Raw genomic sequence first — 57,671 nt, 5'->3', positions numbered from 1 at the left:
CGTCGCGCGCGGCGCGGCGGGCGCCGCAGTGTCCGTTCGGGCGATCTGCGCGCCCAGCTCCGCGATGCTCGACGCGCCGAACAGGTCGTCGAGCCTGACCTGCGCGCCCAGATGCTTCTCGATCAAGCCCTGCAGCCGCACGACGCCGATCGAATTCAGCCCCGCGCCCGCAAGCGGCAGATCGGCGCCGATCGCCTCGGGCGTCTGCCCGGTCAGCGCCGCGACCGCGCGCCGCAGCGCAAGCACGATCCGAGCCGCATGCTCGTCGGCGGGCACCGCGCCGGAGCGCGCCGTTTGCGGCCAGAGCGCATCGAGATCCTGATCGGACGCCGCACCGGCGCCGCTCGCCGAACGCACGTCGCGGCCGACGAGCGGCAGCGTGCCGTCGAGGTAACGCGCGCGCGTCTCCCGGCGGCGGATCTTGCCGCTCGACGTCTTCGGAATGCTCGCCGGCTGAATGAACACGATCTCGTCGACGGCGACGTCGCAGGCGCGCGAAATCGCCGTGCGGATCGCCCGGGCGGCGGCGTCGACGTCGATCGTCTTCGCGAAGCGCCGGTCCACCTCCTGCACGACGACGACGCGCGCATCGCCCTCGCCGTCGATCGAGAACGCGGCCGTGCAACCTTCGCGCAAGGCCGGATCGCTCGCGCCCGCGGCGGCTTCCAGGTCCTGCGGGTAGTAATTGCGCCCGTTGACGATGACGACGTCCTTGCTGCGCCCGGTCACGAACAGTTCGCCGTCGACGACGCAACCGAGATCGCCCGTGCGCAGGAAGCCCGACGAGGCCGGGTCCGGGGCGGCGAGGCGCGCGCGAAACACGTCGGCGTTCACCGCGTCCTTGTTCCAGTATCCGGACGGAATGCTCGGGCCGCGCACCCAGATCTCGCCGATCTCGCCTTGCGCCGCCTCGCGCAAGTCGTTGACGATGCGCAGTTCGTGCCCCGCCGCGCAGCGGCCGGACGACACCAGTTCGACGCTCGCGGCGCCGCCCTGCGGCTCGAGGCGGCCGAGCGTCAGCGCGAAACGGTCGGCCGCCCGTGCGTGAAACGCTCCGCCGGGCGCGCCGCCCGTGACGAAAAGCGTTGCTTCGGCAAGGCCATAGCACGGATAGAATGCGCGCGGATCGAACCCCGCGCGCGCGTAGATCTGCGCGAAACGCCGCATCGATTCCGCCTGTACCGGCTCGGCGCCGTTGAACGCGATGCGCCAGCTCGACAGATCGAGCGCGGCCACCCGCTCCGGGCTGCGAGCCGCATGCTCGGCGCAGAGGCGATAGCCGAAGTCCGGCCCGCCCGCGACCGTCGCGCGAAACCGCGTGATGTTCTCGAGCCACGACAGCGGGTCCTTGATGAACGCGGTCGGCGACATGATGTGCGACGGGTATCCGTAAAAGAGCGGATGCAAGGTCGTGCCGATCAGCCCCATGTCGTGGTACAGCGGCAGCCAGTTCAGGCAGACGTCGTCGTCGCGCGATCCGAAGCCCGCCGCGATCGCGATCTGATTCGCGATCAGATTGCCGTGACTCACCGCGACGCCCTTCGGCTCGCCCGTCGACCCGGACGTGTACTGGAGAAACGCCACGTCCGCCGGCGTGCGCCGATAGTCGTCGCTCGCCGGAATCGGCGGGACGTCCGCCGCCGCGTCGATCGACAGCAGGCGGATCGCCGCCGACAGCGCGCGGCCCATCTCGCCCGAGAACCACTCGCTCGCCTTCGCCACCGCCTCGCCGTCGCCGAACGCGAACCGTGCGCCGCAATCGCGCACCACGTGCGCGATGCGGTCGAGCTTTTCTCCGCGCCGCGGCGGATAGAGCGGCACCGCGATCACGCCCGCATACAGGCAGCCGAGGAACGCGGCGATGTATTCGAGCCCCGGCGGGAAGAACAGCAGCACGCGATCGTTCTCGTTCGCATGCTGTCGCAAGTAGGCGGCGACCCGCCGCGCGCGCTCGTCGAGCTGCCGATAGGTCAGCTGCGGCCCCGCCCCCGTTTCCGGGCTTTCGATGAAGTGATACGCGAGCGCGTCGGGACGCTCGCCGGCATGTCGCTGAAGTACGTGAACGATCGTGCCGGCCTGCTGCATTTTGTCGAGATCGGTGGTCGTCATGTCAGTCGGTCAGGCTAAAAAGAATGAGGGATTGGAACGGATGCGAGCCGCGGCGCGCGGCGGCGCATTCTTCGTGCGCCGCCGGCATTCGCGCCGCGGCGCACATCGAGCGGCGAACGGCGAACGGCGTCTAGTCGACGATCGAAAGATCGAAGCGCTTGCAAAGGAAATACGACGTCGCGATCAGCATCAGCGGAATCTCCAGCTTCGACAGGTCGGCCTCGTTGCCGTCCGACAGGAGCTTCGACAGGCGCGCGAGCTGCGCGGGATCGAAGAGCCCCAATTGCGCGAGGCGCGGCGAGTGGACGATGTCCTGGATCAGCGCGAACAGCTTGCCGTTGCGCTGCAGCGTCGAAGGCGGCGCGAGGAACGGCTGCTTCACGCGCCGATGGACCCGCTCGGTCAGATAGGGCTTCATCGCGTCGCGGAAGAGGCTTTTCTCCTCGCCGTCGCGGAAGAACCACGACACGGGAAGGGTCCGCGCGAATTCGAACAGGCGATGGTCGAGAAGCGGCATGCGCACTTCGACCGAATGCGCCATGTCGAGGCGATCCGCGAACAGGATCTGATTGCACAGAATGGACTTGCACCACAGATACATCGACTGCTGCACCGGATGCCGGTCGCGAAGCTGATCGTGGATCGGCAGGCGATCGATCAGGCTCGACACGAGCAGATCGGGCGTGACGCCGCGCTTCAGGTCGGCATGCAGCAGCGTGTCTCTGAGCGGCGTGCGGCTGTTGAGCACGATCGACAGCCACGCCGGCGTGAAGCCGATCAACCGGCTCGCGAAGCCGTTGCGCGCCGGCCGGAACCACGGCGGAATCGCCGCGCTCAGCTTGCCGGCCGCCTGCACGTCGGCGAACGTCGCGAGGCGCGCCGTCTCGTCGCCCGCATAACCGGACAGCAGATAGTCGATCTGATGAAAGTTGTAGCCGTAGAACAGCTCGTCGGCGCCGTCGCCCGACAGCACCGCCTTGAACCCCGCGTCCCGCACCGCGCGACTTTGCAGATAGCGCGCGACCGCGTTCGAGTTGATGCCGATGCTCTCCGCGTGCCAGACGACCTGCTCGAGATGGTCCGCGAAATCGGCCGAATCGACGGCGACCGTCCGGAACGCCGCGCCGACCGACTCCGCCGTGTCGCGCGCCACGGCGCTCTCGTCGTAATCCGCGTGGTCGAACTGCACGTTGAAGGCGGTGAGCCGGTGGCCGAGCCGCTTCGCCGCCACGCCGAGCACCGCCGACGAATCGAGCCCGCCGCTCAGGTAGTGGCCCATCGGCACGTCCGCGTGCAGGCGCGTCTCGACCGCGTCGGCGATATGCTCGGCGAGCGCCTCGGCGGCGCATGCGCGCGAGCGCGCGTCGTCGCGCCATTGCGGATGGCACGGGTAGTCGAGATCCCAATAGCGCCTGACGACGGTCTTGCCGTCCGAGCAGATCAGCATGCACCCCGGCGGAACCTGCCGGATGCCCTCGAACAGCGTCGCGTCGTGCGGCTTGATGAGAAGCAGATGCTGCACGTATTGCTCGCGGCTCAGCCTGCCCGCGACGCCCGCCGCGAGCAGCGCCTTGACCTCGGAGGCGAGCAGGACCCGCTCGCCGCTCTCGTGATAGTAGAGCGGCTTGATGCCGAACCGGTCGCGCACGCACAGGAGCTGGTTCGCCTCGCGGTCCCAGATGGCCAGCGCGAACTCGCCTCGCAGCCGCTCGACGAAATCGATGCCGTATCGCTCGTACAGCGCGAGCGCCACCTCGGAATCGCTGTCGGTCTTGAACTGCCAGCCTTCGCGCCGCAATGCGCGGCGCCATTCGTGATGACCGTAGATCTCGCCGTTCGCGACGATCACGTTGCCTCGCGCGCTGACGATCGGCTGGTCGCCCGTTACGAGATCGACAAGGCCGAGGCGCGCGTGCGCGAGGCCAACGCGCGCGTCGGGCGACAGCCACAGCCCCGTTTTTTCCGGGCCGCGATGGTCGAGCGTATCCACTGCGCGCTGCAGCGTCGACGCGTCGATCGGCGCGCTCCGATCGAAGATTGAAACGATTCCACACATGACGGGCTTCAGCTCCGTGGTGAAGGTGGGACGGTCCTGCCAGGCACCGCAGAACGCGGAGAGGATGCTCCCCGCGACGAACGCGCGGCAGCGAAGCGACGATGCGCACGAGATCCGATGCGGATCACGCACGCCGTGTTCGCCGACCTCCGCGCATCGCCGTGATCCGTGATTCTCGATCGGGCGACATTGATTCTTTTCCGTTTACAACCGTCTACCGAAACATCAAATTTGCTTTGACGACAGATTTAAACGAACGCACTGAGTATTTTTCTAATCGCACCATGAATCTCAGGTCGCAAGCATAGCGTAATACTTCGATTCGGAAAACACGATTTACGAAGGATGCGCGGATCGTGAACGACATGAATTCATAGCGGCCGGCATGTTTGTGACGATATTTAGATTCAATGCGGCTCGCAGTTTTGTTTTCTTGTTTCTTTTTGTGTTTTTTGCGACCAAATTCCACCGATCGATTGAGAATTTCGCCGACCCAATCTCGTTCGAAACGAAAGATTGAGCGACGAACTGCTTGTTATCAATCAATTCCGATGGCTTTCATTTAACGGCTTGACTAACGATTGCTTTACATGTACGTTTCGCTACCAGAGTGAATTGCGACGCTCGTCTACTCTGAAGCAATCTTCGCTCGCCGAGTATTTTTCTCCCGGCTGAGCTTATGCTCTCGACTACGCAGCGGCGCAGTGAATTCGGTATCGCATCGTCCCGGCGTTCGAAACTGTTTTTGATCCGCGGAGCCCGTCTGCGCTGCCTCGATTGCGCCGGCGCTCCATGGATATCCGGGCCGACGCTCGGCGCCGACCGTCCCGCCTGTCGGGCGGGGCGGCCGGCATCACCGCGCCCGCGCGCACCGCGTCGCCGCCATCGAAGACGATTCGCTGTTTGCATCGCCCGCTCGCCGCATCCGCGAGCACGAGTATCTAGGCTTCACCGGATTTCCCTGAATATGTCTGCATACTTTGAAGGACGGTCGCCGGATGAATCGGAATTTGTCTACCCCGGGCAAGCGCATGGCATGCGGTTCACTGGATGAAATATCCACGCTGAGCGAATGCCGCCGCAAACGAAGTCACGGCGGCATGCCGGCCGCATTTGCCACCGCACGCGGAATCCATATTCCCGATTCACTCATATCGATGTTCTTCAATTTCGATACCCGTCGTTCTGAAATTTTATTACCCGGGTAGCTCGAACAAATTAAAACGAGTGTTTGACTTTTCAACCACATTTATCGATGTGGCGGATCATGCACGTCCTTTTTCTGGATTGACGAGCCAAAATGTACGTAACAGAACCGGTCAAGCGCTCTGTTCATTCGTCGCTCGCCCGAGAGGAAATCAACGGCGATCGGTCGATCGGCATTGCCAATGCACTTATCAATAAATACGGAAATCGGTTTTCCTCCAATTCCGGCCACTCCGGCAAGGCGAGAACCCGAAAGGCGGGCTCGCCGGCCGAGCGTTTTTTCTCGACCGGCAACGCGCCCGCCACGTTCGGCGAGCTGGTCCAGGGGCGCGAGCCGATATCGGGAAACGATTTCCTGGTGACGTTTCCGATCACGCTGACGACGACGGCGAGATTCTGCCGGTTCCGGCATTCCGATCGCCTTTACGTCTTTCCGGCGAGCAAGAAGAAATCGCTGAAGGCGGCGCAGCTCTTCCTCGAGAAATTCGGCATCCGCACGGGCGGCATCCTGCAGATCTGCAGCGCGGTGTCGGAGGGCAAGGGGCTCGCGAGCTCGTCCGCCGACATCGTCGCGACGCTGCGCGCGCTCGCCGCCCACTTCGACATCGAGCTCGCGGTGGCCGACATGTGCGCGATCATCCGCGAGATCGAGCCGACCGACGGCGTGATGTTCGACGAATCGGTCGCGTTCTTCCATCGCAAGGTCGAACTGGGCAAGGTGATGGGCAGGCTGCCGAAAATCTGCATCCTCGCGATCGACGAAGGCGGAATCATCGACACGGTCGCCTACAACCGGCATCGCTTCGATTTCTCCGACGAGGAAACGAGCCAGTACGCCGCGCTGCTCGCCGTCGTCGACGCCGCGATTTCCAGCCGCGACGTCCGCGAGATCGGCCGCGCGGCGACGCTCAGCACGCAGCTTCATCAGAAGCGCAATCCGAAGCGCAGCCTGCGGCAACTGGAGGCGCTGATGGCCGACGTCGGCGCCGACGGCATCGTCAACTGCCACAGCGGCACCTTCATCGGCCTGTGTTTCGACGCGGCGCGCCCGGATGCGCTCGACACGATCGCCCGGGCGGAACGCACGCTCCGGGAAACCCTGAGACAACCCATTTCGCGATTTTTCACCAGGTGAGCTCATGACATACGACGCAGCATCGATCAGGAAAACGCAGGAGAAGGTGTCCGATGCGATGGCGGAACCGCGCATCGTCCAGATCTCGCCCAATCTCTACGCCGTCGCGCTCGAAGTCATGAAAGTGATTCCGGCCAAGCACATCATCGAGCAGGCGCTGCGCGACGGGCGCATCAACCGCGATTCGCTCGTCATCGAATCGTCGAGCGGCAATTTCGCGCTCGGCCTCGCCGTCGTGTGCCGTGAGCACGGGCTGAAGCTGCGGATCGTCGGCGATCCGGCGATCGACCCGAAATTGCGCGGCATGCTGCGCAACCTCGGCGCGGAAGTCGACATCATCGAGAAACCGGACGCGTTCGGCGCATTCCAGCGCCTGCGGCTCGCACGCATCGCGCAACTGCTCGAAGCGCATCCGAACGCGTTCTGGGTTCGCCAGTACGACAATCCGCAGAATCCCGACGCGTACCGCGCGCTCGCCGACACGCTGCTCGCGGAGGCGGGACCGGCGTTCGACCTCGTTGCATGCGTCGGCTCCGGCGGCTCGTCGGTCGGCCTCGCGACGCACCTGCGCCGCCACAGCGACGCAATCCGCGTGACGGGCGTCGACACGTTCAACAGCGTGCTGTTCGGCTTGCCGGACGGCAAGCGCACGCTACGGGGCCTCGGCAACAGCATCATGCCGAAGATTCTCGATCACTCGCAGTTCGACGAGATCCATTGGCTGACGAGCCCGCAGGCGAACCGCGCGGCAATCGAGCTGCATGCGCGCCACGGCCTCTTCTGCGGCCCGACGAGCGGCGCCGCCTACCGGGTCGCGCACTACAAGGCCGCCCGCCAGCCCGATCGCAAGATCCTGTTCATCGCGCCCGATACCGGCTATCGCTACCAGGACACGATCTTCGATGAGCGGTGGCTGAAAGAGCACGACGAGATCGCCGACGTGCCGCGCGACGCGCCCGTCGCCGTCGACCGGCTCGATCAGGTGATCGCCGCGGACGAATGGAGCTGCATCGACTGGCAGCGCAAGCCGCTCGCCGAGCGGCAAAACCTGCAAGCGCCCGGCGCGTGACGCGCGGGCCGCGCGCTCGCCCCTCCCCTTCCACCGACGTTCTGTACACAACATGACGGGCATCTTTGTCTTCATCGAGAGCAACACGACCGGCACGGGCGAGCTCTTCATCCGCAAGGCGCTGCATCGCGGCCTCACGCCCTACTTCCTCACGGCGAACCGCGACAAGTATCCGTTTCTCGACACGACCCGAGTCGTGACGGTCTCGATCGATACGAGCGACGCCGACGCCGTTCACCGTTTCGTATCCTCGCTCGGCGGCGTCGTCGCCGTTTTTTCGTCGTCCGAGTTTTACATCGAGGTCGCGGGCGAAGTCGCGCGGCGGCTCGGGCTGCCGACCGCGAACACCGATGCGACGCGCATCTGCCGCGACAAGAAGCGGCTCGCGGACGTGCTCGCCGAACGCGGCATCGACGCGCCGCGCACGCTCGCGCTGACGCTCGACGAGGCCGCCGCGCCCCGGCTCGACGGCCTCGCCTATCCGGCCGTCGTCAAGCCGAGAATGGGATCGGGCAGCGTCGGCGTGCGCCGTTGCGAAAACGCGGACGAAGTATTCGAGCACTGCGACAGCCTGCGCCGCGCCGGCACCCACGCGGCCCTCGCGCAAGCCTACGTCGAAGGCGACGAGTATTCGGTCGAAACGCTGACGATCGGCGGCAAGACGCAAATCGTCGGCGTCGTCAGGAAGCGTCTCGGGCCCGAGCCGCTCTTCGTCGAGATCGGCCACGACTACCCGGCGCCGCTGTCGAGCCGGCGGCGGGAGCGCATCGAGAGCACCGTGCTGCGTGCGCTCGACGCGGTCGGCTACGCGTTCGGCCCCGCCCATACCGAGCTGCGCGTGCGCGACGACGCGGTGACGATCATCGAGATCAATCCGCGGCTCGCGGGCGGGCTCATTCCCGTCCTCCTCGGCGAGGTATTCGACGCCGATCTGCTCGACCACATCCTCGACATGTGGCTGGGCGCCACCGCCTTTGCCGATCTCACCGCGAAACGCTACGGCGCGATCCGCTTCGCGCTGCCGGCGCGCGAAGGCGTGCTGCGCGGCCCGCTCGCGCTGCCGCCCGACGTCGCCGCGGCCCCCGAGCTCAGGCACTTCCACCCGATCGCGCGGCCGGGCGACGCGCTGCGGCTCGAAGGCAGCTTCCGCGACCGCATCGCGGCCGTCGTCTGCGCGGGCGACGATCGCGAATCGGTCGAGGCGCTCGCCGATCGCGCGGTCGCCGAACTGCGCGTCGACATCGACGCCGACGCGTCGGCGAACGCGGCCGCGCCGCATGCCGCCGATGCCGTGAAACCCGGCCTGCCCGCGCACGTGCAGGCGATCGTCTACGGCGGCGCGGACGAGGACGCGCCGCTCGCCGAGCTCGACTACCTGTTCGATCTGAACGAGGCGCATCTCGTGATGCTCGGCGCGACGCACGTCGTCGGACTCGACAGGATCAAGCCGCTTCTGCTCGCGCATCAGAGCCTGAGAGCGCAACGCTATGCGCCGCTTCTCGCGCGACCGCGGCCGCGCGGCCTCTACATGCTCGTCGAGCGCTACCTGATCGACACGCTCGGCGAGGAAGTCGGCGGCGTGCTGCAAACGGGCCGGTCGCGCAACGACATCAACGCGGCCACGACGAAGCTGCATCTGCGCGACGCGACATCGCGCGTGTTCGACGCGCTGTGGCACCTGCGGCGCAGCCTCGTCTTCAAGGCGTCGGCGAACGTCGACCGGGCGTTTCCGATCTACAGCCAGTACCAGCCGGCGCTGCCGGGCACGTTCGCGCATCAGCTTCTCGCCTACGACGAAGCGCTCGCGAACGAATGCCGCGCGCTTCTCGCGCTCTATCGGCACGTCGACGTGTGCCCGCTCGGCGCAGGCGCGGGCGGCGGCACGACCTTGCCGATCGATCCGGAGCTCGTGTGCAAGCTGCTCGGCTTCGAGCAGCCGGCGTCGAACAGTCTCGACGCCGTGGCCAACCGCAGCGGCGTGCTGCATTTCCTGTCGGCCGCGAACGCGATCGGCGTGATGCTCTCGCGCATCGCGCAGGACCTGCAGATCTGGACCACCGCCGAGTTCGCACTGGTGTCGCTCCCCGACGGGCTGACGGGCGGCTCGTCGATGCTGCCGCAAAAGAAGAATCCATTCCTCGTCGAATTCGTCAAGAGCCGCGCGGGCGTTCCGCTCGGCGCGCTCGCGAGCTGCACCGCGACGCTCGGCAAAACGCCGTATACGAATTCGTTCGAAGCGGGCTCGCCGATGAACGGCCTCATCGCGCAAGCATGCACGGCGATCGTGGAAGCGGCGACGATCGCCGCGCTGCTGATCGACGGGCTCGACGCCGCGAGCGAACGAATCGACGACCATCTGAAGGAGACCGCGGTCGCCGCGATGGCCGTGTCGGAATCGCTCGTCGCGCGCCAGTCGCTCGATTTCCGCACCGCGCACACGCAAGTCGCGCAGGCGGTGCGCGACAGCGTCGCGCACGGGCGGTCGAGCTACGACGCGCTCGCCGCGCTCGAGCCCGACTTCATGTCGAGCCGTCCGCTCCATTGGGCGCAAAGCCACCGGTTCGGCGGCGGCCCCGGCGCCGCGGACCTGAACCACGGCGTCGCGCGGGCATGCCACGCGCTCGCCGACGACGAAGCCGCTTTGCGCCGCAGACAGGACATCTGGCGCGAAGCGGAACAGATGCGACGGCTCGCCGTGCAGCAACTCGCCAGCCATTAGTCCGCCCCATTCGCGAAAGAGAACACCTATGAGCACGACCATTCGAACGGGCGCGCCGAACTTCAAGCGCGCGTTGATCTCGAGACTCGGCAAGCCCCCCGCCGCACGGCCCGCGTGGCTCGACCTCACCCACACGCTGCCGCGCGCGGCGGGCGCGGAGCAAGCGCACTGCCGCCGCCCGCTCGACGGCGACTGGCTCGCGCGACTCGCCGAGCAGGCGCAACGCCTGTCGGTCGATCCGCGGGCGCTTTTCGTCTCGGCGGCGCGCGTGCTGGTGGCGCGCATCACCGAACATGCCGCAAGCGCAACGGCGCTCGCGCTTGCACTCACGCACGACGTGCGCGCGGCGACGTACTCGGCGCTGTCGACGACGCCGCCCGGCCGGCAGACGGTCGGCGAATTGCTCGCGGACAGCGACGGCTGGCTCGCGCATCCCGGCGGCCCGGTCGACGCCTGGCCGCATGTCGTGATCGCGGCGACGCAGACGCCCCCCGACCCGCACGCGCTTCCGGATGCGCAACTCGCCATCGCGTTCGCGATCTCGGGCGAGGGCGCATGCGTCGCCGCGCGCGCGGCGGCCGGACTCTTTTCCCGGCAGGCGCTCGACGCGTTCGTCGAACAGTGGCTTCACGTCGTGTCGCAGCTCGGCGCGAGCGCGGCCGACGCTGCGCTCGACGAGCTCGACCCGCTCCCGCCCGCGCAACGCGCACGCCTGCTCGAACAATGGGAGCGCGGCGCCGCGATCAACGCGACAGGTCCGCTCGCGCATCAGGCCTTCTTCGCGCGCGCGGCGGCCGAGCCCGACGCGCCGGCCGTCCAGTCCGGCGATGCGCCGATGCGGTACGCCGAGCTCGCGTCTCGCGCGGCCGACGTCGCGCGACGACTGCGAGCGCTCGGCATCGGACCGCTCGATCGCGTCGCGATTTACGCCGGCCCGGGGGCCGATCTGGTCGCCGGCATCCTCGGCGTGCTGGAAACGGGCGCCGCCTATACGATCCTCGACCCGGCGAGGCCGCCCGCGGAGCTGAGCGCGCGGCTGCGCGATTTCGCGCCCGGCGCGACGCTCGTGCAGGCGGCGCTCTCCGCGTATCTCGACGGCTCGGACCCGCCGGTGCTGAAGCTCGACGCGGACGCGGCGCAAGACCTGGCGCAAAGCGTGCCGCACCACGCGGCGAGCTCGCGAGACGTCGAATCCGCCGAATCCGACGCAGGCGCAGGCGCTTTCGATTCCGGCCTTCCGGCCTTCGTCACCCGCCCGTCAGGCGGCGTTGCGCACGCCGTCGTCGCGACTCATCGCGACCTGCGCGACGTCGCGCGCTGGTACGCCCGGGCGTTCTCGCTCGACGCAGCGGACCGCTTCCTCGTGACGACGAGCTTCGATACGGCGGCCGCGCAAAAGCACATCCTGACGCCGCTGCTGATCGGCGCGCAGGTGCATTTCAGCGACGCGCGCTTCGATCCCGACGCCGTGCTCCGCGAGATCGCCGCGCGCGGCATCACCGTGTTGAACGTCGCGCCGAGCTTCTTCCACGCACTCGTCGACGCCGAGCGGCATCGGGAATTGTCGGGCGTGCGGCACGTATTCCTGGAAGGCGAGCCGGCGAGTGCGCGCCGTATCGCGCCATGGCTCGACAAATATCCGCACTTGCGCGTCGTCGCGCTCCATGACGCGAACGCGTTCGCCGGTCCCGTCGCCGCGTGGACGCTTAGCGCGGCGACGGAGCCGTCGAGCGACGAAACGTGCGTGCTCGGCTGTCCGGCGGACGGCGTCACGCTGCAGATACTGGATGCGCGCAAGCGGCCCGTGCCGCCCGGGATCGCCGGGCGCGTGTACGTCGGCGATGCGCGCACGCCCGCATCGGCGCGGCGGGATGCGAACACGCCGCACGTCGACTCCGTTCGCCCCGACGTCGGCGAACATCCCGACGTCGACGAGCGCCGCGGGCCGCGCGATACCGGCGACCTCGCGCGCTGGCGCGCCGACGGCGTCGTCGAATATCTCGGACGCGCCGACGCGCCGACGCGCGGCTACGGTTCCTGGGCCGGCGCGCGGCACGTCGAAGCCTGGCTGTCGGCGCAAGACGGCGTAAGCGACGCAATCGCGATCCTTCGGCGCACCGCGGGCGACACCGGTCACGAGCGCGTCGCTTACGTCACGCCGCGCGCGGGCGCGATCCTGTCGACGCCCGACTTGTTGCGTGACGCAGGTGCGGCCTTGCCCGCCGAGCTCACGCCCGACGCGATCGTCGTGCTGCCCGCGCTGCCGCTCACGCTCGACGGCACGCTCGACCCCGCGCGCCTGTCGGCGCCGGCATCGGCCGGCGCGGCCGGCGCCCGCGACGATGATTCGCCGACGCGCGAACGCGATCTCGCCTATTGGACGGCGGCGCTGCACGATCTGCCCACCGTCCACAACCTGCCCCTCGATCGCCCCCGGCCCGCCCTCGCCGATCATCGCAGCGGGCAGATCGTCCGGCACCTCGACGCCTCCCGGCACCGCGATCTCCTCCAGTTCGCCTCCTCCCGGCAGGCCACCCTCTTCATGGTCCTCCAGGCCGCCTTCGCCGCCTTCCTCTCCAGGCTCTCCGGCACCGCCGACGTCGTCGTCGGCTCCCCCGTCGCCAACCGCCCGCGCCCCGAGCTCGCCCCGATCGTCGGCTTCTTCGTCAACACCCTCGTCCTGCGCAGCCGCGTCGACCCGGATCTCTCCTTTCACGCCCTGCTCCTGCAGTCCCGGCAGCGCCTGCTCGACGCCTACGAGCACCAGCAGCTCCCCTTCGAGCAGCTCGTCGACGCCATCAACCCCGCGCGCAGCCTCGCCCATGCCCCGTTGTTTCAGGTCATGCTCTCCCTGAACAACAACGACTCGCCCCCGCTGCACCTCGCCGGCCTCCACGCCCGCTCGCTCGGCAACCCCGTCATCCCCGCCAAGTTCGACCTCAGCCTCCAGATCGACTCCCTGCCCGACGGCCGCCTCCGCCTCGTCTGGGAGTATGCATGCGCGCTCTTCGAGCACGACACCGTCTCACGCTTCGCCGAGCGCTTCGACAGCCTCGTCGCCGACGCCCTGCGCCGACCCGACACCCCCGTCGCGCAGCTCGACCTCCTCCCCGACGACGAACGCCGGCTCCTCCAGCGCTGGAACCGCACCGCCGCCCCCTATCCCGAACTCGCCTGCATCCACCGCCTCTTCGAGGAACAGGCCGACCGCTTTCCCCAGCGCATCGCGCTCCACTGCAACGGCGTCGCGCTCACCTACCGCGAGCTCAACGCGCGCGCCAACCGCCTCGCCCATCTGCTGCGGCCGCTCGGCCTCGCCCCAGACTCCCTCGTCGGCGTCTGCCTCGAGCGCTCGACCGAACTCGTCGTCTCGCTGCTCGCCGTCCTCAAGGCCGGCTCCGCCTATCTCCCCCTCGATCCCGCCTACCCCCGCGAGCGCATCGACTACATGCTGCGCGACTCCCGCGCACAGTGCGTCATCGCCTCCCGCTCCTTCGCCCTCGCCGGCGACTCCACCGTCCGCCACGTCGTCCACCTCGACGATCCCGGCCTGGTCGACCGCCTCGGCCGCGCCCCGGATCACAACCCCGACCCCGCCGACGTCGGCCTCGCCCCCCATCATCTCGCCTATCTCATCTACACCTCCGGCTCCACCGGCTCCCCCAAGGGCGTGATGATCGAGCACCGCAACGCCGTCTCCTTCATCGACTGGGCCCGCCGCACCTTCCCCCCCGAGTCGTTCGACGGCGTCCTCGCCTCCACCTCGGTCTGCTTCGACCTGTCCGTCTTCGAGATCTTCGCCACCCTCGCCGCCGCCGGTCGCATCGTCCTCGTGCGCGACGTCCTCGCCCTGCCCGAGCTCCCCGACGGACTCGTCCGCCTCGTCAACTCCGTCCCCTCCGCCATTCACGCGCTCTTGCAGACCGGCCGCCTCCCCGCCTCCGTGCGCACCGTCAACCTCGCCGGCGAACCCCTGCGCCAGAGCCTCGTCGACGCCCTCTACGACGCCGGCGTCGAGCGCGTCTACGACCTCTACGGCCCCTCCGAGGACACCACCTATTCGACCTGCGCCCTGCGCACCCCGCGCGGCCGACCCTCCATCGGCTCCCCCATCTCCAACACCCAGGCCTTCGTCCTCTCCGCCGCCGGGCAACTGCAGCCCGTCGGCGTGCCCGGCGAGCTCTTCCTCGGCGGCGCCGGCCTCGCGCGCGGCTACCTCGGCCGGCCCGAGCTCACCGCCGAGCGCTTCGTCGACAACCCCCTCCACGACTCCCCCGTGCGCCGCCTCTACCGCACCGGCGACCTCGTGCGATGGCTCCCCGACGGACAGCTCGAATTCCTCGGCCGACTCGACCATCAGGTCAAGATCCGCGGCTTTCGCATCGAGCTCGGCGAGATCGACGCGCGCCTCGGCGCCTGCGACGGCGTTCGCGAAGCCGCCGTCATCGCCCTCGAGCGCGCCGGCGATGCCCAGCTCGTCGCCTACGTCGTCCCGCACGACCCCCAGGCCGCCTCCGCCGCCGACCTGCGCGCCGCGCTCGCCGCCTTCCTCCCCGCCTACATGATCCCCGCCGCGTTCGTCTTCCTCGACGCCCTTCCCCTCACTCCCAACGGCAAGCTCGACCGCAAGCGGCTTCCCGTGCCTGACGATGCCGAGCGCTCGCACGCCGCCGCGCATCTCGCGCCGCCCGCGAACGACACCGAAGCGATGCTGCGCGACGTCTGGCAAACGCTGCTGCAACGCGAGCCGATCGGCGTGACGGAAAACTTCTTCGAACTCGGCGGACATTCGCTGCTGGCCACCCGGATGATCGCGACCGTCGCCGATCGCCTGAAGGTGACGCTGCCCGTGATGACCGCGTTCAATCACCCGACGATTCGCGAACTCGCCCGCGCGCTCGACACGCTCGCGCCGGCCGCGCCCGTCGCGCACACGCCCCTGCGGCCGTCGCCCCTCGACGACACCGAAAAAGACGAGCTCATCCTATGAATCTGTTGAATACCCTCATCGACCTGCACGATCGCGGCATCGAACTCGACCGCGTCGACGGCAACCTGAAGATCGCGTTTCGCCGCGACGGCTTGCCGGAAGATCTCAAGCTCTACCTGAAGACGCACAAGAGCCGGATTCTCGACTTGCTCGAACGTCTCGGCATCGATTCGAACCGGGACGTGCGCCATGCGTCGTTCGCGCAGCAGCGCCTGTGGATGCTGGAGCGGATCGAATCCGCGAGCGGACAATACAACATGCCCGTCGCGCTGCATCTCGACGGCGATCTGAACGTGGGCGCGCTCGAGCGAACGCTCGACACGCTGCTCGAGCGGCATGAAGTGCTGCGCACGGTCTACGGAACCGACGACGACGGCGACTGCGTGCAGATCGTGCGGCGCGCGAGCGCCGTCGAGCTTGCGCACATCGACCTGAGCGACGAGGCGGAAGACGCGCGCGTTGCACGCGCCGAGCAGCTCGCGCGCGAGGAAGCCGCAGCGCCGTTCGATCTGAGCACGGACCGGATGCTGCGCGCGACATTGCTGCGGCTCGCTCCGCGCACGCACGTGCTGCTGGTCACGCTCCATCACATCGCCTCGGACGGCTGGTCGATGGGGGTCCTGACGCGCGAAATCGGCGAGCTCTACAACGCCTATGTCCAAGGCCTGCCGAATCCGCTCGAGCCGCTGCGGATTCAGTACAAGGACTACGCAAGCTGGCAGCGCCGCGACGCGCGCTCGCCGACGCGCGAACGCGATCTCGCCTACTGGACGGCGGCGCTGCACGATCTGCCCACCGTCCACAACCTGCCCCTCGATCGCCCCCGGCCCGCCCTCGCCGATCATCGCAGCGGGCAGATCGTCCGGCACCTCGACGCCTCCCGGCACCGCGATCTCCTCCAGTTCGCCTCCTCCCGGCAGGCCACCCTCTTCATGGTCCTCCAGGCCGCCTTCGCCGCTTTCCTCTCCAGGCTCTCCGGCACCGCCGACGTCGTCGTCGGCTCCCCCGTCGCCAACCGCCCGCGCCCCGAGCTCGCCCCGATCGTCGGCTTCTTCGTCAACACCCTCGTCCTGCGCAGCCGCGTCGACCCGGACCTCTCCTTTCACGCCCTGCTCCTGCAGTCCCGGCAGCGCCTGCTCGACGCCTACGAGCACCAGCAGCTCCCCTTCGAGCAGCTCGTCGACGCCATCAACCCCGCGCGCAGCCTCGCCCATGCCCCGTTGTTTCAGGTCATGCTCTCCCTGAACAACAACGACTCGCCCCCGCTGCACCTCGCCGGCCTCCACGCCCGCTCGCTCGGCAACCCCGTCATCCCCGCCAAGTTCGACCTCAGCCTCCAGATCGACTCCCTGCCCGACGGCCGCCTCCGCCTCGTCTGGGAGTATGCATGCGCGCTCTTCGAGCACGACACCGTCTCACGCTTCGCCGAGCGCTTCGACAGCCTCGTCGCCGACGCCCTGCGCCGACCCGACACCCCCGTCGCACAGCTCGACCTCCTCCCCGACGACGAACGCCGGCTCCTCCAGCGCTGGAACCGCACCGCCGCCCCCTATCCCGAACTCGCCTGCATCCACCGCCTCTTCGAGGAGCAGGCCGACCGCTTTCCCCAGCGCATCGCGCTCCACTGCAACGGCGTCGCGCTCACCTACCGCGAGCTCAACGCGCGCGCCAACCGCCTCGCCCATCTGCTGCGGCCGCTCGGCCTCGCCCCAGACTCCCTCGTCGGCGTCTGCCTCGAGCGCTCGACCGAACTCGTCGTCTCGCTGCTCGCCGTCCTCAAGGCCGGCTCCGCCTATCTCCCCCTCGATCCCGCCTACCCCCGCGAGCGCATCGACTACATGCTGCGCGACTCCCGCGCACAGTGCGTCATCGCCTCCCGCTCCTTCGCCCTCGACGACGGCTCCACCGTCCGCCACGTCGTCCACCTCGACGATCCCGGCCTGGTCGACCGCCTCGGCCGCGCCCCGGATCACAACCCCGACCCCGCCGACGTCGGCCTCGCCCCCCATCATCTCGCCTATCTCATCTACACCTCCGGCTCCACCGGCTCCCCCAAGGGCGTGATGATCGAGCACCGCAACGCCGTCTCCTTCATCGACTGGGCCCGCCGCGCCTTCCCCCCCGAGTCGTTCGACGGCGTCCTCGCCTCCACCTCGGTCTGCTTCGACCTGTCCGTCTTCGAGATCTTCGCCACCCTCGCCGCCGCCGGTCGCATCGTCCTCGTGCGCGACGTCCTCGCCCTGCCCGAGCTCCCCGACGGACTCGTCCGCCTCGTCAACTCCGTCCCCTCCGCCATTCACGCGCTCTTGCAGACCGGCCGCCTCCCCGCCTCCGTGCGCACCGTCAACCTCGCCGGCGAACCCCTGCGCCAGAGCCTCGTCGACGCCCTCTACGACGCCGGCGTCGAGCGCGTCTACGACCTCTACGGCCCCTCCGAGGACACCACCTATTCGACCTGCGCCCTGCGCACCCCGCGCGGCCGGCCCTCCATCGGCTCCCCCATCTCCAACACCCAGGCCTTCGTCCTCTCCGCCGCCGGGCAACTGCAGCCCGTCGGCGTGCCCGGCGAGCTCTTCCTCGGCGGCGCCGGCCTCGCGCGCGGCTACCTCGGCCGGCCCGAGCTCACCGCCGAGCGCTTCGTCGACAACCCCCTCCACGACTCCCCCGTGCGCCGCCTCTACCGCACCGGCGACCTCGTGCGATGGCTCCCCGACGGACAGCTCGAATTCCTCGGCCGACTCGACCATCAGGTCAAGATCCGCGGCTTTCGCATCGAGCTCGGCGAGATCGACGCGCGCCTCGGCGCCTGCGACGGCGTTCGCGAAGCCGCCGTCATCGCCCTCGAGCGCGCCGGCGATGCCCAGCTCGTCGCCTACGTCGTCCCGCACGACCCCCAGGCCGCCTCCGCCGCCAACCTGCGCGCCGCGCTCGCCGCCTTCCTCCCCGCCTACATGATCCCCGCCGCGTTCGTCTTCCTCGACGCCCTTCCCCTCACCCCCAACGGCAAGCTCGATCGCAAGCGGCTTCCCGTGCCTGACGATGCGCGCGCGTCGTCGCGCGACAGCGAACCGCCTCGCGGCCCGACCGAAACGGCCGTCGCCGCCGTGTGGCAGACGCTGCTCGATTACGCGCCCGTCGGCCGGCACGATCACTTCTTCGAAATGGGCGGCCATTCGCTGACGGCGCTCAAGCTGCTCGACCACCTGGCGAAGCGCTTCGCCGTGCCGTTGACGGCGGCGATGCTGTTTCGCAGCCCGAGCATCGAGCAGCTCGCGCGCGAAATCGACGCCGCCCGCACCGGGCACGACGTCGAGCCGCCCGTCGAGCGGTTCCGCGACGGCGCCGCCGCCGTCGCGCCGCTGCTGCTCGTGCCGCCCATCGGGGGCTCGTCGCTCTGCTACGGCGACCTCGTCAACGCACTCGACTATCCCGGCGTCGTCTGGGGCTGTCAGCAGACGCGCGAGATCGTCGCCGCGGAAACGACGGGCAGCGCGGCCGGGCTCGCCGCGCTCTACGCGCGCGCATGGCTCGAGCGCGCCGAGCACGCGGAGGTTTGCCTGCTCGGCTGGTCGTTCGGCGGCGTCGTCGGCTTCGAGATGGCGGGCGAACTCGAGAAGCACGGCGTGAAGGTGCGCTGGCTCGGACTCATCGACACGCACCTGTCCGTGCCCGGCGGCGAAACGCTCGGCCGCCAGGCGCTCGCGACCTTCGCGCTCGATCTCGGCTTCGCCGCCGACGAGCTCGCGCAATGGAAGCATCTCGTGCCCGACGGCGACATCGACGGCGAAGAAAGCGACGCGCTGCGGCACCTGTGGACGATCGGCCGCGACACCGGCCGCCTGCCGGCCGCGATCACGCTCGACGAGCTGACCGAACGCTACCGGATCACGGCGGCGAACCTGCGCCGGCTCGCCGGCTACCTGCCGCGGCCCGCGTGGCAAGGCCCCGCCGACTACTTTCTGGCCGCGCGGGACGCCCAAGCGGCAGCCGCGCGCCGATCCGCCGACGTCTGGCGCACGCGGCTGCCCGAGCTCGCCGTCACCGACGTCGACGCGGACCATTTTTCCATCGTCAAGAGCCGGCACGCGCAAGCGATCGCGCGGCTCGTCACGCTAAAACTCGAGGAGCTGATTCCAGCATGAGCGGCAAGCCCATCCAATTCGACTTCCTGAGCGACACCGTCACCCTGCCCACGGCAGCCATGCGCCAGGCGATGTACGAGGCCGACGTCGGCGACGACGTCTATGGCGAAGACCCCAGCACCAACCGGCTCGAATCGTATGCGGCCGACCTGCTCGGCAAGGAGGCCGCCTGCTGGCTGCCGTCGGGCACGATGGCCAATCTGAGCGCGATTCTCGCGCAGTGCGAGCGCGGCAGGGAACTGTTCGTCGGCGACGATTCCGACCTTTACAACTACGAGGCGGGGGGAGTGTCCGTGGTCGGCGGCATCGTCCTGCACCCGCTCGCGACGAACGCGCGCGGCGAAATTCCGCTCGACGCGCTGCAAGGCGCGCTGCGCGACGCCGACGACACGCAGTGCGCGCCGCCCGGCATCGTGGCGATCGAAACGCCTCACGTGCGCACGGGGGGCACCCCGCTGTCGCTCGACTATCTGCACGCGCTGCGCGCGTTCTGCGACGCGCACTGCCTTGCGCTCCATATCGACGGCGCGCGCGTGTTCAATGCGGCGATCGCGCTTGGCGTCGACGCGAAGCGCATCGCCGCATACGGCGACACGCTGCAATTCTGCCTATCGAAAAGTCTCGCCGCGCCCGCGGGCTCGATCGTCGTGTCCGATCGCGACACGATCGCGCGCGTGCGCCGCTGGCGCAAGCTGCTCGGCGGCGGCATGCGGCAGATCGGCGTCGTCACGGCCGCCGGCGACGTCGCGCTGCGCACGATGGTCGAGCGCCTCGCCGACGATCACGCGCACGCGCGGCGCCTCGCCGACGGCCTGGCCGCGATCGACGGCATCGAGCTCGCGCACGAGCGCGTGCAGACCAACATGGTGTTCTTCAAGGTCCGGCACGCGTCGCTCGACCAGCGCGGCTTTCTCGGCGCGCTCGCGGCGCGCGGCGTTCGAATGGCGGAGCTCGGCCACGGCAACATCCGCGCCGTGACGCACTACCACCATTCGGCGCACGACATCGACCGCACGCTCGCGATCGTGCGTGAAATCCTGTCGGGCGAAAGCTGACGCTTCGCCGACGCCAAGCTTACGCAACCACAAAAACGCTGAGTACAATACCGGACCTGCGGCACGGCGCACGCTCGCGCGACGGCGCATGCGCCGCATCGCGCGAGCGTGCGCCGCCTCGGTACGGCACGGCCGGTCCTCAACGGTTTTCGATGAGACATACATGAGTCAAGCAAAGGCAAGACACCCGCTCCTCGTCTGGCTGCTGATCGTCGGCACCGGCTTCGTCGTGATGGCGCGCGCGATGAGCCTGCCGTTTCTGGCGATCTACCTGCACGAACGGATGGGGCTCGACGCGGCGACGATCGGCCTGCTGCTCGGCACGGGCGCGCTCGTCGGCACGTTCGGCGGCTTCTTCGGCGGCCATCTGTCCGACGTGCTCGGCCGGCGCAAGGTGCTGACCGGCTGCCTGCTCGTATCGAGCCTGTCGTTCGCCGCGCTTCATTTCGCGGCCGACGCGTGGCAGGTCTTCGTGATCAACCTCTTCATCAATCTCGCGAGCTCGTTCTACGATCCGGTCTCGAAAGCGACCATCAGCGACAATCTGCCGCCCGAGCAGCGGCTGCGCGCATTCGCGCGGCGCTACGTGGCGATCAACATCGGCTTCGCGATCGGGCCGCTGCTCGGCGCGTCGCTCGGCCTGCTCGACAAATCCCCCGTGTTCCTCATCACGGGCGCCGTCTACCTGCTGTTCTCGATCGCGATCTACGCGATCACGGCCCGGCTCGTGTTCGGCCGCGCGCCGCACGAAGCGGCCGCCTCCGAGTTGCCGCTCGCCGCGAAGCTGCGCGTCATCGGCACCGACCGGCGCCTCGTCCTCTTCACCGCGGGCAGCATGCTCGCGATCGCCGTGCACGGCGAAATGTCGGTCACGTTCTCGCAATACCTGATCGGCGCGTTCGACGACGGGCTCAAGATGTTCGCCTGGCTGATGAGCACGAACGCGATCACGGTCGTCTTGAGCCAGCCGTTGCTGAACCGCATCGGCGAACGGCGCGGACCGTTCACGTCGCTCACGCTCGGCGCGATCCTGCTCGCGATCGGCGCGGCCGGCTTCGCGAATTCGCCGAACATGATCGCGCTCGTCGTGTCGATGGTCGTCTTCACGTGGGGCGAAGTGCTGCTGATCCCGTCGGAATACGCGGTCCTCGACAGCATCACGCCCGAGCCGCTGCGCGGCATCTATTACGGCGCGCATTCGCTCAGCAACGTCGGCAACCTGCTCGGGCCCTGGCTTGGCGGCCTCGTGCTGCTGCACTACGGCGGCGCCGCCATGTTCTACGGCATGGGCTTCATCGCGCTGCTCAGCCTGCTCACGTTCGCCGTCGGCTCGCAGATCAAGCCCGCGCCGGCGGGCCGGCTCGAAGTCCAGAACCGCTGACGGCCCCGCCCGCCGGCGCGTCGCGCCTCGAGCCGCGCCGCAAGTCGCGCCTCGAGCGCATGTCCGCGGCCTCGTCCGCCCCTCTTCCGGTGTCGATCATGAACGTCAGCAGAACCCTTCGCGCCGCGTTGTGCTTCGCATCGGCCCGCGCCCGGCGGCCGTTCTACCGGCTGGCCGAGGGCCGTCCCGTCGAGCTCGCGTATCGCGACGCGCGCGTGTCGATCACGCGCGGCCGGTCGGGCGTGCCGTGCATCGTCGCGCGCTCGGAGCCCGCCGTCTATTTCGGGCAAGGCTACGCGATGGCGCTCGATCGCCTCTGGCAAATGGACATCCTGCGCCGCGAAGCGGCAGGACGCCTCGCCGAAATCCTCGGCGCGCCCGCGCTGCCGCTCGACCGCTATCACCGCACGCTGCGGCTCGACCACTACGCGGCCGAATCGGCACGGCTCGTCGGGGCCGACGCCAGCCTGTCGCTGTCGGCTTTTTGCGACGGCGTGAACGCCGCGATCGCGCGGCTCATGCGCGATCGCGTCCGTCGCCCGGTCGAATTCGACCTGCTCAGCTATTCGCCCGAACCGTGGCGGCCGGACGACACGTTCGCCGTCCTGAAGCTGATGGCGCTGCAACTCGGCATGAACGCGAAATACAAGGCGCTCATGCACGAGCTCGGCCGCGCGTTTCGCGCCGACGCGGTCGACGCGCTCGGCGCCCGGACGACGGTTCACGACTACGCGACGCTGACGGGCGCCGCGCTCGCGCGCGATGCGGCCGACGTGCCGATCCGCGCGTGCGGCCACACCGTCGATCTGAGCGCGCTGCTGCCCGTGCTCGGCCAGGCGAGCGCGACGGGATCGAACGCATGGGTGGTGAGCGGCCGGCACACGCAAAACGGCTATCCGATCCTGTGCAACGACCCGCATCTGCCCTTCATGCTGCCCGCGATCTTCCATCAGGCGCGACTGCGCTGCATGGACCCCGACAACCGCTTCGACGCATCCGGCGTCAACGTGCCCGGCCTGCCCGGATTCATTTCCGGGCACAACGCGGACATCGCATGGGGAATCACGAACTCGCAGCTCGACGTGCAGGACTTGCTGGTCGTCGATTCGTCGACGGCCGCCGGGCTGTATCCTGCGTTCGAACCCGGCGTGCACGAAGCCGAGATTCGCGTGCGCGGCGGCGGCACGGTTGCCGTGAGCGCGCATTTCACGCGCCTCGGGCCGAGCGTCGACGCGTTCTGCCGCCACGACGGCGAACGCGACGCGCGCCGGCACGTCGTGCTCGCGTGGAGCGGGCTGCTCGCCGCGCCCGACGTGCGCGGCCTGCTCGGGGTGACGAAGGCGCGCGACTGGTCGAGTTTCAGGCATGCGCTCGCCGACATTCAGAGCCTGTCGCTGAATTTCATGTTCGCGGCGCGCGGCGGCGACATCGGCTTCAAGACGGTCGGACGCGTGCCGCGCCGCCGCGCCGGCCTCACGCACACGCTCGCATCCAACGATTGGGACGGCTTCATCGAATTCGATGCGCTTCCCGAGGTACTCAATCCGCCGAGCGGCATCATCGTCAACTGCAACAATCCGATCGCCGACGAGCGCGACGACGCTGCGCTCACGCTGCTCTGGAACCCGAGCTTCCGCGCATGGCGCGTCGACGCGCTGCTGAAGGCGAAGTCGACGTGGACCGTGGACGACATGCAAGCCGTGCTCGGCGACACGGCCAATCTTCACGCCCGGCAGTTGCTGCCGATGCTGCTGCCGCTCCTCGACGCACATGCGGCGCGCGCGGGGGAGCGCGTCGCGCAAGCGGTGGCGCTGCTTCGCGCGTGGGATTGCCGCGACGAACGCGCGTCGCCCGCCGCGCTCGTCTGGCACCGCTTCTTCAAGGCGCTCGCGACGGCGATCTACGGGCCGCGATTCGAGCCGTATCGCGCCTATTTCGAGAACGGCGCGCTGGCGACGACGCGCCTCGTCTCGCGCGCGCTGCGCGGCGAGCCGTCGCCATGGATTCCGGCCCCGGCCGCGGTCGGGTCGATCGTCGCCGCCGCATTCGACGACACGCTCGAATCGCTGCGCGCACTCGCCGATCGGCCGACATGGGGCCGGCACCACCGGCTCGGCTTCGCGCATCTGCTGTCGGCCGCACTCGGGCCGCTGCGCCGCTGGACGGACATCCCGGCCGCCGAGCGGCACGGCAGCGAAATGACCGTCTCGCTCAATGCCGGCAGCCCGCGCGTGATCGAAGGCGCCGTGTGGAGCATGGCGGCATCGTTCGACGCATCGTCGAGCTTCAGCCGGAGCACGCTGCTGCCCGGGCAAAGCGGCGATTTCCGCAGCCGCTGGTATGCCGACCAGTTCGACGCGACCGCCGGCGACGGCGGCAAGCTCGTCGAATTCACGCGCATCGACGCCGCCTGAACGCGACGGAAAGCGACGGATAGCGACGGATAGCGGCGGATAGCGGCGGATAGCGGCAGGAACCGGCGACGAGGCGCGACGGCGGTCGCATTCGACGTGCGGGCTTTCTCGCTTTCTCGTGTTCTCGCGTTCTCGTGTTCTCGCGCGCTTTCACGCGCTCACGCCGAACGATCGTCGATGCGCGATCGACCCACCGTCGCCCCGCGAACGAGCCCCGCCCGCATTGCGCCCCGCCCGCACGCGGACCGGCCGGTCTCACGCATCCCGCGTCGCGATCCCGAGCGCGCGCAGCCGCCGGTACAACGTGCGCTCGCTCATCCCGACGCGCTCGGCGAGCGCGCGCCGCGTGCCGTCGAACGCGCGCGCGATCCGCGCGAGCTCGTCGTCGGACAGCGTCGCCGACGCGCCGGGCCCCGCCGGCGCTTCGCCCGCGCACGCGACTTCGTCGGGCAGATGCTCGACGCGAATCACGCCGTCGTCGGCGAACAGGCACGCGCGATCGAGCACGTTGCGCAGCTCGCGGATGTTGCCCGGCCACGCATACGCTTCGAGCCGCGCGAGCGCTTCCGGCGCGACCGCGAAGCGCTGCCCGGCTGCAGGCACGAGCGCCGCGATCCGGCGCAGGATCGAATCGACGAGGAGCGGAATGTCGCCCGGGCGCTCGCGCACGGCGGGCAGCGGAATCGGATACGCGCTGATCCGGTAGTACAGGTCCTGCCGGAACCGGCCGTCGCCGATCATCTCCTTGAGCGGCTTGTGAGTCGCCGCGACGAGCCGGAAATCCGCGCGCAGCACCTCGACGCCGCCCACCCGCCGGAACGTCCCCGATTCGATGAGGCGCAGCAGCTTCACCTGCATCGGCGGCGGCACGTCTCCGATCTCGTCGAGAAACAGCGTGCCGCCCTGCGCGGTTTCGACGAGGCCGGGCTTGCGCGCGGTCGCGCCGGTGAACGCGCCCTTCTCATAGCCGAACAGCTCGCTTTCGAACAGCGTCTCGGCGATCCCCGAGCAATCGACGACGACGAACGGCTCCGTCGGGCGCGCGCTCGCTTCGTGCAGCGCGCGCGAACAGCTCCTTGCCGGTGCCCGATTCGCCGAGCAACAGCACCGGCAGCATCGACGGCGCGACGCGCTGCAGCGCGGACAGCGCCGCGTTGAACGCCTCCGAGCCGCCGACGAGCCCCTCGCCGCTCGGCTTGGCCGACGCGCTGCGCACGGTCGTCAGGCGCTCGACGTATGCGATCACCGCGCCCTGCGCGTCGAAGATCGGCCGCAGCTCGACGTCGACGTGCTCGGGCCCGCGCGGCGTGTGATGGATGTGCAGCACGCGGTTCAGGCCGCGCGATTCGCTCGCCGGCTTCATCGGGCAGTGCTCGCCCGCCTGGTCGCACGGCACGTCGTAGTGATGCGAGACCTGGTAGCAGCGGCGCCCGACGTGCGCCTCGCCGGCAACGCCGAATTGCCGCTGATACGCGGTATTCGCGGCAAGTATCCGGTATGACGGATCGAGCACGATCATCGGCTGCGGGTCCTGCTCGAGGTAAGAGACGAGCGCGCCCACGTCGGGCGGCGCAGCGGGAACGATCGGGATGACGTCGTGCTGATCCATGCATTGGGCTCCGGCAGCGCGGCCAACGGCCGCGTCGACTGCCAATTCTGCCATCAGACTGCCAACCATGGCAGCGAACCGCGACGAACGCCGCTTCGGCGGCGGCGCGCCTTGCCGGACGTCTGCGCAAAACACGATTTGAATCAAGTACCTGCGCGCGGCGATCGGCAATGCTATCTGCTTGGCACGGTTCTTGTTCAAATGATCGCCAACTCGATGATTCGGCTCCAGGAGAAACCTCGTGACAACAGCGTCCATGATGACCGTCGAAGGCTTTTTCGATCCGGCGACGTGCACCATCAGCTACCTGCTGCTCGATCCCGGCAGCGGCGAATGCGCGCTGATCGACAGCGTGCTCGACTACGATCCGAAATCCGGCCGCACGCGCACGGCGAACGCGGACCAGCTGATCGCGCGCGTGCAGGCGCTCGGCGCGCGCGTGCGCTGGCTGCTCGAGACGCACGTGCACGCCGACCATCTGTCGGCCGCGCCGTACCTGAAAGCGCACGTCGGCGGCGAGATCGCGATCGGCCGTCACGTGACGCGCGTGCAGCACGTGTTCGGCAAGCTGTTCAACGCGGGAGTCGCGTTCGCGCACGACGGCAGCCAGTTCGACCGCCTGCTCGACGACGGCGACGCGCTCGCGCTCGGCGCGCTCACGATCCGCGCGATGCACACGCCGGGCCACACGCCCGCGTGCATGACCTACGTCGTGACCGACGCGCGCGCGGCGCACGAGGCAAACGGCGCGCACGAGGCGGCCGCCTTCGTCGGCGACACGCTGTTCATGCCCGACTACGGCACCGCGCGCTGCGACTTCCCCGGCGGCGACGCGCGCACGCTCTACCGGTCGATCCGCAAGGTGCTGAGCCTGCCGCCCGGCACGCGCCTCTACATGTGCCACGACTACCAGCCGAACGGCCGCGCGATGCAGTACGTGAGCACCGTCGCCGACGAGCTGAGCGAGAACGTCCACATTCGCGAAGGCGTCACCGAAGACGACTTCGTCGCGATGCGCACCGCGCGCGACGCGACGCTCGACATGCCGGTGCTGATGCTGCCTTCGGTGCAGGTCAACATGCGCGCGGGACGCCTGCCGGAGCCCGAGGACAACGGCGTGCGCTACCTGAAGATCCCGCTCGACGCGATCTGAGCCTGCCCGCCTTCCCCAACGACGACACGACACACACGACACGCCAACCATGGACATCCGCAAGCTGACCGACACGCTGTCGGTCTCCCCCCAGCTCGTCGCCGGCGATCTGCCCGCGATCGCGCAAGCCGGTTTTCGCACGATCATCTGCAACCGGCCCGACGGCGAAGGCCCGGACCAGCCGACCGTCGCCGAGATCGAGGCCGCCGCGAGGCCGTTCGGCATCGCGGTCCGCTATCTGCCCGTCGATTCGGGCAAGGTCACCGATTCGCAGGGCGAACAGTTCGGCGCGCTCCTCGGCACGCTCGGCGCGCCCGTGCTCGCGTACTGCCGCACCGGGATGCGCTCGGCGACGCTCTGGGGGCTGTCGCAGGCCGGCCTGCGGCCGCTGAACGACATCGTCGCCGCGGGCCGCGCGGCCGGCTACGACCTCGCCGCGCTCGGCCGCCGGATCATGCAGCGCAGCCAGGGCGCGATCATGCAGACGGTCGAGGCGAGCCACGACATCGTGATCGTCGGCGCGGGCGCGGCGGGGCTCGCGGTCGCGTCGAGCCTGCTCGCGCGCGAGCCCTCGCTCGACGTCGCCGTCATCGATCCGGCCGACACGCACTACTACCAGCCCGGCTGGACGATGGTCGGCGCGGGCGTGTTCCAGCCGCAGACGACCGCCCGCGACATGGCGGCCGTGCTGCCGCGCGGCGTGCACTGGATCAAGGCCGCCGTCGCCGCGTTCGAGCCCGATGCGCATACGGTCGTGCTCGACGGCTGCAGGCGCGTGCGCTACCGGCAGCTCGTCGTCTGCCCGGGGCTGAAGCTCGACTGGCACGGCATCGACGGCCTGCCCGAGACGCTCGGCAAGAACGGCGTCACGTCGAACTACCGCTACGACCTCGCGCCGTACACGTGGCAGCTCGTGCGCGAATTCGCCGGCCGCCGCGCGCTCTTCACGCAGCCGCCGATGCCGATCAAGTGCGCGGGCGCGCCGCAAAAGGCGATGTACCTGTCGGCCGACCATTGGCGGCGCACGCATCGCCTCGAGCGCATCGACATCGAGTTCTTCAACGCGGGCGCGGCGCTCTTCGGCGTCGCCGATTACGTGCCCGCGCTGATGGAATACGTGAAGCGCTACGATATCGCGCTGAACTTCGGCCACAACCTGACGGCGATCGACGGCGCACGCAAGCTCGCGACGTTCGCGCGCACGCTGCCGGAAGGCGGCGCCGAGGCCGTCACGCGCGAATTCGACATGATCCACGTCGTGCCGCCGCAAAAAGCGCCCGACTTCGTCCGCGCGAGCCCGCTCGCCGACGCGGCCGGCTGGGTCGACGTCGATCCGGCGACGCTGCGGCACAAGCGCCACGCCGACGTATTCGCGCTCGGCGACGTGACGAACACGACCAACGCGAAAACCGCGGCCGCCGCGCGCAAGCAGGCGCCCGTCGTCGCGCACAACGTGCTCGCCGCGCTCGGCAAGGCCCAAGGCGACGCCGCCTACGACGGCTACGGCTCGTGCCCGCTCACGGTCGAGCGCGGCAAGATCGTGCTCGCCGAGTTCCTGTACGGCGGCAAGCTCGCGCCGACCTTCCCCGCGTGGCTCATCGACGGCAAGCGCCCGTCGCGGCTCGCGTGGCTGCTCAAGGAGCGGCTGCTGCCGCCCCTCTACTGGCAGGCAATGCTCAAGGGCCGCGAATGGCTCGCCAAGCCCGAGATCGTCGGCTGACGGCCGCGCTTCGATGACCATCGACCGGAGCGACGCAGCATGTTGATTTCTCTGGTGCTCGGCAGCATCGTCGGCGCGGTGCTGGGGCTGACGGGCGCGGGCGGCGGCATTCTCGCCGTGCCGGCGCTCGTCGTCGGAATGGGCTGGCCGATGCAGCAGGCGACGCCCGTCGCGCTCGTCGCGGTCGCGGGCAGCGCCGCGCTCGGCGCGTTCGAGGGCTTTCGGCGCGGCCTCGTCCGCTATCGCGCGGCGCTCCTGATGGCGGCGGCCGGCGTGCCGCTGACGACGCTCGGCGTGCGGCTCGCGCACGCGCTGCCGCAGCGCGTGCTGCTCGCGCTGTTCGCGCTCGTGATGCTGGCCGTCGCGGTGCGCCTGCTGCGCCACGCGCTCGCGCATGCGGCGGGCGCGCAGAGCCGCTCGCCGCTCTGCGTCGGCCGCATCGATCCCGGCACGGGGCGCCTCGTCTGGTCGTGGCCCGCCGGCATCGCGCTCGCGTCGACGGGCGCGCTGACGGGACTGATGACGGGCCTTCTCGGCGTCGGCGGCGGCTTCGTGATCGTGCCGATGCTGCGCAAGTTCACGAACGTGACGATGCACGGCATCGTCGCGACGTCGCTGATGGTGATCGCGCTCGTCGGCACGGGCGGCGTGATCGCGACGATCGCAAGCGGCACGCCCGCGCCGCTCGACGTCACGCTGTGGTTCACCGTGACGACCGCGCTCGGCATGGCGGCCGGCCGCTGGGTGTCGCGCCTCGTGTCCGCCCGGCATGTGCAGATGGGGTTCGCCGTCGCGCTCATGTGCGTCGCGGCCGGGCTCTTCGCGAAAGCCGCGCTCGGCGCCTGACGCGCGCGACCTAACGCGCGCGGCGCGGGACGTTCGCGGCGCACGCCCGCGACGATCGACGAAGGAGCGGCCACGCCGGCTCGCGCCGCAGACAAAAAAGCCCGTGCGGCATTCACTGCACGGGCACTTTCTCAGGACCTTTCCGCAGGCATCTTCCCGGACCGCCGTCAGGCCGACGCCACCGGCATCGGGCGGCGCGCGGCACGCCGGCACGCCGCATCCGCGCAGCGGGCGCGCCGGCGCGTCAGGCGGCCTCGGCCATCCGCTTGCGTTCCTGGCGCAGCATCACGTAGTTCGCGGCCACGACGCCGATCGTCACCGCGACGATGAAGAGCGTCGCGAGCGCGTTCATCTCGGGGTTGAGGCCGAGGCGCACGCGCGAGAACACGACGAGCGGCAGCGTCGTCGAGCCGGGGCCCGACAGGAACGCGGACAGCACCAGGTCGTCGATCGACAGCGTGAACGACAGCAGCCAGCCGGACACGAGCGCCTGCGAGATCAGCGGCAGCGTGATCGAGAAGAACACCCTGAACGGCGTCGCGCCGAGATCGAGCGCGGCCTCCTCGAGCGACGGGTTCAGCTCGCGCACGCGCGACTGCACGATGATCGCGACATACGAGATGCACAGCATCACATGGCCGAGCCAGATCGTGAACATCCCGCGGCCGGCGGGCCACCCGAACCACTTGCCGAGCTCGATGAACAGCAGCAGCAGCGAGATGCCCTGGATCACCTCGGGAATCACGAGCGGCGCGTTGATCATCCCGCTGTACAGCGCGAAGCCGCGAAAGCGGCCCATCCGCGCGAGCACGAAGCCCGCCCACGTGCCGATGAACACCGAAGCGAACGCGGTCATCGCCGCGATCTTCAGCGACAGCCACGCGGCCGCGATGAGCTCGTCGTCCTCGAGGAGCGCCGTGTACCAGCGCGTCGAGAAGCCTGACCAGACGGTGACGAGCTTCGACTCGTTGAACGAATAGACGACGAGGCTCGCGATCGGGATGTACAGGAAGCCGAAGCCGATGGCAAGCATCAGCACCTGCAAATAGCGATTCGGCTTCATCGGCGGCGGCCCTCCTGCTCCTTCGCCTGGAAGTACTGGAACATCGCCATCGGCACGAGCAGCAGCAGCACCATCGCGCACGTCACGGCCGACGCCATCGGCCAGTCCGCGTTGTTGAAGAACTCGTTCCACATCACGCGGCCGATCATCAGCGTGTTCGCGCCGCCGAGCAGCTCCGGAATCACGTATTCGCCGACGGCGGGAATGAACACGAGCAGGCAGCCCGCGATGATCCCGTTCCTCGACAGCGGCAGCGTGATCTGCACGAACGCCTTCCACGGCTTCGCGCCGAGATCGTACGCGGCTTCGAGCAGGCGCAAGTCCATCTTCACGAGGTGCGCGTAGAGCGGCATCACGAGGAACGGCAGGTACGAATAAACCATCCCGATGTAGACGCCGACGTTCGTGCGGTACAGCTCGATCGGCGTGCTGATGAGGCCCGTCCACATCAGAAAGTTGTTGAGCAGCCCGTTGTTCTTCAGGATGCCGATCCATGCGTACACGCGGATCAGGAACGACGTCCAGAACGGCAGCATCACCGCCATCATCAGGATGTTGCGCGTGCCCGGATTCGAGCGCGCGATGTAGTACGCCATCGGATAGCCGATCAGCAGGCACAGCAGCGTCGTGACCGCCGCGACGACGACCGAATTCACGTAGGTCGCGAAATACAGGCTGTCGCTGAAGAGGAACGCGTAGTGCTGCAGGTTCAGCTTGATGCCGAGCACGCCGTCCGCGAGCGACGTCAGCTCCGTGTACGGCGGAATGCCGAGCCGCAGCTCCGCGAAGCTGATCTTCACGACGAGGATGAACGGCACGAGGAAAAACAGCACGAGCCAGAAGAACGGGCCCGCGATCACGGCCGTTCTGCCCGTCAGGCCGAACTTCCTGACCGGCCACGCAAGCAGGGACGAAAGCGCGTTCATGACGTCAGCACCACGCCGGCGGCGGCGCTCCAGCGCACGTAGATTTCGTCGCCGTACGCGGGCGAATCGAGATCGGCGATCGCGAGGCTCGACACGTTTGCGATCACCGTCTTCCCGGAATCGAGCTTCACGTGATACAGCGAATAGCCGCCCATGTACGCGACGTTCGTGACGACGCCGTGGCCCCAGTTGTACGCGCCGTCGGCGGGCTTGCGCGTGAGCGCGATCCGCTCCGGGCGCACCGACACCGTGACAGGCATCCCGAGCGGGCCCGTGATCCCGTGGTTCACGTACAGCCGGCACGGCAGATCCGGCGATTCGATGAACACGTGATCGGGCTCGTCCTCGACGGTCACGCCCTCGAACAGGTTCGTCGAGCCGATGAACTCGGCGGAGAAGCGGCAGTTCGGATACTCGTAGACTTCGTGCGGCGTGCCGATCTGCACGATCTGGCCTTCGCTCATCACGGCTAGGCGGCTCGCCATCGTCATCGCCTCTTCCTGGTCGTGCGTGACCATGATGCAGGTGACGCCGACCTTCTCGAGAATGTTGACGAGCTCGATCTGCGTGCGCTGACGGATCTGCTTGTCGAGCGCCGACATCGGCTCGTCGAGCAGGAGCAGCTTCGGCCGCTTGACGAGCGAGCGCGCGAGCGCGGCCCGCTGCTGCTGGCCGCCCGAGAGCTGGTGCGGCTTGCGGCTCGCGTAGCGGGCCATCTGCACGAGCTCGAGAGCGTCGCGCACGCGCTCCTTCAGCTCGGCCTTCGGCACGCCTTCCTGCTTGAGGCCGAACGCGACGTTCGCCTCGACCGTCATGTGCGGGAACAGCGCGTACGACTGGAACATCATGTTCACGGGCCGCTTGTACGGCGGCATCTGCGCGAGGTCCTCGCCGTCGATCAGGATCTTGCCCGACGTGATCGTCTCGAGGCCGGCGAGCATCCGCAGCAGCGTGGACTTGCCGCACCCGGAGCTGCCGAGGAGCGCGAACAGCTCGCCCTTTCGCACGGTCAGCTCGACGTTGCGCACCGCGAAGGTCTCGCCGAACTTCTTGACGACGTCGATGATCTGGACAAAGTTTTCGGCGCGCTCGTCGGCGCCCGTCTGCGGCCCATAGGACGGCGCGCCCGCCACCGCCGCGCCCGACTGACTATTCATGATGTGCTGCTGTGCTCCTACGTTTGACGAACAAAGCCCCCGGGGGTACCAGGGGCTTCTCAAGGGTTGCTGCGATACGGCGCGTTCGCGTCAACGTCCCGATTTCAGCTCGGTCCACAGACGCGTTTGCAGGCGCTGGATCTCAGGCGGCAGCGGCTTGAGCAGGAACAGCGTCTTCACGACGTCCGGATGCGGGTAGACGGCCGGATCGTTCGCGACGTCCGCACGCACGTACTTGCGCGCTTCCGCGTTCGCGCTCGGGTAGTAGACCGCGTTCGTGATCGCCGCGTGAACCTTCGGATCTTCGATGTAGTTGATCCATTGCAGCGCGGCGTCCTTGTTCTTCGCGTCCTTCGGGATCGCCATCACGTCGAACCACACGGGCGCGCCGCCCTTCGGCACGTAGTACTCGACCTTGTACGGCTTCTTCGCCTCGAGCGCGCGGTGCTTCGCGATCACGACGTCGCCCGACCAGCCGAACGCGAAGCAGATGTCGCCGCCGACCATGTCGTTGATGTAGCCCGACGAGTTGAATTGCGTGATGTACGGGCGGATCTTCTTGAGCACCTGCATCGCGGCCTGGTAGTCGGCCGGGTTCGTGCTCATCGGATCTTTGCCGATGTAGTGGAGCGTCGCCGCGAACATCTGGTCGGGCGCGTCGAGCACCGACACGCCGCACGCCTTCAGCTTCGAGAGGTTCTCCGGCTTGAACAGGATGTCCCAGTTGTCGAGCGGCACCTTGCCGAGGATCTTCTGCGCCTTGTCGACGTTGTAGCCGAGGCCCGTCGTGCCGTACGCCCAGGGCACCACGTACTTGTTGCCCGGATCGGCGCCCGCGACGAGCGCCATCAGTTGCGGATCAAGATACTTGAGGTTCGGCAGCTTCGATTTGTCGAGCGGCGCGAAGATGCCGGCCTGGATCTGCTTGCCCGCGTAGTTGCTCGTCGGCACGACGATGTCGTAGCCCGAGTTGCCGGTCAGGAGCTTCGCCTGCAGCGTGTCGTCGCTGTCGTAGTTGTCATAGCGGACCTTGACGCCCGTCTGCTTCTCGAAGTTCGGGATCGTGTCCTTCGCAATGTAGTCCGACCAGTTATAGACGTTGAGCTGCGCATCCTTCGCCGCCGCCACCGATGCGCCCGCGCAGAGCGCAAGTGCCGTCAACCGGCCCGCCACCTTTGCCTTCATCCCGTATCTCCCTGATCGAACCGATTCGATCGCCGTCAGCCTCGCCGTCGCGGCGCGCCGTTTCGCGCCGCCCCTTGAAAACCCCGAAAGCTACCACTAATCCGCCCCTGCCACAAAAGTTTCCCGCCCTTGTCGTACAAACGGAACACATTTGCACTTTTCGATTGCACGGCGGGGCACCGCGACGCAGCAGGTGGGCGCAATTTTATCGGGTTATCGGCGCGTGTCCATCCTGAAAAATGGCCCGCGCGCGCCGAACGGATCACCTACCCTAAATTCAGGCGGCGCCCGTTCGTCGTTCCGAATAGAAGGACGGGCCGCCCGCCCGTTCGAACGCCGCGCCCGCGCTAAGCCGCACGCGGCGAACCGTTCGTCGGACCGCCAACATGAACAGTCATCCGCTCGCCGCCCGCCGCACGTCGTCGCGCCGTCCCTCCGCCGGCGGGCCGGGCGGCGGCCGCCGCTGGGCCACGTTCGTCGGCGCGGGCGTGCTCGTCGCCGTCGGCTACATGGACCCCGGCAACTGGGCGACCGCGCTCGCGGGCGGCGCGGGGTACGGCTACGCGCTTCTCGGCGTCGTTGTCGCCGCGAGCCTGATGGCGATGCTGCTGCAATGGCTCGCCGCCCGGATCGGCGTCGTGTCCGGACGCGATCTCGCGCAGCTCTGCCGCGAGCGCTTCGATCCGCGCGTGACCGTGCTGCTGTGGATCGCCGCCGAAATCGCGATCATCGCGTGCGACGTCGCCGAGGTCGTCGGCGCGGCGGTCGCGCTGCAGATGCTCTTCGGCGTGTCGCTGACCGTGGGCGTGCTGATGTCGGCGGTCGGCACGCTCGCGATGCTCGCGCTCGAGCGGCGCGGCCGGCGCTCGCTCGAGGCGGCGATCGCGTCGCTCATCCTCTTCGTCGGCCTCTGCTTCGTGATCGAGGTCGCGCTCGCGCGGCCCGACTGGCGAGCGGCGCTCGCGGGTACCGCGCCGTCGCCGCGGCTGCTGCGCGACGCCGGCATGCTGTGGCTCGCGGCGGGCATCCTCGGCGCGACCGTGATGCCGCACAACCTCTATCTGCACTCGATGCTCGTCAAGCACCACGCGACCGAGCGCGACGAGCAGTCGATCCGGCGCGCGCTGTTCGGCGTCAATCTCGACACGTTCGTGTCGCTCGGTTTCGCGTTCGTGATCAATGCGGCGCTTCTCATCGTCGCGGCGGCCGTGTTCCACGCAAGCGGCCACGGCGACGTCACCGATCTCGCCGACGCGCACCGGCTCATCGAGCCGCTCGTCGGCAACCGCTGGGCGGGCCTGTTGTTCGCCGCCGCGTTGCTCGCGTGCGGCCTGTCGGCGACGGTGACGGGCACGCTCGCCGGCCAGGCGGTCATGGAAGGCTTCCTGAAGCTCACGCTGCCGCGCTGGCAACGCGCGCTCCTCACCCGCGCGCTCGCGATCGGGCCCGCGCTCGCCGCAGTCGGCCTCTTCGGGCAGCACGGATCGAATCAGTTGCTCGTCGCGAGCCAGGTGGTGCTGAGCCTGCAGTTGCCGCTCGCGATGGTTCCGCTCGTCGTGTTCGCATCGAGCCGCGAGCTGATGGGCGGCTGGCGGGTCCGCGGCCTGCCGCTCGCGGCCGCATGGGCGTGCGCCGCCGTGATCCTGTTGCTGAACGGCGCGCTCGTCTGGCAGATCGTCGCCGCGGCGTGAGCGGGCGAAATCGGCTCGACTCGCACCGCTCGGACTCGGCCCGATTCGCATGCCGCCGGCGGCACTTCTTCGATGGGGCGTTCGGTTGCTCGATTCGAAAGTCGCGGCGAAATCGGCTGGACGTTTCGGTCTGGCCGCGGGCCTGCCCCGCCCGGATCGGCTTCGGCGGACGTTTCGCGCACATGCTTTAACATAGCGGCTTGCCGCTCGCGCGGCGATCACCGAATTCAACGCTCCGATGGCCTCGAATCTTCACGACAAACCCGACAGCCCCTGCATCGGCGTCTGCTCGACGCTCTTCGACGAAGTCTGCAAAGGCTGCGGACGCACGGCGCTCGAAGTCTCGAACTGGGTGTTCATGACCGAAGCCGAGAAACAGGCGGTCTGGGAGCGCATCACGCGCGAAGGCACCGCCATGCGCTTCCAGTACGACAAGCTATAGGCACACGCCGCGCCGCACATGCGGCGCAAACACATTCGATCAGCATACCGAAACGAATCGACACAAAAAAAGGACGGCACGCAAGAAGCCGTGCCGCCAACCCCAACACTTTTCGATTCTTTCGATACTTAGAACTTCATGCCGACGCCGACGCCCACGACGAGCGGATCGATGTTCAGCCGGCCGAGCGGCTGGCCGCCGAGCGTCGCGTCGGTGTGCATCCAGATCTTCTTCACGTCGACGTTGACGAACACCTTCTTCGTCACCTGAACGTCGACGCCGAACTGCAGCGCGGGACCGAAGCTGTGATTGTTGATCCCGATTCCCTCGCCGCCCGCGTGCAACCCGTTGTTGTAGAACAGCGTGTAGTTGATGCCCGCGCCGACATACGGACGCACCTTGCCGGCGTGGTTGAAGTGGTACTGCAGCAAGAGCGTCGGCGGCAGCACGCCGACGCCGCCGAGATCGCCGAGCGACGACGTGAGCTGATGCCGCGACGTGCCGAGAATCAGCTCGACGCCCAGGTAATCGCGAATCATGTAAGTGAAGTCGAGTTCGGGGACGATCGCATTGTTCACGCCCACGTTCAGCGCCGACAACGTATTGCTCGTGCGCTCGTCCGGCATGATGCTGATCCCGCGAACGCGCGCGATGATATCGCCTTGATTGATGCCCTCCCCGGGCGAAGCCGCATGCGACAGCGACGGAATCATCGCAAGGCCGGCTGCGCAGGCGATGGCGGTAGTGCAAGTACGAAGTGTTTGACGACGCATGATAAGGACCCCCTAAGAACAGGCCTCATTCTCAGGGGATGGTTCCCCACTTATATTGACCGACATCAAGTGTCACGCCAGCGAGAAAGTGGGGCGGTTTGTCGCAGGTTCCGGCGCAGTGCCCGTGAGCAGCAACTCGAGCAGGTCGCGCACGCTGCGAATCGCCTGCCCGAACGGCAGCGACTCGCGACCGCGGAAGAAGAGCCCATTCGCGACGTCGCCGCGCAATGCGGCGGCAAGACGCGTATCGATGCAGAAGTGGCCGAAGCGCTCGATGCCGTCGCGCAATCCGCACACGCTCAGGCATTCGAGCGCGGAAGGGCAGCGCTGCTTGAGCGCACCGATCTTCGCGCGGATGCGCGCCTCGTGCCGCAGATAGCGCTCGAGCCACGGCGTCTTCACCGCCCGCGCGGGCAGGCCCGTCACGCTCACGAATTCGACGATGTCCTCCGGCGTCGCATTCGCGAGCACGCGCTTGAAGTTCGGATGTGCGTCGCCCTCCTCCGTGACCGCGAACGGTGTGCCCACCTGCACGCCGTTCGCGCCTTCCGCGAGCGCCGCGCGCACTGCCTCGTGGCTGTTGATGCCGCCCGCGACAATGAGCGCAATGCGCTCGCGCTCGAGGCCGAGCGACGCGAACGTCTGCCGCGTTTCGTCGATGACGCGCGCGAACTCGAAGCGCGGATCGCTCATGTCATCGAGGCTCGTCACGCCGAGATGGCCGCCCGCATGCGCCGGATGCTCGATCACGATCGCATCGGGCAGGCGCCCCTTCTTCATCCACTTCTTCAGCACGAGCGCGATCCCGCGGCTGTCCGACAGAATCGGAATCAGCGCGATGTCGTGCCCCTGCGTCATGTCCGGCAGATCGAGCGGCAGCCCGGCGCCCATCACGATCGCGTCCGCGCCGAATTCGCACGCGATGCGCACGTAGTCCGCATGCGAGCGCACCGCCTTCATCACGTTGACCGCGATCATGCCGCGCCCTTCGCTCCACGTCTTCGCGCGCTGGATCTCGCGCGCGAGCGCTTCGAGATTGACGGCCTCCATCGTCTCGCGATCAGGATGCAGCCGGCAGCGCTCGATCAGATCGGTATGGTGATGGCGCAAATCGATGCTCGCGATCGTGCCGAGCGCGCCTTCCCGCGCGACGCTTCCGGCGAGCCGATGGGCGGAAATGCCGACGCCCATCCCGCCCTGCACGATGGGCAACAGCGAACGGCCGCGAATCCTGAGCGGCGGAAAAGGAATGGGACCGGTCATCGCAACCTCTCGATACGGCAGAAAGAGCTCGATGATCGGCGATTGCCGACGAAGCGCCTTGACCGTCGTCAAGAAAAACGGCATGCGTCCGCGCGGACGCATGCCGTGTCGTCACAAAAAGAGGTGCGCTCGATGCGTGCTTATGCGTCCGTCACGCGTTCTTATTCGGACGCAGCTGCATCGATTTGTATTCGAGATATTCCTCGAGCCCGTACACGCCGTTCTCGCGGCCGATCCCCGACTGTTTGAAACCGCCGAACGGCGCGGCCATGTTCCATGCGCCGCCGTTGATGTCGATCTGGCCCGTGCGAATGCGGCGCGCGACGCGCAACGCGCGCTCGTCGCTGCCCGACCACACCGCGCCGCCGAGGCCGTACGGCGAATCGTTCGCGATCCGCACCGCGTCGTCGTCGTCGCGATAGGTGATGATCGACAGCACGGGGCCGAAGATCTCTTCCTGCGCGATCGTCGCATCGGGCTTCACGCGGCCGAACACGGTCGGCTTCACGAAGAAGCCGCGCGCGATTCCCTCCGGCAGGCCGAGGCCGCCCGTGACAAGCTCCGCGCCTTCGTCGATGCCGCGCCGGATGTAATCCTGCACGCGCTCTTGCTGAACCGCCGACGCGAGCGCGCCGAGGCGCGTCGCGTCGGCGCGCGGATCGCCCGCCACGTAGGTTTCCGCGGCGGCCTTCGCGAGATCGCGCGCCTCCTCGTAACGCGATTCCGGCACGAGCATTCGCGTGTGCGCGGAGCACGTCTGGCCCGCGTTCAGATAGCACGCGGACACCGTGCCCTTCACCGCGGCCGCGAAATCGGCGTCGTCGAGAATCACCGACGCCGACTTGCCGCCCAGCTCGAGCGCGACGCGCTTCACGCCGGCCGCGGCGAGCTCGGCGACGCGCTTGCCCGCGCGCGTCGAGCCGGTGAACGACACCATGTCTACGCCGGCGTCGCTCGCGAGCGCTTCGCCGACGACGGGACCGTAGCCGCACACGAGGTTGAACACGCCGGCGGGCAGCCCGGCGTCGTGAATCGCTTCGGCGAGGATGAACGCATTGAGCGGCGCGACTTCCGACGGCTTGAGCGCAACCGTGCAGCCCGCCGCGAGCGCGGCCGCGACCTTCAGCGTGATCTGGTTGAGCGGGTAATTCCACGGCGTGATCGCCGCGACGACGCCGACGGGCTCCCGCACGACAAGCGAATTGCCGACCTGCTCCTCGAACGCGAACGTCTCGGCGAGCTTCGCATACGCGCCCCAGTTGTAGACCGGGCCGCCGACCTGAATCGCGCGCGACAGCTTGATCGGCATGCCGACTTCGCCCGTGATCGACTGCGCGAGCTCCTCGCTGCGCGCCTTCAGGTTGTCGGCGATCTTGTGCAGATAGCGGGCGCGCTCGGCGGGCGGCGTCGCGGCCCAGCCGTCGAACGCGGCGCGCGCGGCGGCGACGGCCGCCTTCGCGTCCTCCGCCGTGCCCTCGGGAATGCGGCCGATCACGGCCTCCGTGCCGGAGTCGATCACGTCGATCGCGCCCTTGCCCGCGCTCGGGCGCCACGTGCCGCCGATGTAGAACTGCTCGTAGGTTTTCATCGTGGTGTTCCTGTCTCCGTGGAATGCGGACATTCTACCCGTCGACGACGCGATCGACGCCCTCGCGCATGACGCGCGGATGACGGGCGCGGAGGATCTCGGCGGCGGCCTGAAGGCGATCTTCACGATCGAAAACGGCTTCAATCCGAACACCGGCGCGCTCGGACAAAACGGGCGCATGTTCGGACGCCAATCGTTCGTCGGACTCGCGAGCGCGCGATTCGGCACGATCACGATCGGCCGCCAATACGACGCGCTCGTCGACGTCGCATGGCCCATCACCGCCAGCTATTCGTTCGGCAGTGTCTACGCGACGCCCGGCGACGTCGACAACTACGATACGTCGTCGCGCACGAGCAATGCGATCAAATACACGTCGCCCACGCTCGCGGGCTTCACGTTCGTCGGCATGTGTGCGCTCGGCGGCGTCGCCGGCGAGGCGGGCGCGGGTCAGACCTGGTCGGCCGGCCTGTCGTACGGCAACGGGCCGCTCAGCGTCGCGGGCGGCTATTTCCATGCGCAGAGCGCGTCAGCGCCGGGCAGGACGCGCGACGCATGGGCCGGCACGTCGGACGGCACGTTCGACGGCTCGCTCGTCAACGGCGCGTACGCGTCGGCCAAATCGATCGACATCGCGCGCGCCGCCGTGCAATACGCTTCGGGCCGTTCACGGCCGGCGTCGATTACAGCAATGCACGCCACAAGCCCGATGCGCTCTCGACGTTCCGCACGACCCAACGTTACGACACCGGGCGCGGATTCGCGAACTATCAGGCGACGCAGGCGCTGCTCGTCGGCATCGGATACCGCTACACGAAGGCGCGCGGCGATGCGAGCGCGGCCTATCACCCGGTGTCGGCGGGCGCCGATTACGTCCTGCCCAAGCGAACCGATCTGTATCTCGTCTGCGCGTGGCAACGCGCGACGGGCACGCAACGCACCCTCGACGGCGGCACGCAGCGCGCGCAGGCGTCGATCGGCTCGTACGGACACGGCGGCACCGACACGCAAAGCATCGTCAATCTCGGCATGCGGCATCGGTTCTGACGGGCGTCGGTTCTGACCGGCATCGGCGACGGCCGGCAACGCCGGTCGCGCAAAGAAAAAAGCCCGCTTCCGAGGAAGCGGGCTTGTCGCTCCGGCATGCGGACGCTATTACTGCACACCCTTGCTCGCGAGGAAATCCTCGTAATTCCCGCCGAAGTCGACGAGCTTGCCGTCCGTCGTCACTTCGATGATCCGGTTCGCGAGGCCGCTCACGAATTCGCGGTCGTGCGACACGAAGATCAGCGTGCCTTCGAACTTCTCGAGCGCGATCTGCAGCGACTCGATCGACTCCATGTCCATGTGGTTCGTCGGCTCGTCCATCAAGAGCACGTTGTGGCGGCCGAGCATCAGCTTGCCCCAGATCATGCGGCCCTTCTCGCCGCCCGACAGCACCTTCACCGATTTCTTGATGTCGTCCGCCGAGAACAGCAGGCGGCCGAGCGTGCCGCGCACCATCGTCTCGTCGTCGCCGTCCTTGCGGTACTGGTCGATCCAGTCCATCAGCGTGACGTCGTTCGGGAACTCCTCGTAGGTGTCCTGCGGCATGTAGCCGACGTTCGCGTTCTCGGCCCACTTCACCGTGCCGTGATCGAGCGCGAGATTGCCGACGAGCGTGCGCAGCAGCGTCGTCTTGCCCGCGCCGTTCTCGCCGATGATCGCGATGCGCTCGCCCGGCTGCACCGACAGGTTGAAGTTCTCGAAGATCGTACGCTCGTACCGCTTCGTGATCGAATCCGCGACCACCGCGATGTTGTGCAGCTTCTTCTCGAATTCGAAACGGATGAATGGGTTCTGCCGCGAAGAAGGCTTGAATTCCTCGATCTTGATCTTGTCGATCTGCTTCGCGCGGCTCGTCGCCTGGCGGGCCTTCGACTTGTTCGCCGAGAAGCGGCGCACGAAGTCCTGCAGCTCGGCCACGCGCTCCTTCGCGCGCGCGTTCGCGGCGGCCTGGCGCTCGCGCGCCTGCGCGGACGCGAGCATGTAGTCGTCGTAGTTGCCCGGCCACACCTTCAGCGTGCCGTAGTCCATGTCGGCCATGTGCGTGCACACCGAGTTCAGGAAGTGACGATCATGCGAGATGATGATCATCGTCGAATCGTAGTTGTTGAGCGTGTCTTCGAGCCAGCGGATCGAGTTGATGTCGAGGTTGTTGGTCGGCTCGTCGAGCAGCAGCACGTCCGGATTCGAGAACAGCGCCTGCGCGAGCAGCACGCGCAGCTTCCAGCCCGGCGCGACGTCGCGCATCGGACCGCTGTGGAATTTCTCCTCGATGCCGATGCCGAGCAGCAGCGCGCCCGCGCGCGCCTCGGCGTCGTAGCCGCCGTACTCGGCGAACTTCGCCTCGAGCTCGGCCGCGTGCATGTAGTCGTCGTCGGTCGCCTCGGGGTTCGCGTAGATCGCATCGCGCTCGGTCATCGCGGCCCACATCTCCGTGTGGCCCATCATCACGACGTCGAGCACGCGCACGTCCTCGTACGCGAACTGGTCCTGGCGCAGCTTGCCGAGACGAACGTTCGGCTCCAGCGCGACGTTGCCCGCGGACGGCTCGAGATCGCCGCCCAGGATCTTCATGAAGGTCGACTTGCCGCAGCCGTTCGCCCCGATGAGGCCGTAGCGGTTGCCCTCCCCGAACTTGACCGAGATGTTCTCGAACAGGGGCTTGGGCCCGAATTGCATCGTGATGTTGGCGGTAGAAAGCACGGCAGATCCCGTTAAGAGATAGATCGACGGAAAACCGGGCATTTTAACAGGAGTCGGTGAATCGCAGGGCCGCGTGTCCTTCTTGCCCCGAAAACGGGCGTGCGATACGCCCGCTTTTCCTTCGGCGGCCGACATGAAAATTGGCGTCGAATCGCCGGCCCGCCGCGCTCGCGGCACGGCCATGTCCTCCGGGGAGAAAGCCTCGTGACGCAAAGCCAGTTGGATTGCGCGTCATGCCGGCCCAGCGAGCCCCGTCCGGCCTGCCGGGCCGCCACGACCGCCACCCCGGCGGCAGCGGAGCCCCTTCACCCGCGGCTTATCGAGCGCGCGAGATCCGTCATGCGGGCGTTCGCGCCACGCCGCTGCGTCGACAGCGATGAAGCGCCCGCGCGCCGATCTCATCGATCTCATCGATCTCATCGATCTCATCGATCTCGTCGATCGCGTCGATCCGGCCCGCACGCGCCGCCGTCACTTGCCGGCGCTCGCCGCCTTTTGCGGCGCCTTCAATTGCGCAAACAGCTCCGAGCACGGCACGTCCCTGTTGTTGCTCGGCGCGATCAGCGGGATCAGCGCCGCGAGCGGATTCAGCAGCCCGAGGCCGACCATCGCGCCCGCGCGCAGCGCAAGCGCGCCCGCATCGACGCCGACGTCCGGATTCTTGAACGTCCCCTTCACGTACAGCGGCGAGCGCAGCGAAAACACGCGGAACCCCTTCGTATGCGGGTGGACCTTCAGGTTCATCGACTCGTTGCGCAAGTCGATCGGGCCGTCGATGTTGATCAGCGCGTCGTCGGTGTCGAACGCAAACAGCTTCGTGTCGAGCAAGCCGTTGGTCGCCACGAAATCAACGGCCGCGCAATTGATCTTCACGTCGTGGCCGCCGAACATCTTCTCGTAGAGGACGTTGGCGACGTTCAGACCCGCGGCTTCCATCAGCAACCTGCTGATCGCGCCGTTGGTCATGATCATCTTCACTTCGCCGTTCGACGTCGCCGCGAGCGCGGCGGGCGAGTTGCCGGTCGCGGACAGCGCCGCATCGCCGTTGATCTCGCCGAGCGCGGACTGCATGACCTTCTGCGTCGGGAACAGCTGCCTGAGTTTCAGATGTCGCGCGGCGACCGCAAAGCGGCCCTTGAGCGGCGCGGCGCTGCCGTCGAGACGCGCGGTGGTCGCGAGCGAGCCGCCCGCGACGCCGAACTTCAGCGGCTCGAGCGACAGCACCCCGTCCGTCATCACGATGTGCGTGTACAGATCGGTGATCGGCAGCGCAGCGCCCTTGATCAGCTTGCGGCCCGTGAACTTGACGTCGGCGTCGAGCGCGCGCCAGCGGTCGGTGCGGAACGTCTCGACGGGCAGCACGCGGCCGGGCGGCTGCTTCGTCGTGTCGCCGCGCTGCGCCTTGCTCGCGGCCGTGTCGGCGCCGACGATCGGCGCGAGGTCGGAGAACTGCAGCAGGTTCGACACGAGCTCGCCCGACAGCAGCGGCCGCGGCTCGCGCTGCTGGTACGCAAGCGTGCCGCGCAGATCGCTGCCGCCGACGCGGCCGTTGAAGTTCTCATAGCGGAACGTGCTCGCGCGCCGCTTGAAATTGCCGAGAAGCCGCCCTTCGGTCGCGTACGGCGGCGTGTCGGGCAAAGTCACGCCCGTGAGCGCATACAGATGCGACATGCTCGAGCCTTGCAGCCACAGGCGCAGGTCGACCGCCGCGAGATGGACGGGATCGGTGAGCGTGCCGACGATCGCGAGCCGCGTGTCGCCCGCCTTCACGTCGGCCTGCAACGGGAACGGCCGCGACGCGTCCTGAAGCGCGAGCACGCCGCCCATCTTGCCCGTACCGTCGATCGGCACGCCCTTGTAGCGGCCCTTGACGGTCAGGCCGAACGCGTAGGTCGGGCCGGCCGGCTTCGCCGCGGCCGCGGCGGATGCTGCGCTCGCGCGGCTTGCGCCGCCGCTTCCCGCATCGTTTGCCCCCGAAGCGGCCGCGCTCGCCGAGACGGCCGACGCGGACGAGCCAGCCGACGTCGACGATGCGCCCGCGCCCGGCGCGGACGTCCGGCCCGCGGCGCTCGAGCCGGACGATGCGGCGGCCTTCGACGAACCGGATGCGGCCGTCGGAACGCGCTTGCCCGCCGCGTTGGCCTGCTCCGCCCCCTGCGCCGACCGTCCGACGGCGGCAGCGCTACCGCCCGACGCCGCGGCATTCGCGCCCGACGCGCCGCTCGCCGCGGCCGCGCCGCCTGCTCCGGACGCCGCCGCGACCGATGCCGCCGATGCAGCCGATGCAGCCGAAGCCTCGGACGCGATCTCGGCCTTCGCCTTCGCAGTCAGCTGCGCCGCGCCCTTCTTGCCGACTCGCTGCGCGGACGCCGCCCGCGACGTCTGCTCCTGCTGCGCGAGCACGTCGCCGAGCGGGATCGGCTGGCCGAGCGTGTCGATCGCGACGGTCAGATCGGCTTTCGTGATCGCGTCGCGATACGCGACCGTGCCCTTCGCGAAGCCGAAGTCGCGCAATTGCACCTTCCACGGCGACGGGCCGGAAGACTTCTTGAATTCGAACGTCCAGTTATTGCGGCCGTCGGCGAGGCGCTCGACGTCGAGCGCCGGATTGACGAGCTCGATCGACGGAATCACGACTTCGTGTGCGAGGAGCGGCAGCACCGCGAGCTCGAAGCGCGCTTCGTCGAGCGTCGCGAAATTGGGGGCCTTCGCCCAGGCCGGATTGCCGATGACGACCTGGCTCGCCGAGAACACCGGCCACGGCACCCACGCGCGCCAGCCGGCCTCGCCGTCCGGGCGCCGCCAGCCAACCTTGATGTCGCCGCGAATCTCGAACGGGCGGCCGATCGACGCGCTCGCCTGCTCGTTGATCCAAGGTTTCGCGCGATTCCAGTCGAACGTGAAAACGAACACGCCGAGCGCCGCGGTGAGCACCGCGAAGATGCCGACGATCCACGCCGCGGTTTTGACGAGGGTACGGGTGAGCGTCATGCCAGATTCCGTCGTTGTTCTTCCTGAACCGGCAACGCCGCGCAGCGTGCGCGACGCTGCCACTCACGGTTATTATGGCGCACGATATCGCGCCACCGTCCCCAATTTACCGTTTTTTGCGTTTTTTGCATTTATGACAGCCGATGTCCTGATCGAAGCCCGGCGGATCGCCCGCCGCGACGCGGCGAGCGGCAAAACGCTCCTGGCCCCGACCGATTTCGCGCTCGCGCCGGGCGAGCGGATCGCGCTCACCGGCCCGTCGGGCTCGGGCAAGAGCGTGTTCCTGCGCGCGCTGGCCCTCCTCGATCCGCTCGACGGCGGCGAGCTGCTCTGGTGCGGCAAGCGCGTCGCGCGCGCGGCGATTCCGCGCTACCGGCGCAGCGTCGCGTACGTTCGGCAACGCCCGGCGACGGCCGACGGCACCGTCGAGGATCTGCTGCGCTACCCTTACTCGCTCGCCGTCTACCGCGATGCGCGCTTCGATCGCGCCCGCGTCGCGCGCCTCGCCGCGCAGGCCGGCCGAGGCGACGATTTTCTACGCAAGGCCGCAAGCGAATTGTCGGGCGGCGAGGCGCAGATCGCCGCGCTGCTGCGCGTCTTGCAGCTCGATCCGGACGTGCTGCTGCTCGACGAGCCGACTTCCGCACTCGACCCCGATTCGACCCGCGCAATCGAGGCGCTCGTGTCCGCGTGGTTCGACGCGGCGCCGCATACGCGCTCGTCGCTGTGGATCTCGCACGATCCGGCGCAGGCGGCGCGCGTCGGCAGGCGGTGCCTGACGATGCACGCCGGCGTGCTCGGCGCCGCCGCGACGGAGGGTGCCCGATGAACGCGCCGCTGCAGGATCTGAGCCTCGTCGACGTCGGGATCGCGGCCGCGCTCGTCGCGATCAACGGCGCGATCTCGGCCGCGCTGTCGCTCGGCCTCGGCCGCAAGCTCGCATGGGCCGCCGCGCGCACCGTCGTCCAACTGCTCGCGATCGGCTACGTACTCGGCTGGGTGTTCGGCCATCCGCGCTGGAACGTCGTGCTGCCGCTCGTCGCGCTGATGACGCTGATCGCGGGCTTCGCGGGCGCCGCGCGCGGCAAGCGGACCTACGCGGGGCAGCGCGCCGACAGCGTCCTGTCGATCTGGGCGAGCAGCTGGTTCGTCGCGGCGATCGGACTGTTCGTCGTGATCCGCATCCATCCGTGGTACGAGCCGCAATATGCGATCCCGATTCTCGGGATGATTCTCGGCAATACGCTGACGGGCGTGTCGCTCGGCATCGAGCGGATGATGGAGGAATTGACCGCGCGGCGCGACCGCGTCGAGACGGCGCTCGCGCTCGGCGCGACGCGCTGGGAGGCCGCGCAGGACGCCGCGCGGCAGGCGGTGCGCGCCGGCATGCTGCCGACGCTGAACCAGATGGCCGTCGTCGGCGTCGTGAGCCTGCCGGGAATGATGACGGGCCAGGTGCTCGCCGGGCAGTCGCCGCTGCAAGCGGTCCGCTATCAGATCGTCATCATGTTCCTGATCGCGGCGGCGTCCGCGCTCGGCACCGTCGGCGCGGTGCTGTGCACGTACCGGCGGCTCTTCTCCGCCGAGCACCGGTTTCTCGCCTCGCGGCTCCTCGAGCGGGGGACGGCCAGGAACGGCGGGTAACGCGCGGGCGTTCGCGTTGGGGATGTCGATGCGCGGGGCGGTCGCTCGATCACTCGTCGCGTCGGTCGGCTGGGGATGGTCGGCGAGTTGATTGACGGTTGGCGGTTGGCGGTTGGCGGTTGGCGGTTGGCGGTTGGCGGTAGTGATTGTCGCCGGTTCGAACGGCCGTGGAACACGGCGTCGCTTGGCGGCGAATGGACTGCCCGGACATCGACGCGTGAATCGACGCTCGAATCGCCGAGCCCGTCGCCGATGCCGCTCGGCAGCGCCGCGCAAACGATGCGAATGCACCGCCCGGGCATCGCGCACGCTCCGACCTCCGGCACGTGCCGCGCAGCCCTCCGTGCCGCACATGCGTCATCCGCCGTCCGGAAGGCGCCGCGCCACCGCGCTCACCGCTTGATCGACACCGTGATCTTCGTGCCGTCGCGCATCGAGATCGACTTCGAGCCGCCTGTCGAGATCGACAGCCACTTGACCTGGCTCACCGTCACGACATTCGGACACTGCAGCGTCTTGCCGCCCGCCGCCACTTTCTTCGTGCCGTTCGGCGCGCTCGCCTGGAAGCTCAGCTGCACGTTCGCGACGCCCTTGCTATCGACGGACGGCGCAAGCCGCACCTGCGCCTGCCGGACCATCGCGCCGTTCGCGTCGCGCGGCAGCGTGTCGGCGCTCGGGCACGCGTCGGACATCGGCACGGCGCCCGACGGCGGCACCGACTTCCAGTTGAAATCGTCGGTTTCGCCGGAGCGGATCTTGCGCGTCTCCTGCATCGTGCCGAACTGCTTCGAGTCGACCTTGACCGTGTATTGAAGCTGGCCGTCGTTGCCGCCGAGCACGCTCGCCTTGATGGGCGGCGCCGCGTGCGCCGCATACGCCGAGAGCAGCGCTGCGACGGCGCACGACGCAACGAGCGGCGACAGAATGCGTTGACTCATGCTGACCTCTCCTTTTATGGCGACGAACTGCGCGAATCGCCGGGTTATCGATGCATGACGCAATGCCAGTCTAACGCGAAGCGGCACGCCTGGCGCCTGCCGCGCATCGGGTGTTACCCCTGCTTGCACGATCTGCGTCAAGCGTGCGTGGCGCGCGATCGACGTTCGAGGTTCGCTCGAAGAGGGCCATGCACACGCGATCGACGCGCCCGGAACTGTGCACGCGAGACGGCCGCATCACCGCCGCTCGCCAGCCGCGGCGCCTGCTTCGCCCTGCTTGTTTCGCCCTTTGTCGTGTGCGATGAAGCACGGCTATGCCTTGATCGCTTTCCCGCCGTCGGCATGCACGTGTGGGTTGCGGGTGGCGCGCGTGCGCGCCGTCGTCGCGATACTCGTCGATCCAACGCACGCTGGCGCACGCTGCTGCGCCGAATCGCTTGCGCGACCGCATCGAGCCCGCCGTGAACCTCTCGCATTGAACGCTGTCCCGCGAGAACCGAGAACCGAGAACCGAGAACCGAGAACCGAGAACCGAGAACCGAGAACCGAGAACCGAGAACCGAGAACCGAGAACCGAGAACCGAGAACCGAGAACCGAGAACCGAGAACCGAGAACCGAGAACCGAGAACCGAGAACCGAGAACCGAGAACCGAGAACCGACAACGCCCCGCGTTCGGCGAGCGTCGCCCCCGCCGTCGCATTCGCGGCGGCGCGGCCCGGAGCGCCCGAGCCCGCCTTCCGCCGTTCGTCCGCGGCCGGCCCTCCGCAAGCGGCTACAATAACGGGTTCGCCGAATCGATGTCGTCGGCCCCGTGATCCGCTCCACCGTGACACTTCCATGACCACGAATCTCGTCATTCAAAGCACCGCGCCGCTTTCCGACGCGCATCACAAGCCGCTCACCGCGCTCGCGCGCGGCACGCGCGCCGTTCCGCTCGACGCGCAGGCGATCCGCATCGAGGGCGCCGATCCCGCGCAGCGCGCCGACATCGACGCGTACTGCGGCGCGCACGCGCTCGACTACGCATTCGTCGACGCGACCCGCAAGCTCGCCGACTTCGGCCTCGTCGCGATGGACATGGATTCGACGCTGATCACGATCGAGTGCATCGACGAGATCGCCGACTTCTGCGGCCTGAAAGCCGAAGTCTCGGCGATCACCGAGGCGGCGATGCGCGGCGAGATCAAGGATTTCAACGAGAGCCTGACGCGCCGCGTCGCGCTGCTGGCGGGCCTCGACGCGAGCGCGCTCGAGCGCGTCTACGACGAGCGGCTGCGGCTGTCGCCGGGCGCCGAGGCAATGCTCGCGGGCGTGAAGGCGGCGGGCCTGAAGACGCTGCTCGTGTCGGGCGGCTTCACGTTCTTCACCGAACGCCTGAAGGCGCGGCTCGGCCTCGACTACGCGCGATCGAACACGCTCGAGATCGTCGACGGCAAGCTCACGGGCAAGGTTGTCGGCGAGATCGTCAACGCGGACGTGAAGGCGCGCGCGGTGCGCGAGACGTGCGCCGCGCTCGACATCGCGCCCGCGCGCGCGATCGTTCTCGGCGACGGGTCGAACGACCTGAAGATGATGGCGACAGGCGGCTTCTCGATCGCGTTTCGCGCGAAGCCCGTCGTGCGCGGCGCGGCGAGCGCGGCGTTCGATCACGTCGGGCTCGACGGACTGCTGCGGCTCTTCTGAAGCCCGCGGCCCGTTCGAGCCGCAACGCCGAGCGTACGTCGTCGCCTCGCGCCCCACCAGTCGCACGCTCCGTCAACGAAAAACGGCGCTGAGGGCCTTTGCCCCAGCGCCGTTTTCGTTCGACTCATTGTCGACATCCATGCCGGCTTCGATACCGACCGCAATGCCGACAACCACGCGGCCGCACACGGAACTCCGCGGCTGACGCCGCACGACCCTCGCGCGTGCGCGTCGGCCTCCGCTGCTCCGCCGTCCGATTCCGCCCGCCTCGGCCCGTCTCTGCCCGTCTCCGCCCGTTACGCGAGCGCCGCGGCGAATGCGCGCTCGATGTCCGCGCGCAGATCGGCTTCGTCCTCGAGACCGACGTAGAAGCGCACCAGCGTGCCGCGATGCGGCCACGCCGTCGTGCGCATCGATTGCACGTCGTACGGCATCGCAAGGCTGCACGCCCCGCCCCAGCTCCAGCCGATCGCGAACAGCTCGAGCGCCTCGACGAAGCGATCCACCTGCGCGGCGCCGTAGCGTTCGTCGAACACGACCGAGAACAGTCCGCCCGCGCCCGTGAAGTCGCGCATGAACGCATCGTGCCCCGGGCAATCGGGCAGTTGCGGATGCAGCACCGTCGCGATCTCCGGGCGCGTCTTCAGCCAGCGCGCGAGCGACAGCGCGCTGCGGCTGTGCGCGTCGAAGCGCGCCTGCATGCTCGGCAGGCCACGCAGCACGAGCGAACAGTCGTCGGCCGACACGCCGATCCCGAGCCGCATCCGCGCGAGCTTGAGCTTTGCGTTCAGCTCGTCGTCGGCGGTGATCGTCGCGCCCATCAGCACGTCGCTGCCGCCGGATTGATATTTCGTCAGCGCCTGCACCGAGATATCGACGCCGTGCTCGAACGGCTTGAACGCGAGGCCCGCCGAATACGTGTTGTCGATTGCCGTGACGATGCCGCGCGCGCGCGCGGCCGCCGTGATCGCGCGCACGTCGGGCACTTCCATCGTCACCGAGCCGGGCGCCTCGATCCAGATGAGGCGCGTGTTCGGCACGATCAGATCGGCGATTCCCGCGCCGATCATCGGATCATAGAAACGCGCGGTGATGCCGAAATCCTTCGCGAACCATTTGCCGAAATCGCCGTTCGGGCCGTACGCGTTGTCCGGAATCAGCACGTCGTCGCCTTCCTTGACGAGGCCGAAGTACACGTTCGTGATCGCCGAAAGCCCCGACGGCTGCAGCAGCGCGTGCGTGCCGCCTTCGATCTGCGCGAGCCGCTGCGCGAGCGCGAGCGACGTCGGCGTCGCATGCAGGCCGTAGCGCCATTGGCCGTCCTTGCGCCAGTCGAGGTTGCGCATCGTCGCGAGATCGGGGAACACGACCGTCGACGCCCGCGCGACCGGCACGACGAACGATTCGAAACCGGCGGGAATGCGGTCGTCCGGCTGGACGACGCGAGTCTGAAGCGCGCGCTTGGGAGTGAATGCGGTCATGACTGGGAAAGCTCGATGCAAAACGAGCCTGAAATGATTGGAATCCGGCTAGCTTAGCCGGATTCCGTGCGTTTGGCCCGGTACAGTCGGCGCGGCCGCGACCGTGCCGGCGAAGGCTCCGCCGGCCGCAGCCGAACGATCCCACGCGAAGCAGCGCGGCCGGGAGGTCGAGTGAAGGCAAAACCGGGGCCGGGAGCCCTCGCCTCAATCGGCGGACGGCCGGATTCGGCTGCCACGCTTTATCCAGCCGCGGTCGTCGTTCGTTACTCCGCGGTCCGCACGTTGCTCACGCCGCCGACCGACTGCCCATGGGCGCCCGCCTGCGGCGCGGCGGCGCCGGCCGACGCGGGCTGCGCGGCCGCCGCATGTTGCGGCGCCGACGCGCCGCCCGACGGATGCAGCACGACGGGCAGCGGGTCCGACTGGTCCGCGTTCATCCGGTCGGCCGACAAGCCGCCCGACGGATCGAAGCGGCCGATCCATACGCCCGTGATGTTCGTGCCGTCGTCCGACTCCTCGATTTCGAGCGTGTCGCCGTCTCGGTCGCCCGCGAGCAGGACGACCGCGCCCGTATCGAGATACTGACACTCGCCATGCACGCCCGGCTCGTCCGTCTTCGGCCCGAGGCGCACGACGATCGGCCGGCCGCCGAGCGTCCCTTCGTAGCGCGGCAGCCGCGCATACGCCGGATTCGGCTTGAGCGGCGCGGCGGGCGGCGGCGCGTCCGCCGACGCCGCGACGGGCGCATCGGACGCGCCCGCGGAAGCCGCCGCAGGCTGAGGTTGAGACTGCGCGAACGCGAGCCCCGCCGCCGTCGCGAACGCGGCGGCGAGCGCCGCGCCGCGGATTCCGGTGATCAGCTTCAACTGCGCGGCCCTCTCGTTACAGACGCTCGAACACCGCGGCGATGCCCTGGCCGCCGCCGATGCACATCGTCACGAGCGCGTAGCGCCCGCCGATGCGTTGCAGCTCGTACAGCGCTTTCACCGTGATGAGCGCGCCCGTCGCGCCGATCGGGTGGCCGAGCGAGATGCCCGAGCCGTTCGGGTTGACCTTCGCCGGATCGAGACCGAGCTCGTTCGACACCGCGCACGCCTGCGCGGCGAACGCCTCGTTCGCCTCGATCACGTCGAGATCGGCGACCGTGATCCCCGCGCGCTCGAGCGCCTTTCGCGTCGCAGGCACGGGGCCGATGCCCATGTACGCCGGATCGACGCCCGCATGCGCATACGAGACGAGGCGCGCGAGCGGCTTCGCGCCGCGCCGCTCGGCCGCGCCGCGCTCCATCAGCACGACGGCCGCGGCCGCATCGTTGATGCCCGATGCATTGCCCGCCGTCACCGTGCCGTTTTCCTTCGCGAACACGGGCTTGAGCTTCGAGAAATCGTCGAGCGACGCATCGTGGCGCACGTGCTCGTCGGCGTCGAACACGACGGTGCCCTTGCGCGACGCAATCTCGATCGGCAGGATCTGATCCTTGAAGTAGCCGGATTTCGTCGCGTGCGACGCGCGCCGGTGCGACTCGAGCGCGAGCGCGTCCTGCGCGTCGCGCGTGATCCCGTACTTCGCCGCGACGTTCTCGGCCGTCACGCCCATGTGGACCGATTGGAACGGATCGTTGAGCGCGCCGATCATCATGTCGACGAGCTTCGCGTCGCCCATGCGCTGGCCGAAGCGCGCGGCCGGCACCGAGTACGGCGCGCGGCTCATGTTCTCCGCGCCGCCCGCGACCGCGATGTCCGCGTCACCGAGCAGCACGCTCTGCGCGGCCGACACGATCGCCTGCAGGCCCGAGCCGCACAGCCGGTTGACGGTCAGCGCGGGCGCGTGCTGCGCGACGCCACCGTTGATCGCCGCGACGCGCGCGATATACATGTCCTTCGGTTCCGTGTGCACGACATTGCCGAACACGACGTGCCCGACCTCGTCGCCCGACACTTGCGCGCGCGACAGCACTTCGCGCACGACCCGCGCGCCGAGCTCGGTCGGCGAGAAATCCTTCAGGCTGCCGCCGAAATCGCCGATCGCGGTGCGTACGCCGCTCACCACCACTACTTCGCGTTGCATCGTTGCCTCCCTTTCTTCTCTTGATGAAAACCGATGGAGCGCGCGGCCCGCGCCGCACGCGTCACGTATTCGAATCGTGCATTCGCATCACGCATCTTCGCGTCACGCACCGGATACACGCATCCTTCGCGCGCCCTTCATGCACCCTTCACGCACCCAATAGCCGCTCGACCGCATCGCGCGACGGAATCGGCGCGACCGCGCCGAAGCCCAGCGTCGACAGCGCGGCCGCCGCGTTCGCGTAGCGCGCGGCCGAGAACGGATCGTCGCCCGCGACGAGCCGCGCGACGAACGCGCCGCCGAAGCAGTCGCCGGCTCCCGTCGCGTCGGCCGCGTCCACGACGAAGCCCGGCACGACGCGCCGCTCGTCGGGCGTCGCGACATACGCGCCTTCGCGGCCGAGCTTCAGCGCGACGACGCTCGGCCCGAAGCCGAGCAGCGCATCGATGATCGCGTCGCGCTCGTCGAGCCCCGTGAGCGCCGTCACGTCGTCCCAGCTCGGCAGACAGACGTCCGTGTGACGCAGCGCCTCGCGCATCACCGCGCGCGCGCGCGGCAGCGGCCAGAGCTTCAGGCGCAGGTTCGTGTCGAAGCTCACGCGCGCGCCGTTCGCACGCGCATGCTCGATCGCGGCGAACGCCGCGTCGCACGCGCTCGCGCTGATCGCGAGACTCACGCCCGACAGATGGACGACGCGCGCGGCCGCGAGCGCGTCGAGCGGCAGATCGCGAACCGCGTAGCGGCTTGCGGCCGAGCCCGCTCGCAGATAGTCGAACGCGTGGCCGTGCTCGCCGTGCGACACGAAATAGACGCCCGTCGGCGCGCCGCCGTCGATCCGCACATGCGACGTATCGACGTGCTCGCGGCGCCACAGATCGAGCAGCAGCCGGCCGAAATGATCGTCGCCGACCGCGGACACGAAGCCCGCTCGCGCGCCCTGCCGCGCGGCAGCGATGCAGAAGTTCGACGTATCGCCGCCGAAGCCCTGCAGGTAGTTCGGCTCGCCCGGCCGCGCCTGATTGAATTCGACCATCGCCTCGCCGAGCGCGAGCACGTCGGGAAACGTCGCCGGCATCGTCAGACCTCGCCCCACAGATCGTGGCCGTCCGCGCCCGTGATCTTCACCGACACGAAATCGCCGACCTTGTAGCGCTTGGACGCCTTCGTCGCCGGCTCCACGTAGACGACGCCGTCGATCTCCGGCGCGTCGGCCGCGGTGCGCCCGATGCCGCCTTCGTCGTTGACCTCGTCGATCAGCACCTTGAGCGTCTTGCCGACCTTGCGCTCGATGCGCGCGGCCGACACCGCCTCGGCGACTTCCATGAAGCGCGCGCGGCGCTCCTCGCGCACGTCGTCGGGCAGCGCGCCGTCGAGCTCGTTCGCGCTCGCGCCCTCGACCGGAGAATACGCGAAGCAGCCGACGCGATCGAGCTCCGCCTCGCGAATGAAGTCGAGGAGCGTCTCGAATTGCGCTTCAGTCTCACCGGGAAAGCCCGCGATGAACGTGCTGCGAATCGTCAGATCCGGGCAGATCTCGCGCCACTTCTGCACACGCTCGAGCACCTTCTCCGCGTTCGCGGGGCGCTTCATCCGCTTCAGCAAGTCCGGATGCGCGTGCTGGAACGGCACGTCGAGATACGGCAGCACATGGCCCTTGAGCGGGCCTTGCGCCATCATCGGAATGATCTCGTCGACGTGCGGATACGGATAGACGTAGTGCAGACGCACCCACGCGCCGTACTGCGCGGCGAGCTCGCCGAGCGCGCCGACGAGCTCGGTCATCCGCGTCTTGATCGGCCGGCCGTTCCAGAAGCCCGTGCGGTACTTGACGTCGACGCCGTACGCGCTCGTGTCCTGCGAGATCACGAGCAGCTCCTTCACGCCGGACTTGAAGAGATTCTCGGCTTCGAGCATCACTTCGGCGACGGGCCGCGACACGAGATCGCCGCGCATCGACGGGATGATGCAGAACGTGCAGCGATGATTGCAGCCTTCGGAGATCTTCAGATATGCGTAGTGGCGCGGCGTGAGCTTGATGCCCGCGGGCGGCACGAGATCGACGAACGGATCGTGCGGCTTCGGCAAATGGCTGTGCACGACCTGCATCACCTCGCCGACCGCATGCGGGCCCGTGACGGCGAGCACCTTCGGATGCACTTCCTCGATGAGACCGGAGCCGCTCGCGCTCTTCTTCGCGCCGAGACAGCCGGTGACGATCACCTTGCCGTTCTCGGCGAGCGCTTCGCCGATCGCGTCGAGGCTTTCCTGGACCGCTTCGTCGATGAAGCCGCAGGTGTTGACGACGACGAGATCCGCGCCGTCGTAGGTGCCGGAGATCTCGTAGCCTTCCGCGCGCAGTTGCGTGATGATCTGCTCGGAGTCGACAAGGGCTTTCGGGCAGCCGAGCGAAACCATACCTACCTTGGGCGCGGCATGCGGCTTACCGCTTGATTTCAATGAATTTTCCAACTATCGCTTCCATGCGTGAGGGGACGGCGTGCGCCGGCGGCGCGCCTTGGGTTTGCCCGCATTTTACCCTCCGCGCGGCAACGTTCCTTCACGGACGCGCACCCGGCGCCCGGCGCGCCGCATCTCGCGCTCCGATCGGCCGTTTCCGCGCTCGCGCCGCCTGCGGCAGGCCGCCCGCCGCGCCGCTTCGGAGCGGCGTCACGACGGCACTTTCTGACTCAAATTCAGAAGCACCACGCCGGCCACGATGAAAGTCATGCCGGACCATTTCGCGAGCGACGCACCCTCGTCGAAAATCGCGATGCCGACCAACGCCGTCCCCGCGCCGGCCCAGACCGCATACGCGATGCCGATCTCGAGCTGCTTGGTGGCGAGCCCCATCAGCCAGATCGCCGCCGCGTAGCATGCGCCCATCGCAATCGTAAACGGCAGACGCGCGAGGCCCGCCGACAGCTTCAGGAAAATGGTGCCGCACACTTCGGACAAGATGGACAGAACCAGCAGGTGCCACGGGCTCGCGAGCGTTCACCGGCAATCAGGACGAGTCCCTGCGAAGAGAAACCAACAGGCTTCGCGCAGCGACGCACACGGCCCGGCACCCGGCGCCAATGCCGCCGCCCGTGACGCCGATGCATACGTCCCCAAAAAGAAACGACGCCTCGCAGGCGCCATTTCTTTTTTACGCGATCGCGATGTCCGTTCGATGACGCGCGCCAAGCCGCAAGCTCGGCGGCCACGCGCGCCCTGGACGCACTCAGCCGACCTTGCGCCGACGCCCCCCCCAAGCCGCTCCGCGGCCGACGACGCGCCGATCGCCGCGACCGAGCCGTGCGCCCCCGCCGCAATCGCGTTCGATCGCTGCGACAAACGCCGCGCTTACTTCTTCTCGGGCTCGCTGCCCGGCGGCGTCGCCGGCTTGAACGGGAACGAGCTGAACATCGTCTTCGCCTGGTTCTGCATCTGCTCCTGCATTTGCACGAACATGTTCTTCGACTGCTCGATGTAGCTCGTCATCATTCCTTGCATCATCGGCGCCTGCATGTTCATGAACTGCGACCAGACCTCGGGATTCATCGCATTGTTCTCGTACAGGCTCTTCGACTGATCGGCGAGCTTGCTCTGGATGTCGATGAACGCCTGGATGTTCTTCTCCAGGTACGTGCCCATCATCCCCTGCATCGCATGTCCGTAGAACCGGATGATCTGCGACAGCATCGACGACGAGAACATCGGCACGCCGCCGCTTTCCTCTTCGAGGATGATCTGCAGCAGGATGCTGCGGGTCAGGTCTTCGTTGCTCTTCGCATCGATGACCTTGAAATCCTCCTGGCCGAGCACGAGCTGCTTCACGTCGGTCAACGTAATGTACGTGCTCGTCTCCGTATCGTACAAACGGCGGTTCGGATACTTCTTGATCAGCCGTTCGCCAGTTTTCTTTGTAGTAGTCATGTAACGCCTTTGAGCGCCTGATGCGCGCAGTGACGGCGCCCGGCGCCGCACGCGGGCGCGGCCGCGCGCGGAACCGGGCGTTCCCGGAACATCCGACCCATGGGCCCGGACGGCACATGCCGCCCGGCTCCATGGCTCAGCCCATATGCAAGCCGCCGTTCAGCGAGAAATCGGCGCCCGTCGCGAAACCGGACTCCTCCGACGCGAGCCACGCGACGATCGAGCCGATCTCGTCGGGCGAGCCGAGACGGCGCACCGGAATCGTCGCGACGATCTTCTCGAGCACGTCCGGGCGGATCGCCTTCACCATGTCCGTGCCGATATAGCCCGGCGACACCGTGTTGACCGTCACGCCCTTCGTCGCGACTTCCTGCGCGAGCGACATCGTGAAGCCGTGAATGCCCGCCTTCGCGGTCGAGTAGTTCGTCTGGCCGAACTGCCCTTTCTGGCCGTTCACCGACGAGATGTTGATGATGCGCCCCCAGCCGCGCTCGACCATCCCGTCGA

Annotated in this window: 38 protein-coding genes and 3 pseudogenes (2 of these 41 only partly in view); 18 read left to right on the top strand and 23 right to left on the bottom strand. The window is 68.3% G+C overall.

Annotation, left to right across the window (positions count from 1 at the left end; translation table 11 throughout):
* On the bottom strand, positions 1–2,109 hold the start of the coding sequence (locus tag WS78_RS09160) for a non-ribosomal peptide synthetase (protein ID WP_059577440.1). 8,148 nt of this gene lie to the left of the window's left edge; 2,109 of the gene's 10,257 nt are visible here — the first part of the coding sequence; its start codon is at positions 2,107–2,109; its stop codon lies off the left edge, out of view.
* A gap of 130 nt (positions 2,110–2,239) precedes the next feature.
* Complete coding sequence (gene asnB, locus WS78_RS09155) at positions 2,240–4,165, bottom strand: asparagine synthase (glutamine-hydrolyzing) (protein ID WP_063889444.1); 1,926 nt, start codon at positions 4,163–4,165, stop codon at positions 2,240–2,242.
* Positions 4,166–5,163: 998 nt separating this feature from the next.
* Between asnB and WS78_RS35725 the strand changes: the two genes are divergently transcribed.
* Positions 5,164–5,373, top strand: a complete 210-nt coding sequence (locus tag WS78_RS35725) for a hypothetical protein (RefSeq protein WP_156432401.1) — start codon at positions 5,164–5,166, stop codon at positions 5,371–5,373.
* A gap of 124 nt (positions 5,374–5,497) precedes the next feature.
* Here WS78_RS35725 and WS78_RS37520 read toward each other — a convergent pair whose 3' ends face one another.
* Positions 5,498–5,746, bottom strand: coding sequence for a hypothetical protein (locus WS78_RS37520; RefSeq protein WP_226377245.1), 249 nt, complete (start codon positions 5,744–5,746; stop codon positions 5,498–5,500).
* Here WS78_RS37520 and WS78_RS09150 point away from each other — a divergent pair.
* The 8 genes and pseudogenes from WS78_RS09150 to WS78_RS09115 form a co-directional block, all read left to right on the top strand.
* Positions 5,643–6,506: pseudogene (locus WS78_RS09150) on the top strand (GHMP family kinase ATP-binding protein); the annotation flags it as partial. The gene WS78_RS37520 and the pseudogene WS78_RS09150 overlap by 104 nt on opposite strands.
* A 4-nt stretch (positions 6,507–6,510) precedes the next feature.
* On the top strand, positions 6,511–7,575 hold the full coding sequence (locus WS78_RS09145; RefSeq protein ID WP_038742856.1) for a cysteine synthase family protein: 1,065 nt from the start codon (positions 6,511–6,513) through the stop codon (positions 7,573–7,575).
* A 52-nt stretch (positions 7,576–7,627) separates the two neighbouring features.
* Positions 7,628–10,294: a lyase family protein gene (locus WS78_RS09140; protein ID WP_059577434.1), complete on the top strand. Its 2,667-nt coding sequence runs from the start codon at positions 7,628–7,630 to the stop codon at positions 10,292–10,294.
* 28 nt (positions 10,295–10,322) lie between these two features.
* Positions 10,323–15,284, top strand: a complete 4,962-nt coding sequence (locus WS78_RS09135; protein WP_059710770.1) for a non-ribosomal peptide synthetase — start codon at positions 10,323–10,325, stop codon at positions 15,282–15,284.
* Complete coding sequence (locus WS78_RS09130; protein ID WP_059627733.1) at positions 15,281–19,426, top strand: non-ribosomal peptide synthetase; 4,146 nt, start codon at positions 15,281–15,283, stop codon at positions 19,424–19,426. The genes WS78_RS09135 and WS78_RS09130 overlap by 4 nt, the downstream gene beginning before the upstream one ends.
* Entirely contained in the window at positions 19,423–20,481 is a 1,059-nt protein-coding gene (locus WS78_RS09125) for a GntG family PLP-dependent aldolase (protein ID WP_059577427.1), read from the top strand. The genes WS78_RS09130 and WS78_RS09125 overlap by 4 nt, the downstream gene beginning before the upstream one ends.
* A 163-nt stretch (positions 20,482–20,644) precedes the next feature.
* On the top strand, positions 20,645–21,862 hold the full coding sequence (locus WS78_RS09120) for an MDR family MFS transporter (protein ID WP_009927591.1): 1,218 nt from the start codon (positions 20,645–20,647) through the stop codon (positions 21,860–21,862).
* Positions 21,863–21,960: 98 nt separating this feature from the next.
* A complete protein-coding gene (locus WS78_RS09115) occupies positions 21,961–24,276 on the top strand; it encodes a penicillin acylase family protein (RefSeq protein ID WP_197419403.1) in 2,316 nt (771 codons plus the stop codon).
* A gap of 255 nt (positions 24,277–24,531) precedes the next feature.
* On the opposite strand, the pseudogene WS78_RS09110 reads toward WS78_RS09115, so the two are convergent.
* A pseudogene (locus WS78_RS09110) lies at positions 24,532–25,885 on the bottom strand (sigma-54 interaction domain-containing protein).
* Between the two features lie 259 nt (positions 25,886–26,144).
* Between WS78_RS09110 and WS78_RS09105 the strand changes: the two are divergent.
* From WS78_RS09105 to WS78_RS09095, 3 genes are read left to right on the top strand one after another with little or no spacing between them, the layout of a single operon-like run.
* A complete protein-coding gene (locus tag WS78_RS09105; protein WP_059577545.1) occupies positions 26,145–27,038 on the top strand; it encodes an MBL fold metallo-hydrolase in 894 nt (297 codons plus the stop codon).
* A gap of 49 nt (positions 27,039–27,087) precedes the next feature.
* Complete coding sequence (locus WS78_RS09100) at positions 27,088–28,758, top strand: bifunctional protein tyrosine phosphatase family protein/NAD(P)/FAD-dependent oxidoreductase (RefSeq protein WP_059577421.1); 1,671 nt, start codon at positions 27,088–27,090, stop codon at positions 28,756–28,758.
* Between the two features lie 39 nt (positions 28,759–28,797).
* Positions 28,798–29,604, top strand: coding sequence for a sulfite exporter TauE/SafE family protein (locus tag WS78_RS09095; RefSeq protein WP_038754023.1), 807 nt, complete (start codon positions 28,798–28,800; stop codon positions 29,602–29,604).
* Positions 29,605–29,848: 244 nt separating this feature from the next.
* On the opposite strand, the gene WS78_RS09090 is transcribed toward WS78_RS09095, so the two are convergent.
* The 4 genes from WS78_RS09090 to WS78_RS09075 all read right to left on the bottom strand — a co-directional run bounded on the left by WS78_RS09090 (position 29,849) and on the right by WS78_RS09075 (position 33,935).
* Positions 29,849–30,667 carry an ABC transporter permease subunit gene (locus tag WS78_RS09090; protein ID WP_038754020.1) on the bottom strand — a complete coding sequence of 273 codons (819 nt, stop codon included), beginning with the start codon at positions 30,665–30,667 and terminating at the stop codon, positions 29,849–29,851.
* Entirely contained in the window at positions 30,664–31,593 is a 930-nt protein-coding gene (locus WS78_RS09085) for an ABC transporter permease subunit (RefSeq protein WP_038754017.1), read from the bottom strand. The genes WS78_RS09090 and WS78_RS09085 overlap by 4 nt, the downstream gene beginning before the upstream one ends.
* Complete coding sequence (locus WS78_RS09080) at positions 31,590–32,750, bottom strand: ABC transporter ATP-binding protein (protein ID WP_038754014.1); 1,161 nt, start codon at positions 32,748–32,750, stop codon at positions 31,590–31,592. Before WS78_RS09080 ends, WS78_RS09085 begins: the two co-directional genes overlap by 4 nt.
* Before the next feature lie 90 nt (positions 32,751–32,840).
* On the bottom strand, positions 32,841–33,935 hold the full coding sequence (locus WS78_RS09075) for a polyamine ABC transporter substrate-binding protein (RefSeq protein WP_038754011.1): 1,095 nt from the start codon (positions 33,933–33,935) through the stop codon (positions 32,841–32,843).
* Between the two features lie 386 nt (positions 33,936–34,321).
* Between WS78_RS09075 and WS78_RS09070 the strand changes: the two genes are divergently transcribed.
* Together WS78_RS09070 and WS78_RS09065 are read left to right on the top strand one after the other, a co-directional pair.
* Positions 34,322–35,626: an Nramp family divalent metal transporter gene (locus WS78_RS09070; protein WP_059577418.1), complete on the top strand. Its 1,305-nt coding sequence runs from the start codon at positions 34,322–34,324 to the stop codon at positions 35,624–35,626.
* A 238-nt stretch (positions 35,627–35,864) separates the two neighbouring features.
* Positions 35,865–36,068, top strand: coding sequence for a DUF1289 domain-containing protein (locus WS78_RS09065; RefSeq protein WP_038754004.1), 204 nt, complete (start codon positions 35,865–35,867; stop codon positions 36,066–36,068).
* A gap of 128 nt (positions 36,069–36,196) precedes the next feature.
* Here WS78_RS09065 and WS78_RS09060 read toward each other — a convergent pair whose 3' ends face one another.
* The 3 genes from WS78_RS09060 to WS78_RS09050 form a co-directional block, all read right to left on the bottom strand.
* Positions 36,197–36,841, bottom strand: coding sequence for an OmpW/AlkL family protein (locus WS78_RS09060; protein WP_038754002.1), 645 nt, complete (start codon positions 36,839–36,841; stop codon positions 36,197–36,199).
* Positions 36,842–36,913: 72 nt separating this feature from the next.
* Positions 36,914–38,104: an NAD(P)H-dependent flavin oxidoreductase gene (locus WS78_RS09055; protein ID WP_059577542.1), complete on the bottom strand. Its 1,191-nt coding sequence runs from the start codon at positions 38,102–38,104 to the stop codon at positions 36,914–36,916.
* Positions 38,105–38,255: 151 nt separating this feature from the next.
* Entirely contained in the window at positions 38,256–39,692 is a 1,437-nt protein-coding gene (locus WS78_RS09050) for an aldehyde dehydrogenase family protein (protein ID WP_038753999.1), read from the bottom strand.
* Between the two features lie 79 nt (positions 39,693–39,771).
* On the opposite strand from WS78_RS09050, the pseudogene WS78_RS09045 reads away from it, so the two are divergent.
* Positions 39,772–40,739: pseudogene (locus WS78_RS09045) on the top strand (porin); the annotation flags it as partial.
* A gap of 108 nt (positions 40,740–40,847) precedes the next feature.
* Here the strand turns inward: WS78_RS09045 and WS78_RS09040 are convergent.
* The 3 genes from WS78_RS09040 to WS78_RS09035 all read right to left on the bottom strand — a co-directional run bounded on the left by WS78_RS09040 (position 40,848) and on the right by WS78_RS09035 (position 45,431).
* Positions 40,848–42,440, bottom strand: a complete 1,593-nt coding sequence (locus WS78_RS09040; protein ID WP_063889443.1) for an ABC-F family ATPase — start codon at positions 42,438–42,440, stop codon at positions 40,848–40,850.
* 337 nt (positions 42,441–42,777) lie between these two features.
* The gene (locus WS78_RS35720; RefSeq protein WP_156437427.1) at positions 42,778–42,915 is read right to left on the bottom strand and encodes a hypothetical protein; all 138 of its coding nucleotides are present in this window, start codon (positions 42,913–42,915) and stop codon (positions 42,778–42,780) included.
* Positions 42,912–45,431 (bottom strand): AsmA family protein, encoded by a 2,520-nt coding sequence (locus WS78_RS09035; protein ID WP_059577411.1) that lies wholly within the window; start codon positions 45,429–45,431, stop codon positions 42,912–42,914. The genes WS78_RS35720 and WS78_RS09035 overlap by 4 nt, the downstream gene beginning before the upstream one ends.
* Positions 45,432–45,564: 133 nt before the next feature.
* Here WS78_RS09035 and WS78_RS09030 point away from each other — a divergent pair, with 133 nt between their 5' ends.
* Complete coding sequence (locus tag WS78_RS09030; RefSeq protein ID WP_059577407.1) at positions 45,565–46,260, top strand: ABC transporter ATP-binding protein; 696 nt, start codon at positions 45,565–45,567, stop codon at positions 46,258–46,260.
* A complete protein-coding gene (locus WS78_RS09025; RefSeq protein WP_038744272.1) occupies positions 46,257–47,075 on the top strand; it encodes an ABC transporter permease in 819 nt (272 codons plus the stop codon). Before WS78_RS09030 ends, WS78_RS09025 begins: the two co-directional genes overlap by 4 nt.
* 392 nt (positions 47,076–47,467) lie before the next feature.
* On the opposite strand, the gene WS78_RS09020 is transcribed toward WS78_RS09025, so the two are convergent.
* Entirely contained in the window at positions 47,468–48,013 is a 546-nt protein-coding gene (locus WS78_RS09020) for a DUF6013 family protein (protein ID WP_038744270.1), read from the bottom strand.
* 839 nt (positions 48,014–48,852) lie between these two features.
* Between WS78_RS09020 and serB the strand changes: the two genes are divergently transcribed.
* The gene (serB, locus tag WS78_RS09010) at positions 48,853–49,698 is read left to right on the top strand and encodes a phosphoserine phosphatase SerB (protein WP_059580884.1); all 846 of its coding nucleotides are present in this window, start codon (positions 48,853–48,855) and stop codon (positions 49,696–49,698) included.
* Positions 49,699–49,994: 296 nt separating this feature from the next.
* Here the strand turns inward: serB and WS78_RS09005 are convergent, their stop codons facing one another.
* The 8 genes from WS78_RS09005 to WS78_RS08970 all read right to left on the bottom strand — a co-directional run.
* Entirely contained in the window at positions 49,995–51,179 is a 1,185-nt protein-coding gene (locus WS78_RS09005) for a cystathionine beta-lyase (protein ID WP_059580881.1), read from the bottom strand.
* A gap of 263 nt (positions 51,180–51,442) precedes the next feature.
* A complete protein-coding gene (locus WS78_RS09000) occupies positions 51,443–52,045 on the bottom strand; it encodes a hypothetical protein (protein WP_038749245.1) in 603 nt (200 codons plus the stop codon).
* A 16-nt stretch (positions 52,046–52,061) separates the two neighbouring features.
* Positions 52,062–53,246 (bottom strand): beta-ketothiolase BktB, encoded by a 1,185-nt coding sequence (gene bktB, locus WS78_RS08995; RefSeq protein ID WP_038749243.1) that lies wholly within the window; start codon positions 53,244–53,246, stop codon positions 52,062–52,064.
* A gap of 148 nt (positions 53,247–53,394) precedes the next feature.
* Entirely contained in the window at positions 53,395–54,321 is a 927-nt protein-coding gene (locus WS78_RS08990) for a sugar kinase (protein ID WP_038749240.1), read from the bottom strand.
* Positions 54,322–54,323: 2 nt separating this feature from the next.
* Positions 54,324–55,715 (bottom strand): 30S ribosomal protein S12 methylthiotransferase RimO, encoded by a 1,392-nt coding sequence (gene rimO / locus WS78_RS08985; RefSeq protein WP_082717558.1) that lies wholly within the window; start codon positions 55,713–55,715, stop codon positions 54,324–54,326.
* Positions 55,716–55,913: 198 nt separating this feature from the next.
* A complete protein-coding gene (locus WS78_RS08980) occupies positions 55,914–56,216 on the bottom strand; it encodes a DMT family transporter (protein WP_226377236.1) in 303 nt (100 codons plus the stop codon).
* Between the two features lie 375 nt (positions 56,217–56,591).
* Positions 56,592–57,164, bottom strand: coding sequence for a polyhydroxyalkanoate synthesis repressor PhaR (gene phaR / locus WS78_RS08975; protein ID WP_038749232.1), 573 nt, complete (start codon positions 57,162–57,164; stop codon positions 56,592–56,594).
* Positions 57,165–57,300: 136 nt separating this feature from the next.
* Positions 57,301–57,671, bottom strand: partial view of a 3-ketoacyl-ACP reductase gene (locus WS78_RS08970; protein ID WP_038749229.1) — the 3' portion only. Its footprint extends 370 nt past the window's final position; the window shows 371 of its 741 coding nt (coding positions 371–741); the start codon falls outside the window, past its right edge; the stop codon is at positions 57,301–57,303.

The sequence above is a fragment of the Burkholderia savannae genome (assembly GCF_001524445.2).
GTDB lineage: Bacteria > Pseudomonadota > Gammaproteobacteria > Burkholderiales > Burkholderiaceae > Burkholderia > Burkholderia savannae.
This window is presented reverse-complemented; position numbering and strand designations above follow the sequence as displayed.

What these genes read in the sequence shown, in the direction of transcription:
- asnB (WP_063889444.1), bottom strand. Translation starts at nt 4,165, where the DNA reads ATGTGTGGAATCGTTTCAATCTTCGATCGGAGCGCGCCGATCGACGCG.
- WS78_RS35725 (WP_156432401.1), top strand. Translation starts at nt 5,164, where the DNA reads ATGAATCGGAATTTGTCTACCCCGGGCAAGCGCATGGCATGCGGTTCA.
- WS78_RS09145 (WP_038742856.1), top strand. Translation starts at nt 6,511, where the DNA reads ATGACATACGACGCAGCATCGATCAGGAAAACGCAGGAGAAGGTGTCC.
- WS78_RS09140 (WP_059577434.1), top strand. Translation starts at nt 7,628, where the DNA reads ATGACGGGCATCTTTGTCTTCATCGAGAGCAACACGACCGGCACGGGC.
- WS78_RS09135 (WP_059710770.1), top strand. Translation starts at nt 10,323, where the DNA reads ATGAGCACGACCATTCGAACGGGCGCGCCGAACTTCAAGCGCGCGTTG.
- WS78_RS09130 (WP_059627733.1), top strand. Translation starts at nt 15,281, where the DNA reads ATGAATCTGTTGAATACCCTCATCGACCTGCACGATCGCGGCATCGAA.
- WS78_RS09125 (WP_059577427.1), top strand. Translation starts at nt 19,423, where the DNA reads ATGAGCGGCAAGCCCATCCAATTCGACTTCCTGAGCGACACCGTCACC.
- WS78_RS09120 (WP_009927591.1), top strand. Translation starts at nt 20,645, where the DNA reads ATGAGTCAAGCAAAGGCAAGACACCCGCTCCTCGTCTGGCTGCTGATC.
- WS78_RS09115 (WP_197419403.1), top strand. Translation starts at nt 21,961, where the DNA reads ATGAACGTCAGCAGAACCCTTCGCGCCGCGTTGTGCTTCGCATCGGCC.
- WS78_RS09105 (WP_059577545.1), top strand. Translation starts at nt 26,145, where the DNA reads ATGACCGTCGAAGGCTTTTTCGATCCGGCGACGTGCACCATCAGCTAC.
- WS78_RS09100 (WP_059577421.1), top strand. Translation starts at nt 27,088, where the DNA reads ATGGACATCCGCAAGCTGACCGACACGCTGTCGGTCTCCCCCCAGCTC.
- WS78_RS09095 (WP_038754023.1), top strand. Translation starts at nt 28,798, where the DNA reads ATGTTGATTTCTCTGGTGCTCGGCAGCATCGTCGGCGCGGTGCTGGGG.
- WS78_RS09090 (WP_038754020.1), bottom strand. Translation starts at nt 30,667, where the DNA reads ATGAAGCCGAATCGCTATTTGCAGGTGCTGATGCTTGCCATCGGCTTC.
- WS78_RS09085 (WP_038754017.1), bottom strand. Translation starts at nt 31,593, where the DNA reads ATGAACGCGCTTTCGTCCCTGCTTGCGTGGCCGGTCAGGAAGTTCGGC.
- WS78_RS09080 (WP_038754014.1), bottom strand. Translation starts at nt 32,750, where the DNA reads ATGAATAGTCAGTCGGGCGCGGCGGTGGCGGGCGCGCCGTCCTATGGG.
- WS78_RS09075 (WP_038754011.1), bottom strand. Translation starts at nt 33,935, where the DNA reads ATGAAGGCAAAGGTGGCGGGCCGGTTGACGGCACTTGCGCTCTGCGCG.
- WS78_RS09070 (WP_059577418.1), top strand. Translation starts at nt 34,322, where the DNA reads ATGAACAGTCATCCGCTCGCCGCCCGCCGCACGTCGTCGCGCCGTCCC.
- WS78_RS09065 (WP_038754004.1), top strand. Translation starts at nt 35,865, where the DNA reads ATGGCCTCGAATCTTCACGACAAACCCGACAGCCCCTGCATCGGCGTC.
- WS78_RS09060 (WP_038754002.1), bottom strand. Translation starts at nt 36,841, where the DNA reads ATGCGTCGTCAAACACTTCGTACTTGCACTACCGCCATCGCCTGCGCA.
- WS78_RS09055 (WP_059577542.1), bottom strand. Translation starts at nt 38,104, where the DNA reads ATGACCGGTCCCATTCCTTTTCCGCCGCTCAGGATTCGCGGCCGTTCG.
- WS78_RS09050 (WP_038753999.1), bottom strand. Translation starts at nt 39,692, where the DNA reads ATGAAAACCTACGAGCAGTTCTACATCGGCGGCACGTGGCGCCCGAGC.
- WS78_RS09035 (WP_059577411.1), bottom strand. Translation starts at nt 45,431, where the DNA reads ATGACGCTCACCCGTACCCTCGTCAAAACCGCGGCGTGGATCGTCGGC.
- WS78_RS09030 (WP_059577407.1), top strand. Translation starts at nt 45,565, where the DNA reads ATGACAGCCGATGTCCTGATCGAAGCCCGGCGGATCGCCCGCCGCGAC.
- WS78_RS09025 (WP_038744272.1), top strand. Translation starts at nt 46,257, where the DNA reads ATGAACGCGCCGCTGCAGGATCTGAGCCTCGTCGACGTCGGGATCGCG.
- WS78_RS09020 (WP_038744270.1), bottom strand. Translation starts at nt 48,013, where the DNA reads ATGAGTCAACGCATTCTGTCGCCGCTCGTTGCGTCGTGCGCCGTCGCA.
- serB (WP_059580884.1), top strand. Translation starts at nt 48,853, where the DNA reads ATGACCACGAATCTCGTCATTCAAAGCACCGCGCCGCTTTCCGACGCG.
- WS78_RS09005 (WP_059580881.1), bottom strand. Translation starts at nt 51,179, where the DNA reads ATGACCGCATTCACTCCCAAGCGCGCGCTTCAGACTCGCGTCGTCCAG.
- bktB (WP_038749243.1), bottom strand. Translation starts at nt 53,246, where the DNA reads ATGCAACGCGAAGTAGTGGTGGTGAGCGGCGTACGCACCGCGATCGGC.
- WS78_RS08990 (WP_038749240.1), bottom strand. Translation starts at nt 54,321, where the DNA reads ATGCCGGCGACGTTTCCCGACGTGCTCGCGCTCGGCGAGGCGATGGTC.
- phaR (WP_038749232.1), bottom strand. Translation starts at nt 57,164, where the DNA reads ATGACTACTACAAAGAAAACTGGCGAACGGCTGATCAAGAAGTATCCG.